The 57,671-nt window shown below is 71.2% G+C and carries 50 protein-coding genes and 1 pseudogene (2 of these 51 cut by a window edge); 21 read left to right on the top strand and 30 right to left on the bottom strand.

Annotation, left to right across the window (positions count from 1 at the left end; genetic code table 11):
* From AB0M02_RS29910 to AB0M02_RS29895, 4 genes and pseudogenes are all read left to right on the top strand, one after another.
* On the top strand, positions 1–129 hold the final stretch of the coding sequence (locus tag AB0M02_RS29910) for an AraC family transcriptional regulator (protein ID WP_364232718.1). Its footprint begins 744 nt before the window's first position; the window shows 129 of its 873 coding nt (coding positions 745–873); the start codon falls outside the window, past its left edge; the stop codon is at positions 127–129.
* Positions 126–263 (top strand): annotated as a pseudogene (locus AB0M02_RS29905) (SRPBCC family protein); the annotation flags it as partial. The gene AB0M02_RS29910 and the pseudogene AB0M02_RS29905, both read left to right, overlap by 4 nt.
* Positions 264–402: 139 nt before the next feature.
* Positions 403–540, top strand: coding sequence for a hypothetical protein (locus AB0M02_RS29900; RefSeq protein WP_364232764.1), 138 nt, complete (start codon positions 403–405; stop codon positions 538–540).
* Positions 541–582: 42 nt separating this feature from the next.
* Positions 583–1,578 (top strand): sulfotransferase, encoded by a 996-nt coding sequence (locus AB0M02_RS29895; RefSeq protein ID WP_364232715.1) that lies wholly within the window; start codon positions 583–585, stop codon positions 1,576–1,578.
* A gap of 6 nt (positions 1,579–1,584) precedes the next feature.
* On the opposite strand, the gene AB0M02_RS29890 is transcribed toward AB0M02_RS29895, so the two are convergent.
* From AB0M02_RS29890 to AB0M02_RS29855, 8 genes are all read right to left on the bottom strand, one after another.
* On the bottom strand, positions 1,585–2,214 hold the full coding sequence (locus AB0M02_RS29890; protein ID WP_364232713.1) for an SRPBCC family protein: 630 nt from the start codon (positions 2,212–2,214) through the stop codon (positions 1,585–1,587).
* On the bottom strand, positions 2,207–2,572 hold the full coding sequence (locus AB0M02_RS29885; RefSeq protein ID WP_364232711.1) for a metalloregulator ArsR/SmtB family transcription factor: 366 nt from the start codon (positions 2,570–2,572) through the stop codon (positions 2,207–2,209). The genes AB0M02_RS29890 and AB0M02_RS29885 overlap by 8 nt, the downstream gene beginning before the upstream one ends.
* 175 nt (positions 2,573–2,747) lie before the next feature.
* Positions 2,748–4,130, bottom strand: a complete 1,383-nt coding sequence (locus AB0M02_RS29880; RefSeq protein WP_364232709.1) for a cellulase family glycosylhydrolase — start codon at positions 4,128–4,130, stop codon at positions 2,748–2,750.
* 139 nt (positions 4,131–4,269) lie between these two features.
* A complete protein-coding gene (locus AB0M02_RS29875; protein WP_364232707.1) occupies positions 4,270–5,289 on the bottom strand; it encodes an ABC transporter ATP-binding protein in 1,020 nt (339 codons plus the stop codon).
* Complete coding sequence (locus AB0M02_RS29870) at positions 5,286–6,077, bottom strand: ABC transporter permease subunit (RefSeq protein ID WP_364232705.1); 792 nt, start codon at positions 6,075–6,077, stop codon at positions 5,286–5,288. Before AB0M02_RS29870 ends, AB0M02_RS29875 begins: the two co-directional genes overlap by 4 nt.
* Positions 6,065–6,925, bottom strand: a complete 861-nt coding sequence (locus AB0M02_RS29865; RefSeq protein ID WP_364232702.1) for an ABC transporter permease subunit — start codon at positions 6,923–6,925, stop codon at positions 6,065–6,067. Before AB0M02_RS29865 ends, AB0M02_RS29870 begins: the two co-directional genes overlap by 13 nt.
* 22 nt (positions 6,926–6,947) lie before the next feature.
* Positions 6,948–8,069 carry an ABC transporter substrate-binding protein gene (locus AB0M02_RS29860; RefSeq protein ID WP_364232700.1) on the bottom strand — a complete coding sequence of 374 codons (1,122 nt, stop codon included), beginning with the start codon at positions 8,067–8,069 and terminating at the stop codon, positions 6,948–6,950.
* A gap of 268 nt (positions 8,070–8,337) precedes the next feature.
* Positions 8,338–8,982 (bottom strand): LysE family translocator, encoded by a 645-nt coding sequence (locus tag AB0M02_RS29855; RefSeq protein ID WP_364232761.1) that lies wholly within the window; start codon positions 8,980–8,982, stop codon positions 8,338–8,340.
* Between the two features lie 94 nt (positions 8,983–9,076).
* Between AB0M02_RS29855 and AB0M02_RS29850 the strand changes: the two genes are divergently transcribed.
* Positions 9,077–9,967 carry a hypothetical protein gene (locus AB0M02_RS29850; RefSeq protein WP_364232699.1) on the top strand — a complete coding sequence of 297 codons (891 nt, stop codon included), beginning with the start codon at positions 9,077–9,079 and terminating at the stop codon, positions 9,965–9,967.
* A 3-nt stretch (positions 9,968–9,970) separates the two neighbouring features.
* On the opposite strand, the gene AB0M02_RS29845 is transcribed toward AB0M02_RS29850, so the two are convergent.
* Entirely contained in the window at positions 9,971–10,528 is a 558-nt protein-coding gene (locus AB0M02_RS29845; protein WP_364232696.1) for a hypothetical protein, read from the bottom strand.
* Between the two features lie 118 nt (positions 10,529–10,646).
* Between AB0M02_RS29845 and AB0M02_RS29840 the strand changes: the two genes are divergently transcribed.
* Positions 10,647–14,444, top strand: coding sequence for a hypothetical protein (locus tag AB0M02_RS29840; protein ID WP_364232695.1), 3,798 nt, complete (start codon positions 10,647–10,649; stop codon positions 14,442–14,444).
* Here AB0M02_RS29840 and AB0M02_RS29835 read toward each other — a convergent pair.
* Positions 14,435–15,211, bottom strand: a complete 777-nt coding sequence (locus AB0M02_RS29835; RefSeq protein WP_364232692.1) for a methyltransferase domain-containing protein — start codon at positions 15,209–15,211, stop codon at positions 14,435–14,437. The genes AB0M02_RS29840 and AB0M02_RS29835 overlap by 10 nt on opposite strands.
* A gap of 44 nt (positions 15,212–15,255) precedes the next feature.
* Positions 15,256–16,740 (bottom strand): M20/M25/M40 family metallo-hydrolase, encoded by a 1,485-nt coding sequence (locus tag AB0M02_RS29830; protein ID WP_364232689.1) that lies wholly within the window; start codon positions 16,738–16,740, stop codon positions 15,256–15,258.
* A 199-nt stretch (positions 16,741–16,939) separates the two neighbouring features.
* Here AB0M02_RS29830 and AB0M02_RS29825 point away from each other — a divergent pair, with 199 nt between their 5' ends.
* Positions 16,940–18,409 (top strand): ATP-binding protein, encoded by a 1,470-nt coding sequence (locus AB0M02_RS29825; RefSeq protein ID WP_364232686.1) that lies wholly within the window; start codon positions 16,940–16,942, stop codon positions 18,407–18,409.
* On the opposite strand, the gene AB0M02_RS29820 is transcribed toward AB0M02_RS29825, so the two are convergent.
* Positions 18,410–20,626: a bifunctional diguanylate cyclase/phosphodiesterase gene (locus tag AB0M02_RS29820; RefSeq protein WP_364232684.1), complete on the bottom strand. Its 2,217-nt coding sequence runs from the start codon at positions 20,624–20,626 to the stop codon at positions 18,410–18,412.
* A 47-nt stretch (positions 20,627–20,673) separates the two neighbouring features.
* Positions 20,674–22,278: an acyl-CoA dehydrogenase family protein gene (locus AB0M02_RS29815; RefSeq protein WP_364232682.1), complete on the bottom strand. Its 1,605-nt coding sequence runs from the start codon at positions 22,276–22,278 to the stop codon at positions 20,674–20,676.
* Between the two features lie 74 nt (positions 22,279–22,352).
* Here AB0M02_RS29815 and AB0M02_RS29810 point away from each other — a divergent pair, with 74 nt between their 5' ends.
* Genes AB0M02_RS29810 through AB0M02_RS29800 form a run of 3 tightly spaced genes read left to right on the top strand, consistent with a single transcriptional unit; the run spans position 22,353 to position 24,208 of the window.
* On the top strand, positions 22,353–23,033 hold the full coding sequence (locus AB0M02_RS29810) for a phosphatase PAP2 family protein (protein WP_364232680.1): 681 nt from the start codon (positions 22,353–22,355) through the stop codon (positions 23,031–23,033).
* 9 nt (positions 23,034–23,042) lie between these two features.
* Positions 23,043–23,714, top strand: coding sequence for a phosphatase PAP2 family protein (locus AB0M02_RS29805; RefSeq protein WP_364232678.1), 672 nt, complete (start codon positions 23,043–23,045; stop codon positions 23,712–23,714).
* Positions 23,711–24,208, top strand: coding sequence for a DUF402 domain-containing protein (locus AB0M02_RS29800; RefSeq protein ID WP_364232675.1), 498 nt, complete (start codon positions 23,711–23,713; stop codon positions 24,206–24,208). Before AB0M02_RS29805 ends, AB0M02_RS29800 begins: the two co-directional genes overlap by 4 nt.
* Here the strand turns inward: AB0M02_RS29800 and AB0M02_RS29795 are convergent.
* From AB0M02_RS29795 to AB0M02_RS29785, 3 genes are read right to left on the bottom strand one after another with little or no spacing between them, the layout of a single operon-like run.
* Complete coding sequence (locus AB0M02_RS29795) at positions 24,199–25,587, bottom strand: sulfatase-like hydrolase/transferase (RefSeq protein WP_364232673.1); 1,389 nt, start codon at positions 25,585–25,587, stop codon at positions 24,199–24,201. The two genes, AB0M02_RS29800 and AB0M02_RS29795, sit on opposite strands and share 10 nt — an antisense overlap.
* 57 nt (positions 25,588–25,644) lie before the next feature.
* Positions 25,645–26,430 carry a hypothetical protein gene (locus tag AB0M02_RS29790; protein ID WP_364232670.1) on the bottom strand — a complete coding sequence of 262 codons (786 nt, stop codon included), beginning with the start codon at positions 26,428–26,430 and terminating at the stop codon, positions 25,645–25,647.
* Between the two features lie 54 nt (positions 26,431–26,484).
* A complete protein-coding gene (locus AB0M02_RS29785; RefSeq protein WP_364232668.1) occupies positions 26,485–28,461 on the bottom strand; it encodes a HEAT repeat domain-containing protein in 1,977 nt (658 codons plus the stop codon).
* 40 nt (positions 28,462–28,501) lie between these two features.
* On the opposite strand from AB0M02_RS29785, the gene AB0M02_RS29780 reads away from it, so the two are divergent.
* Positions 28,502–29,152, top strand: a complete 651-nt coding sequence (locus tag AB0M02_RS29780) for a 4a-hydroxytetrahydrobiopterin dehydratase (RefSeq protein WP_364232666.1) — start codon at positions 28,502–28,504, stop codon at positions 29,150–29,152.
* A gap of 52 nt (positions 29,153–29,204) precedes the next feature.
* On the opposite strand, the gene aceB is transcribed toward AB0M02_RS29780, so the two are convergent.
* Both aceB and aceA read right to left on the bottom strand, forming a co-directional pair.
* Positions 29,205–30,830, bottom strand: coding sequence for a malate synthase A (aceB, locus tag AB0M02_RS29775; RefSeq protein ID WP_364232664.1), 1,626 nt, complete (start codon positions 30,828–30,830; stop codon positions 29,205–29,207).
* A gap of 1 nt (position 30,831) precedes the next feature.
* Complete coding sequence (aceA, locus tag AB0M02_RS29770) at positions 30,832–32,118, bottom strand: isocitrate lyase (RefSeq protein ID WP_364232662.1); 1,287 nt, start codon at positions 32,116–32,118, stop codon at positions 30,832–30,834.
* Between the two features lie 129 nt (positions 32,119–32,247).
* Between aceA and AB0M02_RS29765 the strand changes: the two genes are divergently transcribed.
* Complete coding sequence (locus tag AB0M02_RS29765; RefSeq protein WP_364232660.1) at positions 32,248–33,696, top strand: helix-turn-helix domain-containing protein; 1,449 nt, start codon at positions 32,248–32,250, stop codon at positions 33,694–33,696.
* A 28-nt stretch (positions 33,697–33,724) separates the two neighbouring features.
* On the opposite strand, the gene AB0M02_RS29760 is transcribed toward AB0M02_RS29765, so the two are convergent.
* Complete coding sequence (locus tag AB0M02_RS29760; RefSeq protein ID WP_364232658.1) at positions 33,725–34,120, bottom strand: VOC family protein; 396 nt, start codon at positions 34,118–34,120, stop codon at positions 33,725–33,727.
* A 129-nt stretch (positions 34,121–34,249) separates the two neighbouring features.
* Here AB0M02_RS29760 and AB0M02_RS29755 point away from each other — a divergent pair, with 129 nt between their 5' ends.
* The 4 genes from AB0M02_RS29755 to AB0M02_RS29740 all read left to right on the top strand — a co-directional run bounded on the left by AB0M02_RS29755 (position 34,250) and on the right by AB0M02_RS29740 (position 37,149).
* Positions 34,250–35,224: a YafY family protein gene (locus tag AB0M02_RS29755; RefSeq protein ID WP_364232655.1), complete on the top strand. Its 975-nt coding sequence runs from the start codon at positions 34,250–34,252 to the stop codon at positions 35,222–35,224.
* Positions 35,225–35,300: 76 nt separating this feature from the next.
* Positions 35,301–36,053, top strand: a complete 753-nt coding sequence (locus AB0M02_RS29750) for a lytic polysaccharide monooxygenase (protein ID WP_364232654.1) — start codon at positions 35,301–35,303, stop codon at positions 36,051–36,053.
* A complete protein-coding gene (locus AB0M02_RS29745) occupies positions 36,038–36,625 on the top strand; it encodes a DUF305 domain-containing protein (protein ID WP_364232652.1) in 588 nt (195 codons plus the stop codon). The genes AB0M02_RS29750 and AB0M02_RS29745 overlap by 16 nt, the downstream gene beginning before the upstream one ends.
* A complete protein-coding gene (locus tag AB0M02_RS29740; protein ID WP_364232651.1) occupies positions 36,625–37,149 on the top strand; it encodes a GNAT family N-acetyltransferase in 525 nt (174 codons plus the stop codon). The genes AB0M02_RS29745 and AB0M02_RS29740 overlap by 1 nt, the downstream gene beginning before the upstream one ends.
* Here the strand turns inward: AB0M02_RS29740 and AB0M02_RS29735 are convergent.
* Positions 37,139–38,065 (bottom strand): LysR substrate-binding domain-containing protein, encoded by a 927-nt coding sequence (locus tag AB0M02_RS29735; protein WP_364232648.1) that lies wholly within the window; start codon positions 38,063–38,065, stop codon positions 37,139–37,141. The genes AB0M02_RS29740 and AB0M02_RS29735 overlap by 11 nt on opposite strands.
* A gap of 70 nt (positions 38,066–38,135) precedes the next feature.
* On the opposite strand from AB0M02_RS29735, the gene AB0M02_RS29730 reads away from it, so the two are divergent.
* Both AB0M02_RS29730 and AB0M02_RS29725 read left to right on the top strand, forming a co-directional pair.
* Entirely contained in the window at positions 38,136–39,014 is an 879-nt protein-coding gene (locus tag AB0M02_RS29730; RefSeq protein ID WP_364232646.1) for a DMT family transporter, read from the top strand.
* 258 nt (positions 39,015–39,272) lie between these two features.
* Complete coding sequence (locus AB0M02_RS29725) at positions 39,273–40,268, top strand: sulfotransferase (RefSeq protein ID WP_364232644.1); 996 nt, start codon at positions 39,273–39,275, stop codon at positions 40,266–40,268.
* A gap of 38 nt (positions 40,269–40,306) precedes the next feature.
* Here AB0M02_RS29725 and AB0M02_RS29720 read toward each other — a convergent pair whose 3' ends face one another.
* A complete protein-coding gene (locus tag AB0M02_RS29720; protein ID WP_364232641.1) occupies positions 40,307–40,945 on the bottom strand; it encodes a response regulator transcription factor in 639 nt (212 codons plus the stop codon).
* Between the two features lie 199 nt (positions 40,946–41,144).
* Complete coding sequence (locus tag AB0M02_RS29715; RefSeq protein ID WP_364232639.1) at positions 41,145–42,290, bottom strand: histidine kinase; 1,146 nt, start codon at positions 42,288–42,290, stop codon at positions 41,145–41,147.
* Between the two features lie 148 nt (positions 42,291–42,438).
* Here AB0M02_RS29715 and AB0M02_RS29710 point away from each other — a divergent pair, with 148 nt between their 5' ends.
* The 3 genes from AB0M02_RS29710 (at position 42,439) to AB0M02_RS29700 (ending at position 48,186) form a co-directional block, all read left to right on the top strand.
* Entirely contained in the window at positions 42,439–43,206 is a 768-nt protein-coding gene (locus AB0M02_RS29710; protein WP_364232636.1) for an ABC transporter ATP-binding protein, read from the top strand.
* The gene (locus tag AB0M02_RS29705; protein WP_364232633.1) at positions 43,203–45,701 is read left to right on the top strand and encodes an ABC transporter permease; all 2,499 of its coding nucleotides are present in this window, start codon (positions 43,203–43,205) and stop codon (positions 45,699–45,701) included. The genes AB0M02_RS29710 and AB0M02_RS29705 overlap by 4 nt, the downstream gene beginning before the upstream one ends.
* 166 nt (positions 45,702–45,867) lie before the next feature.
* A complete protein-coding gene (locus tag AB0M02_RS29700) occupies positions 45,868–48,186 on the top strand; it encodes an N-acetylmuramoyl-L-alanine amidase (RefSeq protein ID WP_364232630.1) in 2,319 nt (772 codons plus the stop codon).
* Between the two features lie 11 nt (positions 48,187–48,197).
* Here AB0M02_RS29700 and AB0M02_RS29695 read toward each other — a convergent pair whose 3' ends face one another.
* From AB0M02_RS29695 to AB0M02_RS29660, 8 genes are all read right to left on the bottom strand, one after another.
* Positions 48,198–50,186 (bottom strand): response regulator, encoded by a 1,989-nt coding sequence (locus tag AB0M02_RS29695; protein ID WP_364232629.1) that lies wholly within the window; start codon positions 50,184–50,186, stop codon positions 48,198–48,200.
* Positions 50,183–51,247 carry a chemotaxis-specific protein-glutamate methyltransferase CheB gene (gene cheB / locus AB0M02_RS29690; RefSeq protein WP_364232628.1) on the bottom strand — a complete coding sequence of 355 codons (1,065 nt, stop codon included), beginning with the start codon at positions 51,245–51,247 and terminating at the stop codon, positions 50,183–50,185. Before cheB ends, AB0M02_RS29695 begins: the two co-directional genes overlap by 4 nt.
* Positions 51,244–53,343 (bottom strand): response regulator, encoded by a 2,100-nt coding sequence (locus tag AB0M02_RS29685; RefSeq protein WP_364232626.1) that lies wholly within the window; start codon positions 53,341–53,343, stop codon positions 51,244–51,246. Before AB0M02_RS29685 ends, cheB begins: the two co-directional genes overlap by 4 nt.
* Positions 53,343–54,809, bottom strand: a complete 1,467-nt coding sequence (locus tag AB0M02_RS29680; protein ID WP_364232625.1) for a methyl-accepting chemotaxis protein — start codon at positions 54,807–54,809, stop codon at positions 53,343–53,345. Before AB0M02_RS29680 ends, AB0M02_RS29685 begins: the two co-directional genes overlap by 1 nt.
* Positions 54,806–55,351, bottom strand: coding sequence for a chemotaxis protein CheW (locus AB0M02_RS29675; protein WP_364232622.1), 546 nt, complete (start codon positions 55,349–55,351; stop codon positions 54,806–54,808). Before AB0M02_RS29675 ends, AB0M02_RS29680 begins: the two co-directional genes overlap by 4 nt.
* Complete coding sequence (locus AB0M02_RS29670) at positions 55,348–56,736, bottom strand: CheR family methyltransferase (protein WP_364232621.1); 1,389 nt, start codon at positions 56,734–56,736, stop codon at positions 55,348–55,350. Before AB0M02_RS29670 ends, AB0M02_RS29675 begins: the two co-directional genes overlap by 4 nt.
* Entirely contained in the window at positions 56,733–57,218 is a 486-nt protein-coding gene (locus AB0M02_RS29665) for a chemotaxis protein CheW (RefSeq protein ID WP_364232618.1), read from the bottom strand. The genes AB0M02_RS29670 and AB0M02_RS29665 overlap by 4 nt, the downstream gene beginning before the upstream one ends.
* A 120-nt stretch (positions 57,219–57,338) precedes the next feature.
* Positions 57,339–57,671, bottom strand: partial view of an acyltransferase gene (locus AB0M02_RS29660; protein WP_364232617.1) — the final stretch only. It continues 1,026 nt past the right edge of the window; the window shows 333 of its 1,359 coding nt (coding positions 1,027–1,359); the start codon falls outside the window, past its right edge — the gene reads right to left on this strand; it ends in the stop codon at positions 57,339–57,341.

The raw sequence follows: 57,671 nt of genomic DNA, 5'->3' as shown, positions 1-57,671 counted from the left end.
GCGGCGCAGCGGGCCGCCTACACCCCTGAGCAGGCCGCACCGGGGTTCGTGCCGGTGACGGAGACAAGCGTCGATGTGAAATCCGTCCAAGACGCGGATCGGCCCGGCCCGGGACGCTGTTCGGCGTGACCACTGCTTTCACCGCTTCCGCCGTCATCGAACGCCCGGCCGCCGAGGTGTGGGCGCGGCTGACCGACTGGCCCGCCGCCGCTGCCTGGATGCCCGGGGTGCAGAGCATCCGGGTGAGCGGGCAGGAGCTGATCTTCCACAGCCGGGGCAGGGACCGCACGGGCTGGTTCGAGACCGTCGAGCCGGGCCGCACGGTCGTCGTGCACTCGGCGCAGGGCGGCGTGTCCGCCCGCGTACACCTACACCTGCGCGCCCGACGGCGGCGGGACCAGGGTGACCCTGACCGCGGACTGCCGCGTCGAGGGCATCTGGCGCCCGTTCGCCGGGCTGTTGCGCACCGCGATCCGCCGGGCCGACTCCGGACAGGTCGACGCGCTCAAGAAGATGATCGAAACCAACACCACCGCGTGAAGGTTTGCAAAACGGACAAAACATGTCTTACCGTCCCTGGGCATGTCCAGTGAACGCCCGATCTTCGTCGTCGGTTGTCCCCGCTCCGGCACGACGATGCTCCAGCTGATGCTGCACGCCCATCCGCGGATCGCCATTCCGCCGGAGAGCCGCTTCCTGTTGCCCGCGTACCTGCGGCGGCACGAGTTCGGCGACCTCAACGACTCCGGACAGCGCCGCAACCTCGCCCTGTGGATCGCGAGCACGCCGCACTTCGACGACCTCGGCCTCGACATCGAGGCGGTGGTGGACGCGATCGGCGAGGCACCGCCCACGCTCGGTTCGGTGCTGGGGACGATCTTCAAAATGTACGCGGACCGCTTCGGCAAACCGCGCTGGGGCGACAAACGGCCGGCCTACCTGCGCAACCTGCGCGTCATCCTCCGGCTCTTCCCGGACGCGCAGATCATCAACATCATGCGCGACGGGCGGGACTGCGTCGCGTCGTTGCGCGAGACGCCGTGGGCGCCGGCCGACCTGAACGAGATGATCGACTTCTGGGCCCGCTCCGCCGACGCCTCGCTCCGCGCCGCCCGCGAGTATCCCGCCGACGTCTTCCACCAGGTGCGCTACGAGGACCTGGTCGCCGACCCGGAGCCGCACCTGCGCTCGATCTGCGACTTCCTGGGCGAGGAGTACGACCCGGCGATGGCGCGCCCGTCCGAGGTGGCCCCGGTGGCCGTGCCGGAGTACAAGACCTGGCACTCGCTCACCCGGGCCGAGGTGACCACGGCCCGCGTGAGCAGCTGGCGGTACCGCCTGACCGACCAGGAGATCCGCCGCTGCGAGGCGGTCTTCGGCGACCGCCTGAGCCACTTCGGTTACGAGCTGTCCACCGGGCCGAGGCGTGGCCCGCGGGTGCGGGCCACGCGCACGTGGCTGACCGTTCGTGATCGGCTGGGCCCGGCCCGCGAACGCGCCGAGGACGTCCGCGGCCGCCTCCGGCGCCACCGTGGACCGGCGCTGGCGGCCCGCCTGACCGAGCCGGCCGCCGGCTGACGGGGGTCAGGCCTCGCCGATGTACGCCTTGTAGGTGTTCTCGGCGCGGGTCCGGGCGTCCTCCGGGTCCGCGCCCGTGGCGATGTCCGCCTCCGCCCAGCTGTCGCTGCTGAGTTTCATGAACAGCTTGCCGTCCTCGGAGGCGCTCCAGGCCATGATGGCGTCCTGGTCGCGAGGCGCCTCCGGGTTCGACAGATGCAGGGCCAGGCCCATCAGCCCGGAGTCCCAGCCGACGCCGACCGCGCCCGGGCCGTACTGATTCCAGTGGTCGTCGACGTGCGCCACGTGCTCCAGCTCGAAACGGGTCCGGTCGCCCTCCTCGGTGAGCGTCACCGTGATCCAGCTGACCTGCCCGCCGAACTCCCAGGTCGCCGAGTACGACCGTGGGCGGGAGCAGCTGGTGATCGTCCCGCCGGCGTTGCCCTCCAGCTGGTACTTCCCGCCCTCGCGAAGCTCGCCGGAGACGGGCAGGAACCATCGCTCGATCCGCTGAGGGTCGGTCACGACCTCCCACAGATCCTCGAGGTGGGTCGCATACGCCTGGCTGATCGTCATCACCCGCGCCTCGCCGGCCTCGAGCGTCCGCGTGCCCAGGTCCCGCCGCACGCTGTTGATCTGCTCTTTCACGTCAATCATCGATGAATCCTCGCTCCTGATGGTTGCCTTCGAGTCGCCGCATGCGCTTGCCCCGGGCCACCTCCGTCGCCATGGCGGCCAGGCGAGGTGCCCAGAACCGCCGAAACGGTGCCAGCCACTCGTCGACCTGCCGCAGCGCGGTGTCGTCGACCGCGTAGAGCCGGCGGGCGCCGTCCGGCCGGACGGTGGCGAAGCCGTTGTCCCGGAGCACCTTGAGGTGCTGGGAGACGGCCGGCTGGGTGATGCCGAACTCCGCGCGGATCGTGGTGGTCACCGCGCCGGAGGACTGCTCACCGTCGGCGAGCAGCTCCAGGATCCGGCGCCGGACCGGATCGCCGAGGACGTCGAACGCATGCACGGGCTCACCTTATCAGGAACCACTTATATAAGTGGAGTCTTTTTATGTGCGGGAGCGCCGGGGCTCGCCCTCGGAAGCGAACCCCGGCGCCGTGGGAGGCGGCCCGGTCGTGGGAGGCCCGGGCCGCCCCACCGGCTCCGCCGTTGGCGGGGCGGAACCGGTTGACCGTGGCGGATCAGGAGGTGGGGAAGTTGTCCGCGGTACGGATACGCGCCCGCATGAACGCCCCCGAGTCCGTGAGAACGCTGGTGCCGGTGAACGTCCCGCTGTTGCAGGTGCCGCCCCGCAGTGCGGCGCTGCCCTCACCCGCGTCCGAGAACGTCCAGTTGGCGTAACTGATCTTCAGCCGGTCCAGCAGGTCGAGCCAGGCGGTGCTGCTGGCCGTGTCGACCGCGCCGTCACCGGTGTAGGTGACAGTGCCGAACTCGGTGACGAACAGCGGCAGCGAGGCCGCGGCCCGCTCCACTTCGGCGCGGTAGTTGTCCTTGTGCGACGCCGCGTAGAAGTGGAACGTGTACATGATGTTGGACGCGTTCACCGGGTTGCTGACGATCTCGGAGGAGTTCGAGCCCTCGGAGACGCCCAGCGACGACCAGCCGCGGGTGCCGACGATCACGACGGCGTCCGGGTCGTTCGCCCGGATCACCGGGATGACCTGCTCGGCGTAACTCTTGATGCCCGCCCAGCTCACGCCGTTCGGCTCGTTGGTGATCTCGTAGATCACGTTCTTCTTGGCGGCGTTGCGCGCCGAGACCTGGCCGAAGAACGTCTTCGCCCGGTCCAGGTTGTAGTTCGGGTCGCCCGGGGTCAGCGTGTGGAAGTCGATCAGCGCGTACATCCCGTTGGCCTCGGCCTTGTCGACCAGGCTGTTGACCTGCGCCGTGAAGCCGCTCGGGTTGGTCTCGTAGCCCTGTTCCTGCACGTACATCGAGATCCGGAACAGGTCGGCGTTCCAGTCGGTGGCGAGTGCCCGCACCGACGCGTCGGTGTAGCAGCTCGGGAACCACTGCAGGCCGTGGGTGCTCATGCCGCGCAGCTGGATCGGCTTGCCGTACTGGTTGCACAGGTTCGTCCCGCACACCCGGAGCTGCCCGTTGATCGCCACCGGCGTGGTGCCGGTCGGCGGTGGGGGAGTGGAGACCGAGGCCGACGGCGAGGGCGACGACGGCGCGGGCGACGACGGCGAGGGGGGTGTCGTGGTCCCGCTGCACGCCTTGCCGTTGACGAGGCAGGACGTCGGGCGGCCGGAGCCGTTCGCGATGAAGCCGAAGCTGGTCGCCGAGCCGCCGGGGATGGTGGCGTTCCAGCCGGCCGGCGTGAACGTGTACGTGCTGCCCGATGCGCTCATCGTCGCGTTCCACGCCTGGCCGACCGTGGTGCCGGCCGGCATGACCAGTTCGACCTTCCACGTGTTCAGAGCCGACGAGGACTCGTTGTTGACGGTCACCTGGGCCTGGTAGCCGTTGTTCCACGAGTTCTGCACGGTGAACGCCGCCGTCTCCGCGCTGGCCGGCAGCGCGAAGAAGGCGGCGGTGGAGGCGACCGCGACCGCGAGCACCGTGGTTAGGATGGTTTTCGATCTGCGCTGCAAGTTCTCACCTCGGGGGACGGGACGCGGCGTTGGGGGATTCCGCGCTGGGAGCGCTCCCAGGGGCTCCGACTCTAGCCTCCCGATCGAGGTGTGTAAAACGGTGGGCTTATTCCAGCGCCACCGCGACCGGCCGCAAAGTGATCCGAACCGGCGTACCCGGGGTCAATCCCGGCAGATCCCCGCTCGGCACCTGGGCCACAACGAGCTGATCGCCCACGGTCACCGTCACCCGGCTGGTCGGTCCCAGGAAACTGCTCGTCAGGACCCGGGCCTCCGCGTTCTCATCCGGTGTCACCTGCACGGACTCCGGTCGTACCAAAGCTGTGGTTGATCCTCCATCATGCGGAGTGACCAGCGGAAGGCGGTGGCCGAGCACCTCCACGACGTCGCCGTCCACAGTGCCCGGAAGCCGATTGCTGAGACCGACGAAATCGGCCACGAACGCGGTCGCCGGGCGCAGGTAGATCTCCGACGGCGCGGCGAGCTGCTCCAGCTTCCCGGACCGCATCACGCCGACCCGGTCGGCCACCGCGAGCGCCTCCTCCTGGTCGTGGGTGACGAACAGCGTGGTGGTGCCGACCTCGGTCTGGATCCGGCGGATCTCGTCACGCAGCTGCACCCGGACCTTCGCGTCCAGCGCCGAGAGCGGCTCGTCCAGCAGCAGCACCTCCGGCTCGATCGCGAGGGCGCGGGCCAGCGCGACGCGCTGCTGCTGCCCGCCGGAGAGCTGCTGCGGGAACCGGTTGGCGAACCCGGCCAGGCCGACCAGGTCGAGCATCTCGCGGGCCCGCTCCGCCGCACCCTTGCGGCCGCGCAGGCGGAGGCCGAATTCCACGTTGCGCTGGGCGTCGAGATGGGGGAAGAGACTGTACGCCTGAAACACCATCCCCATGTTCCGCCGGTTCGCGGGCAGGCGGGTCACGTCCTTGCCACCCACCAGGACCCGGCCGGCGTTCGCCTCGTCGAGCCCGGCGAGGATCCGCAGCGCGGTGGTCTTGCCGCAGCCGGACGGCCCGAGCAGGGCGATCAGTTCGCCCGGCTCGATGGACAGGTCGAGGTCGTCGAGGGCGTGCGTGGCGCCGAACGTGCGGCGCAGCCCGTCGAGGTGCACGGCGACACCGCTCATCGAGTTTTCTCCTTACGCGAGCCGAACAGGGAGAGCAGCAGGAGCAGCAGGAACGCCAGCAGGAGGGCGGCCAGGGACACGGCGACGCTCATGGTGGCGCTGCTCTTGCCCAGGTAGTCGATGGCGACCTGCAGGTTGGTGCGGTGCAGCAGCGAGGCGATGGTGAACTCGCCGAGCACCAGCGCCACGGTGAGGAACGCGGCGGAGAGCACCGCCGAGCGGATGTTCGGCAGCACGACCCGCCAGATCACGGTGGTCCAGCCGGCACCGAGGCTGCGAGCGGCTTCGGCGAGGGTTTTCACGTCGATGGCGGACAGCCCGGCGTCGATCGCACGGTAGGCATAGGGCAAAACCAGGATTGTGTACGCGAAGACGAGCGTCAGCGACGACCCGCCCAGGAAGTAGTTGACCCATGCGTAGACCGGCGCGAGTCCGACCACCAGCACGATCGCCGGGATGGTCAGCGGGAGCAGGCAGAGGAACTCGACCAGCGGCCGCAGTTTCGGCAGGCGCAGGCGTACCCAGATGGCGGTCGGCACGAGCAGCACCAGCATGAGCAGCGAGGTGAGCGCGGCCTGGCCGAGCGAGGCGACGATACCGGCGGCCAGATCCGGGTACGTCTCGGTGAGCCGCGGCCAGTCGACCAGCAGCGGCCACGTCTCCACGTCCCGGGTGCTGAACTCGATCATGGCGAACAGCGGGAACAGGAAGAACGCGCCGAGCAGGAGCAGGACGGTCCAGCGGAACGCCCGTTGGCGGCGGGCTCGGCGTACGGCTACCCCAGCCATCGTGCGGTCCTTCTCTGCAGCAGGGAGTAGAGCGTCATCACGACCGCCACGACGACCACCATGCCGAGTGCCATGGCCTTGCCGAGGTTCGCCTGTCCCAGGACCACCTCGCTGGTCAGGGCGCCGCGGATCTGCAACGGCACGATCGGGCTGCCCTGGCTGACCAGCGCGGCCGCGGTGGCGTACGCGGAGAAGGCGTTCGCGAACAGCAGCAGCGTCGAGCCGAGGAACGCGGGGGCGAGCAGTGGACCGGCCACCCGGGTCCAGTACTGCCAGGTGGTTCCGCCGAGGCTCTCGGTCGCCTCACGCCACTGTGGACGGATGCCGTCGAGGGCCGGTAGGAAGACGATGACCATCAGGGGAATCTGGAAGTACGTGTACACCAGGGTCAGGCCGGGCAGCTCGAACAGCCAGACTCCGTTCGCGTACAGATCAAAGCCGTTGTCCTGGAGCCAGACGGTGAGAAAGCCGCTGAGCCCGATCGTCGCCAGGAAAGCGAATGCCAGCGTGACGCCGCCGAATTGCGCGAGCACCCCGCAGGCCGCGGTGACCGTGCGGCGGAGCAGGCCGCTGGGGCGTGCGGTGACCAGGGCGTACGCCAGAAGCGCGCCCAGTACCGCGCCGATCACCGCGCTGGAGGCCGACAGGGCGATGCTGCGGCCGAAGGCCGCGACCACGTACTCGTCGCCGAGCGACCGCACGTTGTCCAGGGTGAAGGTGTTGGAGTCCGAGGCGAACGCACCGATCACCACGACCAGCGTCGGGATGACCAGGAAGATCGTGACGTACGCGAAGAACGGCACCGTACCCAGCAGAGCGGTGCCCCGCAGGCGTGACCGGGTGGTCACGCGCTGCGGAGCGAGAGCGGCCTCAGCCAATGGCCTTGGCCCAGTTCGCGGCGAGGTACTCCTTCGCCTTGGCGCTCTGCGCCTCGGTCGGGATCACCGGGGTGCCGGCGACCTGGGGGAGTGCGGCGAACGCGGTCGCGTCGATGGTGCCGGCCTTCTGCATGGCCTCGGCGCGCACCGGGCGGGCGCCACCCTTGAGCCACAGGTTCTGGCCCTCGTCGGAGTAGAGGAACTCCTGCCACAGCCGCGCGGCGGCCGGGTGCGGGGCGTCCTTGTTGATCGCCTGGACATAGTACGAGCCGAGCACGGCGTTCTCCGGCACGAACGTCTTCCAGGTGGTGACCTTGGTGACGGCCGCGGTGTTCAGGTAGTCCCAGTCGAAGACGACCGGGGTCTGGCCGGACTCGATGCTCGCCGGGTTGGGGTCGACCGGCAGGAAGTTGCCGGCCTTCTTCAGCTGGCCGAAGAAGTCCACGCCGGCCTTGATGTCCTCGGCCGAGCCGCCCTTGGCGACCGCGACCATCTGCACGCCGCCGAACGCCGCGCCGGCCTGGGTCGGGTCGCCGTTGAGCGCGACCTTGCCCTTGTACTCCGGCTTCAGCAGGTCGTCCACACTGGTCGGTGCGGGGACCTTGGCGCTGTCGTAGCCGATCGACATGTAGCCGCCGTAGTCGTTGACCCAGGCGCCGTTCGCGTCCTTGAGGTTCGCCGGGATCTCCTCGAACTTGGCCGTCTTGTACGGCGCGAACATCGCGGTGTTCGCGCTCGCCACCGAGCCACCGAGGTCGAACACGTCGGGCGCGCTGTCCTGGCCCTTGAGCTGGTTCGCCGCGTTGATCTCGTCCTGGCTGGAGCCGTCCGGCTGCGCCGAGTTGACCTTGATGCTGTATTTGTCGCCGAAGGCCTTGATGATCTCGCCGTAGTTCGCCCAGTTGGGCGGGAGGGCGATGACGTTGAGCTGGCCCTCCTTCTTGGCCGCCTCGATCAGGGAGTCCAGCCCGCCGAGGTCGGCCGCGCTGGTGGCGGTGGCCGCACTGCTGGAGGCCGCCTCGGACTCCTTCTCGGGCGGGGAGCATGCACTGGTGAGAGCAATGACGGTCGCGGCGGCCAGGGTGGCGGCAGCCGCGCGGGGCAGGGTACGCACGTTCGGTTCCTCCTTCTGCGACACCGAAACCGGTGCGCGCTGTGGATCATGAAAGTGCCTGGTGGACCGGAGGAATACAGAAGTCAATCTTTGGGGAACGCAGACCATAAGGAAAGGCCCCGCCCGGTTCCCTTGGCGGAGGGAAGCGACAGGCGGGGCCTTATCGGCGCCGGCGGAATGCTGGGGACAAAGCCGCTGTGGCGCCTCTGTCTCTAAGGTGTCCTGGTAGAGCGGTTCCGTTGCCTGATGTGATCCAGGTCTCAGCGATCTAGGCGGCGATCGGGCGGGCGCGATCGGTGGCCAACTTCACGGCGATGACGCCGAGAACCGTGCCCATCAGGTAGCGCTGGGCCCGCAGCCACGCCGGCCGCCGGGCCAGGAACACCGCGATCGTGCCGGCCGCGACCACGATCGTCAGGTTCACCGCCATGCTGACCATCAGCTGCACGCCGCCGAGCAGGAAACCCTGCGCCATCACGTGCCCGGCTGAGGGCTCGACGAACTGCGGGATCAGCGAGAGGTACATGACCGCGGCCTTCGGGTTGAGCAGGTTGGTGAGCAGGCCCATGGCGAACAGTCGGCTGTTGGAGTCCGGTTCCAGGGGCTGGGGTTCGAAGACCGAGGTGCCGCCCGGCCGCAGGGTCTTGAACGCGAGCCAGGCGAGGTAGGCGGCGCCGGCCAGTTTGATCGCCGTGTACAGCTCGGGTACCGCCACGAAGATCGCGGAGAGGCCGATGTTGGTGGCGGTCAGGTAGACGAGGAAGCCGAGCGCGACCCCGGCCAGCGACACGATGCCGGCGCGGCGGCCCTGGGTGATGCTGCGGGAGACCAGGTACATCATGTTCGGCCCGGGGGTGAGGACCATACCCAGGGCGACGGCGGAGACGGCGAGTATCGACGACAGGGTTACCACGTACCCAGCCTCGCCCGGCGCGGTGCCGGCCGCGACGACCAATCCCTGGATCGTGGCCCGACGGCCGCTTCATCGATGGCCATAGTTCGTATCCATGAATGTGACGCTGTTCCGTTCTTGGAAACACCTGGCTGCCGTGGTCCTGGTTGCCGGGGCCCTGGCCGTTCCTTCCCCCGCCGCTGCCGCTGCCCCGGCTGTCTACTCGACCTTGATCAACGGCGACGACACGGACGTCTACTACCCCGCGTCCGGCACCCGCCTGCCCGTGGCGCTCCTGCTGCAGGGCGCCAACGTCGACAAGGCGCACTACTCGTCCTTCGCACGCCGACTCGCGTCCTACGGCTTCGTCGTGGCCGTCCCCAACCACACCCGCTCGCTGTTCGGCGTGTCCGGCCTCTACCCCGAGGGCGCGCAGGCCTCGTGGACGGTGGACTGGGCGTCAGCCGAGGACGACGACCCGGCGTCACCGCTGTACCGGCGCGTCGACGAGAACACCCTCGTGGTGGCCGGGCACTCGTTCGGGGCGGCCACCGCGCTCAGCCTCAGCGCGGGACTCTGCGTCATCCCGTTCTGCGCGATCGCCGACGTCGCTCCCGATGAGCTCTCGGCTGTGGTGACCTACGGCGGCAACAACGTTCTCTACGGCACCGATCTGGTGCTGCCGGTGCTGAACACGGTGCCGGTCGGCTATCTCCAGGGCACGGCCGACGGCGTCGCCACCCCCGCCGAGGGGCAGACCACCTACAACCTGACAGCCGGCACGCCGAAGGCGTTCATCTCGGTGACCGGCGCCAACCACTACGGCGTCACCAACGGCCAGAACCCGGCCGGCGCGCTCCCGGACGCCTCGGCGCAGACCCTCGACCAGGCGGTGGGCGTCGAGACGATTGCCCGCTGGTCGGCGCGGTGGCTGCTGGCACAGACCAGTGGCCGTGGCTTCTATCCGGCCCCTGACCCGAACGTGACCGTCACCTATGTGAATTGACGGTCAACTGCGGCCCCGGCGCCCGCGCTTCACGCCCTGCGGCGCGGGCATCGGGGCGACCAGACTCTCCGGCCAGGTCACCCGAACCGTCCCGGTCGCCTCCCAGTCCACCGACATCTCCACCAGATCCCGGATCGCCTGCGCGATCTGCTCGTCCGCCCACGGGAACTCACCCGGGTCGATGACACCCCACGCGTTGCGGCACAGCACCGGCGCCTTGGCCGCCTCGTCGTCCTCGACCACGCGGTGCACCACACCGGCCAGCACCTCGGCCATCGTGAGCGTGCGCTTGTTCGCATCGAGAAGCCTCTTGCTGCGCGCCGCCGCGTCATGCCGCTGCTTGCCACTCAGCACCCGCATGTTCGAGAAGACCCCGCCGCCCGCGATCGACCCGAACACCCCACCGGCCATCCCCAGACTCCGCTCGGTAGCGAAGTGCGCCAGGTCATGAGGAACCCGATATTTCCGGTCAAAGCCGGGCAACTGCAGAACGACCCCGTCGCTCCGGTGCACCGTGGCAACCGTCGACCCGGTGTTGCTGTGTGCGAACACGACCAGCATTTCGCCATAGTGCCATCGGCCGCCCGCATTCGTCACCAGCCTTTTTGGACACCGACGTGTTACGTCCATGGTGCCGTGGCCTGCCGTTGTGCTCTGATGGCAGTCGGGGTGCCGATCAATGCGCAGCAAAGCCCGACGCAAGGCGGAGAACGAGATCGGCTTCAAGGCGGTCCGCCAGATCGTCGAGAGTGTCTCACCTGGCGGGGGAGCGGTCGAGGTCGTCGACCGCCTGTTCTCCGCGGCCCTGATCCTGTCGCCGGTGGCGCTGGGGCCGGCGGGTGCGATCCCGTTGCTCGCCCTCTTCGACATGAAGAACGATCTGGTACGGCACGCGATCGACATTGCCCGCAAGCTGGCCGGCACCAAGGGTGACTTCCTGGACCGGAGCCGAGCGCTCGCCGCAGCGCACTGGCTGATCACCTATTCCGCCTTCTTCGAGGCTCTCCAACGCTTCCAACCGCTTCTCGCGGCCCCGAGCACGCTGGCGCAGGCGCAGAACCTCTGCTTCCACCGCAAGATCGACAGCCGGCACCTCGAATTTCACATCGGACCGCCCGAGGGGGAAGTCGGCGAACCTGACCATGCCGCGCTGCCGCCCGTCTCGCTGCCGCATCCAGCCTCCTCCTTCGAGGCCGAGGCCGAGGATCGACTCCGGCTGTACCAGCAGATGGCGCACACGCTCAGCGACATCAACCGTGGGTTCGGTCAACCGATCCCGGATCTGGACGAGGCAGCGCTCGCGCAGAGCGCCGTGGAGCACTACCACGCGCAATATCTGCAGCTCATGCTCGACTACCGGGATTTCTTCGGCTACGCGATGTACTACGAGCACCAGAAGACCCAGGAGATCGCGGTCGCACTGTCGGAGCGGACGACGGCGGACCTCGGCCGTGTGCACAGGGCGCTGCACGGGCTGGACCAGGGGCTGAAGGATCTCTCGGTCGCACTGGCGTTCCTGAAGCGCACCGACGGCCACACGACCGACGCCACCCGTGTCGCCGACGACCTGAACCGCTACTACCAGCACCGGGCCGACGAGCCCGTCGTCAAGGACGACACCACCGGCCTGGTGTTTCCGTCGCGCGCCGACGCCTACATCCCACAGGCGTTCAAAACGGTCGTGTTCGACCACGACGAACTGCGCCTGGAACAGGAGCCGACCTGGGACGAGGTCCCCGAGCGGCACGACCTCGGTGTCTTCCTGGTCCACTACCTCGGCTCGGTGCACAGCACCCAGCATCCGCTCGTGCTGCTCGGTCACCCTGGATCAGGCAAGTCGCTGCTCACGCAGGTGCTCGCGGCCCGGCTGATCCCGCCCGCCTTCACCACCGTCCGGATCGAGCTGCGGGACATCGACCCGGACACCGACCTGCAGGAGCAGATCGAGGATCAGATCCGCGCCGACACCGGACGCGATGTCAACTGGGCGGACTTCGCCGAAGGGCTCCGGGACGAGCCGCCGCTCGTCATCCTCGACGGTTTCGACGAGCTGCTCCAGTCGACCGGCCGTGTGCACGCCGGCTACCTCGACCGGGTACGCCGCTTCCAGGAGCGCGAGTTCGTCCAGAACCGGCCCGTCCGCGTCATCATCACGAGCCGGATCACGCTGATCGACAAGGCCCCGGTCCCGCTCGGCGCGACGGTCGTCCGGCTGCTGGAGTTCGACGGCGTCCGACGGCAGAAGTGGGCTTCCATTTGGAACGGCGCCAACCGCGAGTACTTCGCCCGGTCCGGCGTGCGGCCGTTCGAGGTACCCGTCTCGGAGCGCCTCCTCGAACTGGCACGGCAGCCCCTGCTCCTGCTGATGCTCGCCCTCTACGACTCCACCGGCAACGAGCTGGCGGGCTCGGGCCTGGACCGGACCCAGCTCTACTACAACCTCCTCGAACGGTTCATCCGCCGCGAACACGACAAGAACGCGACGGGCCGGCGCCGCCGCGCGGAGACGGCCGCCGCGGTCGCCGAGGACATGCGACGCCTCGGCGTCGTGGCGATCGGCATGTTCAACCGCGAGGCGGTCCACGCCCGCCGCGACGAGATCGGCGCCGACCTCGTCTACTTCGGCGCCGAGCGGGTGGACGGACTGCCGACGACCGGCGCCCTGCTGTCCCAGGCAGACCTTTTGCTGGGCAGCTTCTTCTTCATCCACCAGTCCCAGGGCCGCACCGGCGACACCGGACTGTCCTCGTCGTTCGAGTTCCTCCACAACACCTTCGGCGAGTTCCTGGCAGCCGAGTTCATCGTCTCCGCCCTCATCGACTGCTTCAGCGTCGTCTCCGCCGCCGAACGCAGCGCTTCCCTCCAGCGCATGCTCGACGACCACCTGGCCGGTCCGGGCGACCACTGGTTCGCCACCTTCGCCTTCGCCGCGCTCCACGGCCGCCCGGTCATCGTCGACATGATCCGCAGCCGCCTCCCGCAGCGGATCTCCGTGGACGGCGTCACCCCGGCCGCGGTGGCCGCCGCCGTCCACCGGGTCATCGACCGCCAGCTTCTGGACATCGCCACCCGCCGCCCATCGGCCTGGTTCCTGGACGGCATCGAGACGGCCCCGTACCCGAAGCTCTCACTCGTCGGCCAGCTCGCGGTCTACACACTGAACCTGGTCGTCGTCGGCGCCGCGGTCACGCCCGCCGGCTACTCCGTGCCCGGGCACGTCTGGAACGTCCTCTCCGGCCTGTGGCGCGCCGGTTTCACGACGGACGGGCTCCGGGAGGCGGCGGCGGTCCTGTGGATTCGGGACCAGGACGAGACCACGGTGACGGTGAGCTCGCGGCCGCGGTTCGTCACGCCCGGCAGCCGATCACCGCTGGAGACGCACGCGATCGCCGCCGAACTCCTCGGCGACAACCTGACCAGCGGGGCGTCCAGGCTCGCCCTGGCCGAGCTGCACCACCTGGAGAGCGCCGACCTGGAGATGGCCAGGGTGGGTCTGGCCGAAGGAGGTGTTCCGGCGGACGACCTCATCGACATGCTGGTCCGCAAGGTCGCGGACCGCCGTCTCCGGCTGCCCGCGAGCAGCCTCCTGCGATTCCGTCACCCGATGAGACGACAACTGCGAGGCGCGGACCTGGAGGCCCTCGAAATCCTGGACGCCGAGCGTGGATCCGAGGACGCGGCCGAGGCGGTGGGCCCGCTGGCGCCCGAGGATCTCGACACACTGCTGACCATGCCCTCCTACCACGTGCGGCGCCTGATCTCGGCGAAGGCTCAGCTGGGGCCGGCTGTCCTCGATTCACTGGCCGGAGCGATGGCGGACACGCGCGATCCGGCGAGTCTTCCGATGGTTGCCGATGTCCTCCGTCACGCCAGGGCCCATCTGCGGAGGGATGGTGTCAACAGTCTGGAACGTCACCTGACCCTGAATTACGCGTCGGAGTCGCAGGCTGACGTCGCCGCCGAGCTGTTGATCCTGACCTACGGGGAGCACCGGCGGACCATAGTCGACACGATGTTCGCGGAATCGTTCTCCGACTTCGGCGACCTTTCCTGCCTGCCCGAGGACTCGCTGGTGAGGCTGCTGGTGATGCTGGCCGATCCGTCGTACGCGCCGGCCTCGACGGCCAGGATGAAGCAGGTTGTCGCGGCACGTCTTGAGGCAGCGGGCGATGACGACCTGTCCCGCGCGTTGGTGCTGGCAACGTTTCTCTTCCTGGATTTGCGGCGCGAGGATCGGTTTCGCGGCCGAGGCCACGACTTCTCCTTGACGCACTTTCTGGGACTGCTGCGCGCGGCTCACCTCCGCGGTGACCGGGCGATGATCACCCACGTCATGGGCGACGAGTCGAGGCTGGGTCACGCCGGGTCGATGTCCACCCTGAACAGGCTCCTGGGCGCGTCCTCCATCGCCGATCTCGAGGACCGGTTGACGGCGCGGCAACTTGCCGACGTGAAGTGGTTCCTGAATCAGCGGTGAGTGGTAGCGACGGCCAGGAGGTGGGCGCTTGTCGGCACCGTCTCGGGCTCGGTGCTGAGCAGGCGGGCCAGCTCAAGGGCTCCCTCGAAGACCTCCGCCGTCTCCGCCGCCTCCGCCGCGATCCACGCCGGGCCCTCGACGCCGTGCACCACGACGTCGCGCAGGCCCGCTTCCGTGCACTCGGCGACCAGCTCCGGCACCCGGTGGAAATAGGCGTGGGTGAATCCGGTCGCTGGATTGTTCATCCCGTCGGTGACCAGCCGCCGTGTCTCCTCCAGGATCTCGCCGCTGAGGCGTCCGTTGACCGCGAAGTCCAGCGGCGCCGCGAACCGGGAGATGGCCGCCACGACCACCCGTCCGCCCGGCCGCGTCACCCGCACCGCCTCGCGCAGCGCCTGGACCCGGTCGGACCGCTCCAGCAGGTGGTAGAGCGGCCCCAGGAGCAGCGTGGCGTCGAAGGAGAACGAGGGGACCGGGAGTGATCGCGCGTCGCCCACCAGCCCGGTGACCTCCGGCCGGGCCTGTGCGACGTGCGAGGCGACGATGTCCACCAGGCGCACCTGGTAGCCCGCGGCGAGCAGGGGCCGGGCGTAGGCACCCGGCCCGCCCCCGACATCCAGGACCGAGGCGGGCGCCGCCGGCAGCAGCTCCCGCAGCAACTCGAGGGTCCGGATCCGTTCGAGGCGGGCCTGGGGTCGCCCGTCCAGCCGCCCGTTCTCGTCGTAACCGGCGTAGAACGAGACAACTTCCGCAGTCACCTTATCCATGCGGAGATGATGGTGGCCGGGCCGGACGCCCGGCCACCGAATTGTCAGCGTGCCGAGCTGAGAGCGGCCACTGCCGGGGCCGGCGCGGGGAACGACTTCTTCGTTCGCGCGAGCTCGTAGACGCCGTGTGCCGCCGCGTCGCCCAGCTCGCTGAGCGAGCGCTTGCTCAGATTCTTGATGTCGTCGCAGGCCTGGTGGTAGCACGGGTCGTACGGCGCGCCGACCGTGCCGCCGTAAGCCGCCGCCTGCTCCGCCGTCTTCACGCCCTCGGCGCCGCTGAACAGGCCACCCGCGGGGATGCCGACCGCGATGAACGGGCCGTAGTCGGAGCGGCCGTCGAACGCGGTCGGGTCGCTGGCCTGGCCCCGGCTGGCGAAGTAGTCGGTGAACACCTTCTCGATGTCGCCGGAGCCGGCCGGGCCCTCGATGCCGGTGTCCGAGCCGTCGCCGTCGTACACGAAGCGGACGTAGTTCGGTGAGCCGACCATGTCGAAGTTCAGGTTCGCGAAGATGGTGGCGCGCTGTGCGTCGGTGAGCTGGCCGACGTAGTGTTCCGAGCCGCGCAGGCCGGCCTCCTCGGCGCCCCAGAACGTGAAGCGCAGCTTCTGGCGCGGCTTGATCTTCAGTTTGGAGATCTGTTCGGCGATCTCCAGGATGGTGGCGGTGCCGGAGCCGTTGTCGTTGATGCCCGCGCCCTTGACCACCGAGTCGAGGTGGGCGCCGACGACGAGGACCCGGTTCGGGTCGCCGGTGCGGCTGTCCGCGATGATGTTGCTGGTGGTCTCGCCCTCGCGGTTCTCGGTGCTGGTCTGCACCCGGACGGTGACCGGACCGGCCGAGGCGGCGGCGTCGAGCGCGTTGCCGTCGGCGAAGCTCAGGCCCACGACCGGCAGGGTGACCGGCTCGCCGAGGGTGCCCTCGATCAGCTCGTCGCGGCCCGGCTGGCCCTCGTTGAAGATGATCACGGCGTCGTATCCGGCGGTCTGCGCGTTGGTCGCCTTCACCACGAAGTCGCAGCCGCCGCGCTGGATCAGCGCGATCTGCGGCGCGGTGGGTGACGCGAGGGTGAAGTCCTCGGGCTCGCAGCCGGCGTTCGAGCTGGGTGCGGGCGTCGGCGGCAGGACGTTGTCGAGCGCGGGCACGACTTGGCCGGTCACGTCACCGCTGCCGGAGTAGTCGAAGGTGTGCGTCGTGTACGCCGGACCGGCCGGTGAGACCGGGGTGAGCTGGGCGGGCGCGAGCTCCTGGTAGAAGGGGAACAGGAACTTCTGCTCGGTCACCTGGTAACCGGCCTTGCGCAGCTTGCCCGCCACATAGGCCACCGACGCCGCGTAACCGGGAGTGCCGGACGCGCGGGTGCCGCCGTTGCGGTCGGAGATGCGCTGGAGTGCCTTCAGGTGGTCGTACACACCGTCCACGGTCACCGCCTCGCGGAGCCGCTTGCTGCTGTCGTCACCGTGGTGCCCGCCCGCGGTCGCCGGTTGTGGGGCGAGCGTGACGACGAGTGTTGCGATCAAAGGGATTGCCATCTTGCGCAACGGGAACTCCTCCTCCGTGCGACGGCCACAGGTCGCCGCCGGGGACCGGCGCGTACCCCGCGGCATCGAGGGTGGTCAGCGGGCCGAGATTAACCGACTCCGATCGATGTCGAAAGTGGATCCGCACTCCGCGTGTGCCGCCGTGTCACGCTAGGTGTGTCCCGAACGCCAGAGCGAGGCGGAGGAGAGCATGTCCGAGGCGAGCTTCGCACGGTTGAACAGCGAGATCTTCGAGTACGCCGGAGCGACAGTCGAAATGGTGGACGTGACCACCCTGCTGGCGGCGGCCCGGGTGAATCCGGTCGAGCTGCTGCGCCGGTCGGCCTGGCCGTCGCCGGTGCAGCGCGTTGATCTGACGGTCGCGGGCGCCGACGGCCCGTCCGGCCCGGTGCACGTGTTCACCGCGCTGATCAGCACCGGCGCCGAGCCGATGTCCAGCGAGCGGATGCGCAAGATCGTGCTCGGCAACGACCCGCTCGGCGTGCTGCTGGCCAAGCGCATCGCACAGGGCGACCCGGTGGCGACGCGGATCGTCGACGGAGTCGGGTCGGCCGCCGCGGCGGCGTACCGTAAATTGGGTCTTGATCGTCCCAGCGGCCCGGCGGCCGGGCGCGAACCCGGAGTCCTCGCCGACGCCGCCGTGGGACTGCAGGCCTCGGTGACCTATGAGCAGGAGGGCACGGTGGCGCGGCTGAAGGCCCGCGTGCCGCGCGACGAGGTCAGTTCGGAACATCTGCGCGCCTTCGTCACCCTGACGCTGCAGGCGGTGCTGGAGCTGACCGGCCCGGACACGCTGCGCGGCCGCCGCATCGTGATCAGCCGCGAGGCCGCGCCGCCCAAGGTTCCGGTCACCACCCAGGCCGTCACCCTGGACATGGTCGGCGGGCTCACCGACGTGGTCGCCGAATTGCGCCAGATAGCCGTTTCGTTCCGGCATCCGGAGGCGATGGCACGCTGGGGCGCGCGGAGACCTCAGGGCATTCTGATGTACGGGCCTCCGGGCACCGGCAAGACGATGCTCTCGCGCGCGCTCGCCAACGAGATCGGCGCCGACTTCCGGGAGATCCGCACGCCGGAGATCCTCGACAAGTGGCTGGGCGGCTCGGAGCGCAACATCAAGCAGATCTTCCGGGACGCGCGCCGCTATCGTGTCCCGACCCTGATGCTCTTCGACGAGTTCGACTCGATCGTGAGTTATGCGGGTGCCGGCGGCGACGCGGCGAGCCAGGCGCTGAACGCGGTGGCGGGCATCTTCAAGCAGGAGATGAACGACCTGATCGAGGTCAATCCGAACGTCATCGTGGTGGCCACGACCAACTTCCCGCACCGGGTCGACGAGTCGCTGATCCGCTCCGGCCGCTTCGACGTCAAGATCAGCGTCCCGAAGCCGGACGAGTCCAGTCGCGCCGAGATCTTCCGCAAGATGATCCGCGGCCTGATCGCGGCCCATGAGAACCCGGACTTCCGGATGTTCGCCGAGGATCTCGACGCCGCGGCGCTGGGGGTGGCCAGCACGGGCATGACCGGCGCGGACATCAAGGAGATCCTGCGCCGGGTCCAGCTGAGCAAGGCGATGCAGGAGGCGCGGTCGGGCCGGGCGGAGCCGATCTCCCAGCAGGAGCTGCTGGACGCGGTACGAGACCTCCGGGGCCGGATCTAGCTAGCCGGTCAGGGCGGGCTTCGCCGCGAGGAAGTCGGGGACCTCGGCGGGGCGGCCGAAGTGGTATCCCTGTGCGCGCCGGTAACCCAGGCGGTACAGCTCGGCCGCCTGCTCCGCCGTCTCCACGCCCTCGGCCACCGCGATCAGGCCCAGGCCGCCGGCCACGTGGATGAGCGAGGTCGCGATGACGGCGTGGCGGCCGGCCATCGTGACGTTCTCGACGAAGGACTTGTCGACCTTGAGGATGCTGACCGGGAGGGTCTGCAGCAGGCCCAGTGACGAGTGGCCGGTGCCGAAGTCGTCCAGGGCGATCTCCACGCCCAGGGCGGTCAGGCCGGACACGGTGCGGACTGCGGCGCCGCCGCCGAAGACGGCGGTCTCGGTCACCTCGACGATCAGGTTGCGGGGGTGCATGCCGGTTTCGGACAGGACGGCGGCCACCACGTCCACGAAGCCGGGTTCGGCCAGCTGACGGGCGGAGACGTTCACGCCGATGCGGCCGGGGGCGACGCCGTCGCGCTGCCAGGTGACGTACTGGGTGCAGGCGGTGCGCAGGATCCACTCGCCGAGTTCGATGATCAGGCCGTTGCGCTCGGCGACCGGGATGAAGCGGTCCGGGCCGATGTAGCCGTGGTCGGGGTGCCGCCAGCGGATGAGGCTCTCGACGGCCAGGACGCGGCCGTGGGGGAGTTCCACGATCGGCTGGTAGACGAGGTGGAACTCGCCGCGGTCGAGGGCGATGCGCAGGTCGGCGGCGAGGCGGCTCTCCTCGCCGGCCTGGTTGTCGAGGTCGGGGGAGTAGCGGCGGGGGCGGCCACCGGCGGCCTTGGAGGCGTACATGGCCACGTCGGCACGGCGCAGCACCTCGATGGGGCTGCCGGAGCCGTCGGCCACGCCGACGCTGGTGCCGACGAGCAGTTCGTGACCACCCGCCCGGACCGGCCGGTTGACCGCCGCGCGCAGGCGGACGGCCAGCTCGTCGCAGGTGGGAGCCGCGTACTCCGCGGGAACCAGGACGGCGAACTCGTCGCCACCCATGCGGGCCACCAGGGCCCTCGGGGGCAGTTCCGCACCCAGGCGGTGGGCGATCTCGGTGAGGAGGTCGTCCCCGACGCCGTGGCCGTAGCGGTCGTTGACCGCCTTGAAGCCGTCCAGGTCGAGGAGGAGCACGTGGGGGTTGCCGGCGGCAACGGCCTCCTCCAGGCGGTGGCCGAAGAGGCGGCGGTTGGCCAGGCCGGTGAGCTCGTCGCGCATGGCCAGGCCCTCCAGACGGCCGGCCTGCACCTCGACCTGCTTGACGAAGCCCCACATCCGGACGACGACCAGCAGGAAGAGGGCGACCGCCCCGGACCCGATGGCGGCCCAGGCGATGCCGTCGCCGGAGGAGCCCTGCCAGAACAGCATGGCGGGAGCGAGGAGGGTGGCGACGGCCAGCAGGGCGAGGCGCCGGCCGCCGACGCGGTGCGCGACGGCCTTGGCGTCCGGGTGGCGCCGCATCGACGGGTGCAGGGAGGCCGCCGCCCAGCAGGAGTACGCGAGCAGGAAACCCGAGTCGACGAACCCGCCGGTGTACTCCGCCGATGCCGACATGACCGTGTAGAACAGGTCGCCGGTCAGCATCAGGCAGGAGCCGGCCGCCAGCAGGCGCAGGCTGGGCGTGCGGTTCTCGGCGCGGAACAGCATCCGGGCCACCGCCGAGGTCAGCAGCACGTCGGAGAGCGGGTATCCGATGGTGACCAGGCGCTCGAGCCAGGACGCGCCGCTGTCCTGCAGGGTCGGGCCGATCACGAACACCCAGTAGACCAGGGCCACGCCGGTGGAGATGACCGCGGAGTCGAGCAGTCCGCCCCGGTCGCGGCTGCCGCTGCCGCGGCCCAGCTGCCAGATGCCGGCCCAGAGCAGGGGGTACGCGGAGAGGTAGAGCGCGTCGGCGTAGTACGGGTACGGGTACTCACCCGTCGTGTACTCGATCACGTCGAACGTGATGTCGCCGGACACCATCGTCGCCACCCCGGCCGCGAACAGCAGCCAGCCGCGCCGGTTCTCGGGCCGGTTGCGCAGGATCCCCACGATGGTCGCGAGCGCCGCCGACGAACCGATCGTGTTGACGTACAGCTTCGCCTGCAACGAGTCGTCCGGCACGAGCGGGAAGCACAGTGCGGCGACGGCCGCCACGGCCAGCCATCCCAGCCACAGGGGGACCCGTCCATTCCGCACGCCAGGAAATCGTCTGACCCGGGGCGGTCCTGAGAACCCCGGAGTTGCTAGGCGGGTGCCGCCCGCGACAGGATCGCCTCGGTGTCCACCCCCGCGGGCAGGGTGCCGAACGTGTGGCCCCAGTCGCCGCCCAGCCGGCTGGCACAGAACGCGTCCGCGACCGCGGCCGGCGCGTGGCGCACCAGCAGCGACCCCTGGAGCACGAGCGCCATCCGTTCCACGACGCGTCTCGCGCGTACCTCGAGATCGGTGTGATCCGCGAGCTGATCGCGAAGATCAGCCACCGCCGCGTCGAGGCGCCGATCGGCGCCGGACGCCACGTCCACCTCCGCCAGGAAGGCCTCCCCGGAGTCCGGCGAGCGGTTCAGCGCCCGCAGCACGTCGAGGGCCTGCACGTTGCCGGAACCCTCCCAGATCGAGTTGAGAGGCGCGTCCCGGTAGAGGCGGGGGAGCCCGGAGTCCTCCACGTAACCGTTGCCGCCGAGGCACTCGAGCGCCTCACCCACCACGGCCGGCTGGCGCTTGCACACCCAGAACTTCGCGGCCGGGATGGCCAGGCGCCGGAAGAGATCCTCGCCGCGGTCCACCGCCCCGGCCAGCCGCATCGCGAGGGCCGTCGCCGCCTCGGACTCGATCGCCAGGTCGGCGAGGACGTTGCGCATCGCCGGCTTGGCGATCAGCGGGCCGCCGAACGCGCTGCGGTGCCGGGCGTGGTGGACGGCCTGGACCAGCGCCGCGCGCATCCCGGACGCGGAGCCGATCACGCAGTCCAGCCGGGTCGTCGCGACCATCTCGATGATCGTGCGAACGCCCTGGCCCTCCGCGCCGACCAGCCACGCCGTGGTGCCGTCGAACTCCGGCTCGCTGCTGGCGTTGCTGCGGTTGCCCAGCTTGTCCTTGAGGCGCTGGATGCGGAAGACGTTGCGGGTGCCGTCCGGCAGCACGCGGGGCACCAGGAAGCAGGAGAGGCCACCGGGCGCCTGGGCGAGCACCAGGAACAGATCGCACATCGGCGCGCTGGTGAACCACTTGTGCCCGCGCAGCGTCCAGGTGCCGTCCGGACCCGGCGTGGCGGTGGTGGTGTTGGCCCGCACGTCGGAGCCGCCCTGCTTCTCGGTCATGCCCATCCCGGCGAGCAGGCCGCGCTTGCCGGTGGGTGTGCGCAGGCCCGGGTCGTAGACGCGGCTGGTGAGCAGCGGTTCGTAGACGGCGGCCAGGCCGGGGTTCTGCCGCAGGGCGGGCACCACGGCGTAGGTCATCGAGATCGGGCAGGCGTGGCCGGCCTCGACCTGCGACCAGACGAAGAACCCGGCGGCGCGGGCGACGTGCGCGCCCGAGCGTTCGTCGGCCCAGGCGGCGCCGGCCAGGCCCTCGGTGACGGCGACGTCCATGAGGTGGTGCCAGGAGGGGTGGAAGTCGACCTCGTCGAGGCGGTGACCGTACCGGTCGTGGGTAAGCAGGCGCGGCTCGAACCGGTTGGCCTCCTCGGCCCACCGCTGTGCCTGCTCGGTCCCGGCCAGCTTGCCGAGACGATGCAGGTCACCCGCCGCCCAGCCGGCACCCTCCCGGTCGGCGGCCGCCAGCAGCGCCGCGTCCTCGGCGACGTCGTGCCCGGTCAGCGGGGGCGGCTGGTTGAACACCTCGTGGGTCATGCCCCGCACCCTACTCGCGAGTAGCTCAAGACCCACAGGTGCTTGCCAGTCAGGCTGTGGGGTAATTGGCCGCCATGCGGCCATCAAGGGAGACAACAACCACCACAGAGGTACGCGCGACAGCGGCCGTTGTCGCGATACCGCTGCTCCTGGTGCCCTTCGCCCTGATCGCGGCTCTGGTCGCGGGCCGCTGGGGACCGCTGCACGACCTCGACGAGACGGTCACGCACCGGCTGAACGAGTTCGCGCTCGCCCATCCCGGCTGGGTCGGGGTGATGGACTGGTGGAGTCTCGCCTTCCACCCGACGACGTGGCGGGTGGCGGCGGCGGTGCTGGCAGTCTGGCTGTGGCGGCGGCGCGAGCGGGCACAGGCGGTGTTCGTGGTGGTGGCCATGACGGCTGGTGCGCTTTTGGGCGTACTCCTCAAACTGCTCTTCGGGAGGCACCGCCCGGACCTGCTCGATCCGGTGGCGCAGGCCGCCGGCTATGCCTTTCCCTCCGGCCACGCGCTGACCAACGCTCTCGGCGCGGCCGTCTTCCTGATGATCCTGCTCCCGATGGCCGGTCGGTGGGCCCGTGTCGCGCTGTGGCCGGCCGCGGTGGGGATTCCGCTGGTCACCGCGTTCAGCCGGGTGCTGCTCGGCGTGCACTGGACCAGCGACGTGGTGGGCGGCCTGCTGCTCGGTGTCGCGCTGGCCGTGCTCGCCCGCCAGATCATCGAACGGAGACGTGTTCCCGAGCGCCCGCTTGGGTAGAGAGCGGCAATGCTCATCACTGCCGGGCAGGTCCTCAAGCGGGTGATCCTGCCGATCGCCGCGCTGCTGCTCTTCATGATCGGGCTCGGTCTCCTGCTCACCGGGACGGCCGAGCACCTCTGGCCGCTGACCGTCGAGGACGGCCTGAACCGCGAGCTCGCCGGAGACCGCACCGAGACTCTCAGCGACATCTCCCACCTGGTCAGCGGCATCGCCGACACACCGCGCATCGTGGCCGCCACGGCGGTGGCCGCGGTGATCCTCTGGCTGCTGCGCCGCCGCCGGGAGGCGATCTTCCTGGCGTGCGCGGTGACGGCCCAGGCGCTGGTCTTCTTCTTCACGACCAAGGCGATCGACCGGCCCCGGCCCGCTGTCGAGCGGATGGACGCCTCACCGCCCACCTCCAGCTTCCCGTCCGGGCACACGTCGGCGGCGGTCGCCCTCTACATCGGGCTGGCGGTGGTGCTCGCCGCGATGGCCCGGCAGACGTGGCTCAAGGCGCTCTGCTGGATGCTGATCCTGGTGCCGGTGGGCGTGGCGTTCGCCCGGATGTACCGGGGCATGCACCACCCGAGCGACGTGGTCGCGGCGTTCGTCAACGGCGGCATCTGCCTGTACGTGATGTCCCGCGCGGTATTGGATCGCGCGGGGGTGACCACGCCGGTAGCGTCGGCCGGATGACTTCACAGATGCGGTTCACGAAATGGGGCGGAAAACTGCACTGGGTCTATCCGATGGAGCCGCTCGGCTCCGACGAGCACGGCGAGTGGTTCGGCGGCCGCAAGGGCATCACCCTCCGCCGGGGGTACGAGGAGCCGGTCACCCAGCCGCACGACTTCGTCCAGCTGATCCCGGCACACGGCTGCTGGATCGCGGCCTTCAACGACGTGGCGGCGGAGACCGACATCGCCGTCTACATCGACGTGACGACCCGGCCGGAGGTCGACGGCGACGTGATCCACGCCGTCGACCTCGACCTGGACGTCGTGCGCCTGCGCGACGGCTCGGTACGCGTGCTCGACGAGGACGAGTTCGACGAGCACCGGGTGCTCTACGGCTATCCGGCCGAGGTGGTCGCGCAGGCCCGCGCGACCTGCGACGACCTCGTGGCCCGCCTGACCACGGCCACCACCGCCTTCGAGAAGACGGCGGTGGCCTGGCTGGCTCAGCTGTAACGCAACTGCGGGGCGTCGATCTCCTCCCAGCTGGCGCGCAGTTCGGCGACCAGCTCGGGGTGCTTGGCGGCGAGGTTGGCCTGCTCGCGCGGGTCGGCCTCGACGTCGTAGAGCGCGTCGGTCGTGCTCAGCCGCAGGTACTTCCATCTGCCCCGGCGCAGGGCGCGGTTGGCACGGGTACGCCAGAAGATGTCCCGCTCCGGCACCTCCGCGCCGCGCAGCAGGTAACCGGCCAGGCTGGTGCCGTCGAGCGGGTACGCCGGGTCCGGGCTCGCCCCGGCGATCTCCAGGAGCGTCGCCGTCCAGTCGTGGGTGACCACCGGCTCGTGGCTGACCTGGCCGCCGCGTACCCGGGCCGGCCAGCGCAGGATCGTCGGCACCCGGATCCCGCCCTCGCTGAGGCTGGCCTTGTTGCCGGTGAGCGGCCAGTTGCACGAGAACCGCTCCCCACCGTTGTCACTCTGGAAGACCACCACGGTGTCGCGGTCCTGGCCGGTCTGCCGCAGCGCGGTGAGCACCTGGCCGATGCGCCGGTCCAGGTTCTCCACCATCCTCCGGTACGTCTCCAGCGAGCCGCCGTCGTTGTGGAAGATCGCCTGCGCGTTGCCGGCCTTGATCTTCGCGGTGATCTCGTCGCTGACCGCGCGGTCGCCGGGCGCCTCCCACGGCCAGTGCGGGCTGGTGAAGTTCAGGTTGAGCAGCCACGGCCGGTCGTGCCCGCGGCGCACGAACGCCTCGGCCCTCTCGGCGATGACGTCGGTGTAGTACCGCCCGTCGTTCTCGACCGGGGTCTCGCCCTCGTACAGGTCGTACTTCCCGGTGTGGCTGTACTTGGAGTAGTAGTCGACGCCACCGGAGTAGTTGCCGAAGAACTCGTCCCAGCCGGCCCGCAGCGGGCTGAAGTGCGGCAGGAAGCCACCGTGCCACTTGCCGATCAGTGCGGTGGCGTACCCGGCCTTCTTCAGCAGCGAGGCGAGCGTGGGGTGCGTGGACGGGATGCCGTCGCGGTCGTTGGCGGCGCCGATCGGCTCGGGCAGGCCGCCGGGGGTGCGGCCCGGGTAGCGACCGGTGTAGAACGCGACCCGGGTGGGTGAGCAGACCGCGCCGGAGGAGTAGCCGTTGGTGAACCGCACGCCGTCGCGGGCCAGCCGGTCCAGGTGGGGCGTGCGGATGTTCGGCGAGCCGTAGCTGCTGAGGTCGGCCCAGCCGAGGTCGTCGGCGAGGATGAACAGGATGTTCGGCCGCTTCGACTGTCCCGGTTTCGCCTGAAAGGGCCGTTCGGTGGCCGAGGCTTCGGCCTCGGCGGGGATGGCGGTCGCGGCGGCGGCCCCGGCGAGCGCGCCGAACACGCCGCGCCGGGTGGTCCCACGGTTGTTCACGATGTCTCCAGTGGATCGATGAATGCCCCGCCGACATTATCCATCGAGCCGATAGGATTAAAGGAGATGCCGCGATGTGGGACCGGGCAGCGTCTGGGCGGTCAGGGTGGCCAGGCCGAGCAGGAGCACGGTCAGGCTGAGCGCCGGTGCGGGGTCGACGGGCCGCGGGGTCGCCGGGGGTGCCGGTGCGGCGGCCACCTGGACGAGGATCACCTGGTTCGCCCCCTCGCCCGGGTTGGTCACCCATCGGCTCGACACCAGATCGTTCTCCTCGACGAGGAACAGCAGGCCGGCGGCCGCGAGCAGAACCGGTGCCAGCGCCGTCGCGGCGAGGCGCAGCGGGCGGGTGAGGAGGCCGGCGTTGATGGCGAAGCCGAGCAGGATCAGGGCGAGGGCGGGCAGGGAGAGCGCGATCGCGCGGTCGAGGGGGTCGGGCGCGATGATCCACGGGTCCGACGGCATGTCCAGCATCAGGTTCCCGGCCAGGACCAGGACGGCGACGGCAAAGAGGGCCGCCGGCAGCATGGCGATCCGCGGCCGCCGGGCCCGGATGAGCACCGAGGTCGCGAGCAGGGCTGCCGCGGCGGTGGCCAGGAACTCCGCGGCGAGTGCGTGGCCCTCGGCGCCGTTGGGTGCGGTGTCCCAGATCGCGGCGGCGGCCGTCCCCGTGGCCAGCCCGCCGGTCAGCAGCCGGCCGGCCCCGGTGGCCGGCGCGTCACCGGCCAGGGCGTATGCCAGGAGGGCGGCAGACGTCAGCGTCGCGCCGAAGGGCAGGACGTCGCCGCCGAAGACGTAGAGGGCCGCGAGGACGAGGAACCATCGGGCTGCCCAGGTCGATGTCACCCGAGCATGATCCGGGCTTTCGCCCGACGGCGCCATCCCTCCGGCATACCCGATTTATCGCTGGATAAGGCGTTCTGTCGCTGCTCGAATCCGGCGGCGCAGGCGGTCGTCGGCCCAGGGGTCGTCGCCCACGCGCTCGTCCTTCTCGGTCAGCGCCGTCAGAGCGGGCACCGCGGCGGTGGCCCCGACGGACACAAGAGCGTCCAGAGCATCCCAGGTGGCGCCCGCACCGGACGCCACCACCGCCACGAGCGGCTCGGCCAGCTCGTCCGCGTCGACACCCAGGCCGTGCAGGGCGCGGGCGGCACCGGGCCGGGCGTGCAGCTCCGCCCGCAGCAGCTTCTCCAGTGAGGGCCGCAGCTCCTCGCCACCGCCCAGCTCCGCCAGCAGCGCCGCCGCCGTGCCGGCCGGCGCGAACCCGGCCCGGACGACCGCGCCCACCACCGGCCTGGCGAGCTCGGCGTCACCGGTCGCGCGCCAGGCCAGGCGGGCCGCCGCGACCTGCTCGTACCGGCGCTCGTGCCGCGGATCAGTCTCGGTCGTCAGCCAGGGCCGCAGCGCGGGCAGCAGCACCGCCGCAGCCGGTCCGGCGTCAGCGATCAACCCGAGATCGTGGGCGAAATACCGGGGTTTCTCCGCCAGCGCCGTCGCAGCCGCCGCGACGAGCGGGCCGCTGTCACCGGTCAGCCGCAAAACAGCGTGCCCGGCCCGGACGTCGCCCCGGGCGGCCAGCTCGGCGAGCGCGGGAAGGGCCGGAAGAGCGCCCGCACCGACGGCCACCAGAGCGCCGGCCGCGGGCACCGGCATCTCGGGCAACAGCGCGACGATCTCCGGAACCGCGCCGCCCGCCGAGGGACCCCACCCGGCCAGGATCGTCAGGAGATCGTCACGAGGGTCAGCGGCGGCCGCGTAAGCCGAGCCGGCCCCGGGCCGCCCCAACTCCCGGCGGATCAGTTCCAGCACCTCGGGGTCGAACGGCGGCGGCTCGGCACCGCGCGGCAGCGTGAGCTGGTGACCGGCGAGCACCGCCTCCCGGTAACCCGGATGTCCGAGACGGATCAGCACGGACAGGGCGGTCCGCGCCACCTCCCGGTCCTCGTCGCGCGAGGCGGTGAGCACCGCGCCGGCAACCGAGGAGGACGCCTCACCGGCCGCCGACACGGCATAGGCGGCGGAGAGGCGCACCCGCGGCGACGAGTCAGCCAGCAGCTCCCGGGCCAGCGGGAGCAGATCTCCCGGCGCTGAACGCGACCGCAGGAACCGCTGCCGGATCATCCCGGCGAGCTCCTTGCGGACCGCCGGCACACCGGACCGGATGACGCGCTCGGCGAGATCCCGCGCGGTGGCCTCGTCGACGCCGAGGAACACCTCGCCGAACGCCGACTCGCGGGCCCGCCACGGGCTGTCCTCGTCGTCGGCGTGGATGACCGCCTCCAGGTCCTCCACCGGCAGCCGCCGCCCGGCCCGGACGGCCGTCAGCGCGGCAGCGGCCCGGACCTCCGGCGCCGGATCGCCGGCCACCGGCGTGTCACCCAGCAGCGCCAGGCCGAGCAGGATCGACGCGCGCACCCTCGGGTCGGTCTCGGCGGCCCACCGGTCCCGCAGCGCGTCGAGGGTGTGCGGCCCGCTCCAGGCGAGCGCGTAGGCGGCACACGCCCGTACCGAAGCGTCGGGATCGCCCAGCAGCGGCAGCAGTGGCCCGCTGTGCACCGCGACAGCGGCCCGGACCATGGGCTGTTCCGGCCCGTTGGCCTCCGCCGGGTCGCACAGCCCACCCAGCGTGCGCAGCAGATGGTCGCGGTGATGCACGCCCGGTGTCGCCGCCAGCTCGACCAGGAACGGCACCACCTCGGCGGTCACCGGATAAACAGTGCCCTGATGCCAGATGCTCGAGTGGAAGTCGTACCGGCCCTCCCCGGCGACCTCCGGGTCGGGCGAGGCGATCGCCCGCAGAATCTCCGGCGCCTCGTCACACGGGCCGTACGCCCCGTCGAGCGAGGACCAGTCGACGTCGTCGATTCCGTTCAGCACGCGACGCACTCTAGAGCTTCCCCGGTGTGAGGATGGGGGCATGACGAAGCTGAGTGGACAGGAGATCGCGGACCGGGCGCCGAAAGGCTGGGTCTATCTGCCGGGCGCGCTGCGGACCCGTCTGCGGACCGGGACCTTCGCCGCCGGGCTGGAGCTGGTGAACGCGATCGGCGCGGCGGCCGAGGAGGCGAACCATCACCCCGATCTCGACCTGCGCTACACCTACCTCGACGTGACGCTGGTCAGCCACGACGTGGGCGAGGTGACCGCTCGCGACCTGCGGCTGGCGGCCACGATCAGCGAGCTGGCGACCCGGGCGGGCGTCCCGGCGGAGACCGCCGGGGTCGTGCGCCTGGAGCTCGGCCTGGACAGCCCCGCCTTCTCCCGCGTGCTGCCGTTCTGGCAGGCGGTCCTCGGTCTGGAGCACCGCAGCAGCGAGTTCGGTGACGAGCTGAGCGACCCGGGCGGCCTGCTGCCGTCGGTCTGGTTCCAGGAGTCCGGCGACGAGGAGCCGCGCCAGCGCTGGCACCCCGACCTGTGGGTGGACCCGTCCGAGGTGCGGCCCCGGATCGACGCGGCGATCAAGGCCGGCGGCAGCCTGGTCAGCGACGCCGAGTCGCCCAGCTTCTGGGTCCTCGCCGACCCCGAGGGCAACAGGGTCTGCCTCTGCACGTGGCAGGAGCGGAAGTAGCAGACAGCGATGAGGCGGGGCAGCCCCGAGCCGCCCCGCCTCATCTCACCGTTCAGGCCGCGACAGGAGCCTGATCGATGACCGGAGCCGACGCCCCACCGGACAGGTGCCGAAGGTAGGCCGGCAGGGTCAGGAACTCCGGGCAGGTCCGTTCGGTCAGCAGGACCACGAGCAGCGTCCGTGCCTGGCCGAAGCACCGGGCCGCTTCCTCGTCCAGCGCCCCGGTCTCGCTGAGGACGTCGAGTTCCTCACGCAGCATCCGGGTGACGAGGGTCGCGGTGATCGGCACGCCGTAGTCGGTCGGCGTACCCTCCGAGATCCACTGCCAGAGCTGCGCGCGGCAGATCTCGGCGGTGGCGGCGTCCTCCATGAGACCGCCGAGCGCGACGGCGCCCCGGCCGCCCAGCCAGGCGGCGATGTAGCGCAGGGCCACGCTGGCGTTGTTGCGCAGCGCCACCTCGCTGACCGACACCTCGCCGGCCTTGAGGTCGAGCAGGTCGGTCGCGGTGACCCGCACGTCGTCGCGCTTGCGCACGATCTGGTGCGGCTCGTCGCCCAGCCACTGGTCGAACACCTCACGGCACGTCTCGACCAGCGCCGGGTGCGCCACCCAGGAGCCGTCGAAGCCGTCGCCGACCTCGCGCCGCTTGTCCTGGCGGACCTGGTTGAGGGCCCGCTTGGCGGCGACCGGGTCGCGGCTGGGCACGACCGCGGCCATCCCGCCGATCGCGTGGGCGCCGCGCCGGTGGCACGTCTTGACCAGCAGTTCGGTGTACGCCCGCATGAACGGCGCGGTCATCGTCAGCTGCGAGCGCTCCGGCAGCACCGCGTCCGGACGATTCTTGATCATGCTGAACAGGTAGTCCCAGCGGCCCGCGTTCAGGCCGGCCGAGTGCTCGCGCAGCTCGTACAGGATCTCGTCCATCTCGAACGCCGCGTTGATCGTCTCGATCAGGACCGTGGCCCGGATCGTGCCGCGCGGGATGCCGAGGTACTCCTGCGCGTAGACGAAGACGTCGTTCCAGAGGCGGGCCTCCAGGTGCGACTCCATCTTCGGCAGGTAGAAGTACGGCCCGCTGCCCCGGTCGATCTGCTTCTGCCCGCAGTGGAACAGGTAGAGGCCGAAGTCGAACAGCGACGCGGAGACCGCCCGGCCGCCGATGCGCAGGTGACACTCCGGCAGGTGCCAGCCCCGCGGCCGCACCATGATCGTCGGAACGGACGAGCCGACCTCGTAGCGCTTGCCGTCAGCGGCCGTGAAGTCGAGTGTGCCGTCCAGCGCGTCCCGCAGGTTGAGCTGGCCGAGCACCACGTTCTCCCAGGTGGGTGACGTGGCGTCCTCGAAGTCGGCCATCCACACCTTGGCGCCGGAGTTGAGCGCGTTGATGGTCATCTTGCGCTCGGGCGGGCCGGTGATCTCGACGCGCCGGTCCATCAGGTCGGGCGCGGCCGGAGCGACCTGCCAGGACGCGTCGTCGCGGATGTGCTGGGTGGACCCGAGGAAGTCCAGGTCGGTGGTCCGGGTGGCCCGGCGGCGCCGGCGGCGCTCCAGGAGCTGGACCCGGCGCGATCCGAACTCGCGGTCGAGCGCCACGATGAACGCGACGGCCTCGGGGGTCAGGATCTCGGAGTAGCGGCCTGCGGTGGTGCCCGTGATGGTGATCTCCTCGCCGCCCATGTCAGAACTGCTCCGCCTCGGTGCTGCCCGAGAGGGCGGTGGTGGACGAGTCCGGGTTCAGCGCGGTGGAGACCGCGTCGAAGTAGCCGGTGCCGACCTCGGCCTGGTGCTTGGTGGCGGTGTAGCCGTCGGCCTCGGCCGCGAACTCCGCCTCCTGCAGCTTGACGTACGCGGTCATGCCGGTCTCGGCGTACCCGCGGGCCAGCTCGAACATCGAGTGGTTCAGAGCGTGGAAGCCGGCCAGCGTGACGAACTGGAACTTGTAGCCCATCGCGCCGAGCTCCTTCTGGAACTGCGCGATCGTGGCGTCGTCCAGGTTCTTCTTCCAGTTGAACGACGGCGAGCAGTTGTACGCGAGCAGCTTGCCCGGGTGCTTGGCGTGCACCGCCTCGGCGAACTTGCGGGCGAAGTCCAGGTCCGGCTTGCCCGTCTCCACCCAGAGCAGGTCGGCGTAGTCGGCGTACGCCACACCGCGGGCGATCGCGGCGTCGTCACCCGGGCGCACCCGGAAGAAGCCCTCGGAGGTGCGCTCGCCGGTCAGGAACGGCTGGTCGCGCTCGTCGACGTCGGTGGTGAGCAGGTCCGCCGCGAGAGCGTCGGTACGTGCGATCACCAGCGTCGGCACCCCGGCCACGTCGGCGGCGAGGCGGGCGGCGTTGAGCGTACGGATGTGCTGCTGAGTCGGGATGAGAACCTTCCCGCCCAGGTGGCCGCACTTCTTCTCGCTGGCCAGCTGGTCCTCCCAGTGCACGCCCGCCGCGCCGGCCGCGATCATGCCCTTCATCAGCTCGAACGCGTTCAGCGGGCCACCGAAGCCGGCCTCCGCGTCGGCGACGATCGGGGCGAACCAGTCGCGCTCGTGCCGTCCGGCCGCGGTGTCGATCTGGTCGGCGCGCAGCAGCGCGTTGTTGATCCGCCGGACCACCGCGGGCACCGAGTTCGCCGGGTAGAGCGACTGGTCCGGGTAGGTGTGGCCGGAGAGGTTGGCGTCCGCCGCGACCTGCCAGCCGGAGAGGTAGATCGCCTTCAGGCCGGCGCGCACCATCTGGGTCGCCTGGCCGCCGGTCAGCGCGCCGAGCGCGTTGATGTAGTCCTCGGAGTGCAGCAGCTGCCACAGCCGGGCCGCACCACGCTCGGCCAGCGTGTGCCGCTCCTGGAGGGTTCCCCGCAGCCGCACGACATCCTGCGCGGTGTAGTCGCGCTTGATGCCCGTCCAGCGGGGGTCGCCGGCCCATTCCCGAGTGAGGTCCGCAGCGGTACCGCCCCTGGTTTCGGTCAGCTCAGTCATCAGAAAAATCCCTTTCCTGCCCTGTCGCGTTCTTCCGTGTGGAAGAACTTCACTCTCAGGGATCACGCAAGCCCCTTTGAAGGGATCTGTGAGAAGAAGAAGTGAAGAAATTCTGCTAGGTTGAAACCCGTGACCGCTTCACCTTCTGAGTCGACCGTGGACCTCGTAACGCTCGGGCAGCGCCTCCGTCATCTCCGCCGGACCCGGGGCATGACACTCGACCAGCTCAGCGAGGCGGTGGGACGGGCTCCGTCGCAGCTCTCGCTCATCGAGAACGGGAAGCGGGAGCCGAAGCTGTCGGTTCTCCAGTCGATTGCGCAGGCTCTGGGCGTACCCATGCAGGATCTTCTTCGCCCGGAGGCGCCGAGCCGGCGCGCCGGGCTGGAGATCGAGCTGGCCCACTTTCAGAAGAATCCCGCTTATTCCGCTCTTGGCCTTCCCGCCGTGCGCGCCGGAAGGCGCCTGCCGGCCGACGCGCTCGAATCCCTCATCGGGCTGCACCGCGAGCTGAACCGGCTGCTTACCGAGCAGAGCGCGACACCCGAGGTGGCCCGGCGGGCAAACGCGCAGCTCCGCGCGGAGATGCGCGAGCGCGACAACTACTTCCCCGAGATCGAGAAGGCGGCGGCGCGGGTGCTGCAGTCGGTCCGGCACGCGACCGGACCGCTCTCCCAGCGCGGCATCCTGGACATCGCCGCGCAGATCGGCTTCACCCTGCACTACGTCAACGACCTGCCCAGCTCCACGCGCTCCGTGACCGATTTGAAAAATCGGCGAATCTTTCTCCCGCAGGTGGCCAGCGGCAAGGGCCACGACCCGCGCAGCGTCGTCCTGCAGACCCTGGGACACTTCGTCCTGGGACACGAGGACCCGGCCGACTACGGCGACTTCCTGCGCCAGCGCGTCGAGGTCAACTACTTCGCCGCCGCCCTGCTGATGCCGGAGAACTTCGCCGTCGAGTTCCTCACCGAGGCCAAGGCCGACCGCGCCCTGGCCATCGACGACTTCCGCGACGCCTTCGGCGTCTCCTACGAGACCGCCGCCCACCGCTTCACGAACCTGGCCACCCACCACTTCGGCATCCCGGTGCATTTCGCCCGGGTGCACGAGAGCGGCATCGTCTACAAGGCCTACGAAAACGACAACGTCCGGTTCCCCGCCGACGTCACCGGCGCCATCGAGGGCCAGCCGGTCTGCCGCAAATGGGCCTCCCGAACAGTCTTCGAGTCCGACGACCCGTATTCGAGCTTCTACCAGTTCACCGACACGGTCGCGGGCACGTACTGGTGCACCGTCCACGTCGAAGCCACCAGCTCAGGCCTCTTCTCGGTGACCGTGGGCACCCCCTACGAACACGCCCGCTGGTTCCGCGGCGGCGACGTGACCGGCCGAACCGTCTCCACCTGCCCCGACCCCGACTGCTGCCGCCGTCCACCCGCCGAGCTGGTCTCCCGCTGGTCCGGCAACGCCTGGCCGAGCGCCCGCGTCCACTCCCACCTGCTCGCCGCCCTCCCACCGGGCACCTTCCCCGGCGTCGACAACCGTGACGTCTACGACTTCCTCGAACGCCGCTCCTGACGTCTGCCGCGCGGCGGTCGCCGCGCCTTCAGGCGGGCTGGCGGGCGATCGCCTCCGCGCTGACCGGCGTGAACAGGTTGATCAGCGTGCCGTCCGGGTCGCGCAGGAGCAGCGAGCGGTTGCCCCACGGCATGAGGGTGGGCTCCTGGACGACGACGACATCGTCGAGCACCTCGTTCAGGCGCTCGAACTCGGCGTCCACGTCGTCGACGCGGAACTCGACGAGGGCGCTCCGGTTGGCGGCCGGTTCGGCGGCCGAGCCGGGAACGGTGGTGGTGCTGCCGATCGCGAGGATCGCGCCCGGCAGCAGGAGCTGGGCGAAGTCCGGCGTGAAACGGCGGGCGGTGACGCCGGTCAGCCGCTCGTAGAACTCGGTGAGGTGGGCGACGTCGCCGGTGATGAGGCGAACGGATACCTGGTTCACGGCAGTGCTCCTGTTCGTTCGTGGTGACGGCCACTTCGTTCGTGGTGACGGCCACTTCGTTCGTGGTGACGGCCACGCTAGAAGCGATACCGGACAACTTCCGCCCGGTATGACGGAGAATCTCAACTCATGACCCGGCCGACCGCACGCGTGCTCACCCTGCTGGAGATCCTGCAGAGCGGCGGCGTCCACACCGCTGCCTCCCTCGCCGGGCGCCTCGGTGTCGACGAGCGGACCGTGCGCCGCTACGCCGAGCACCTGCTGGACCTGGAGGTGCCGGTCGAGGCGGTCCGCGGCCGGTACGGCGGTTACCGCCTGGCGCCCGGCTTCCGCATGCCCCCGCTGATGCTCACCGACGAGGAGGCGCTCGCCGTCCTGCTCGGCCTGCTCACCACCGGCCGCTCCGGGGAGGCCGCCGCGAGCGCCGCCGCGAAGGTCCGCCGGGTGCTGCCGAAGGTGCTCGCCGCCCGCCTCGACGCGCTCTTCGCCACCGCGGACATTCCCACTCCGTCCCGCGCGGCACCCGAGGCCTCGGTCATGCTGCAGCTCGCCGAGGCGACTCGGCTGCGGCGGCCGGCGCTCATCACCTACCGTGACCGCACCGGCCGGCTCAGCGAGCGGACACTTCATCCGTACGGCATCGTCGCGCGCTGGAGCCGCTGGTACGTGACCGGCCCGGACTCGCTCTCCGGCGAGACGCGAACCTTCCGCCTCGACCGGATCGAGCAGGTCCGGACCGTCTCCGGAGCGTTCACCGTTCCGGACGACTTCGAGCCGGCCGCCGCGGTGCAGACCAGCCTGGCCACGGCACCGTGGCGGCACGAGGTCGTGGTCGCGGTCCGGGGCACCGACGAGGAGGTCCGCGCCCGCCTGCCGAAGGCGATCGCGGCGATCCCCGCCATCGAGCCGGACGACCGCCCGGGGTGGGTCGTCGTCCACATGCGAGCCGAACGGCTGGACTGGTTCCCGGCCCTGCTGGCCGGCCTGGAACTGCCGTTCGCCATCCGCCGGCCGGATGAGCTGCGCGATCTCGTCCGCTCCTGGGCGGAACGCGTCGTCACCTACACGACGGAGCCGTCCACGGAGACCCTAAAGAATCCTTAACACTATTTACTGTTAACAGCCTTTAATTTACGTTGGTGAACACGTCATCCCCCAACTTGATCCGAGGAGCAAGTGCATGAGGCGTAGATTCACCCTCCCCGCGCTGACCGTCGCGGCTGTCACCGGCTCGATGTTCGTGGCCGTCTCCCCGGCGTCCGCGCACGGATACATCTCGTCCCCGCCCAGCCGCCAGGCCAACTGTGCCAGCGGCGCGGTCTCGGGCTGCGGCGACATCGTCTACGAGCCCCAGAGCGTCGAGGCGCCCAAGGGCTCGACACAGTGCAACGGAGGCGGCAGCCGTTTCACTGTGCTCAACGACAACGGTAAGGGCTGGCCGGCCGCGTCGGTCGGCCAGAACGTCACGTTCAACTGGGTCCTCACGGCCCGGCACTCGACCGCGACGTGGGAGTACTTCATCGGCGGCACCCTGCTGGCGTCCTTCAACGACGGTGGCGCGCAGCCGGGTGCGACCAAGTCGCACACCGTCAACATGAAGGGCTTCTCCGGCCGGCAGACGGTCCTCGCGCGCTGGAACATCTCGGACACGATCAACGCGTTCTACTCCTGCGTGGACCTGAACATCGGCGGCGGCTCGAACCCGACGCCGACCACCCCGACGCCGACGCCCACCACGCCGCAGCCGACCACGCCCACGCCGACCCCGACCACCACGACCAACCCGGGCTCCGGGACGTGGGCGGCCGGTACGGCGTACAAGGCCGGCGACCGCGTGACCTACAACGGCCGGTCCTACCAGTGCCGGCAGGCGCACACCGCCCTCAACGGGTGGGAGCCGCCGAACGTACCCGCGCTGTGGTCCGCTCTGTAAGAGGAACGGGCGGCCCGGCTCTGCGCCGGGCCGCCCTGGCCCTCCTCGTGCTGCTGTCGCTGCTCACCGGGTGCGGATCCGGCGAGCCCGAGACGCGGGAGGCGTTCAACGACACCGACGTCATGTTCCTCCAGATGGGCCTGGCGCAGATCACCGAGGGCGAACAGCTGGCCCAGCGCGCCCAGGACAGGTCCACCAACGCCGAGCTCAAGGCCGTCGCGACCGAGCTCAGGCAGCAGTGGCAGACCGAGTCCGGCACCATGCAGCGCTGGCTGATGGGCTGGGAACGCCCGCTGGCAGCCGACCCCTCCACCGGCGTCCACGCGGGACACGGCGACCTGCACGCGCTGCAACCCGACGACCTGACAACGCTCGACGCCGCCCGGGGCGCCGACTTCGACCGCACCGCCGTGGCGCTCATCCTGGGCAATCTGCACAACAGTGTCGAGACGATGCGGATGGAGAGCGCGGGTGGCGCGTACCCTCCGGCGAAGAGCCTTGCCGACCAGATGGCCGCGGCGCGGCAGAAGCAGATCCAGCGCCTGCTTGCGCTGGCACCGACAATTCAATGATGCCCGAGTTGATCGCACCCACCACCCGCTTGCACACCGCCTGGCTCGCCGCCCGTGACGAGTGGGGCCGTGGCGTCCATCAGGACGGCGCCGGCTTCCGCGACGGCGACGACCGCGACTCGGCGGAGGGCTTCGCGGCGTGGGTGCGCCGGCTCCGCGGCGAGGAGGACCCGGCCGTTCCGCCGGTCGAGGGCTGGGTGCACTGCACCTACCGCTGGATCACCGAGGGTGACCGCGTGCTCGGCACCATCGCGCTGCGTCACGAACTGAACGAGATGCTGCTTCACGAGGGCGGCCACATCGGCTACGGCATCCGTCCCTCCGAGCGCCGCCGCGGCCTGGCCTCCTGGGCCGTCCGCGAGATCCTCGGCACCGCCCGCGAGCTGGGCATCGACCGCGTGCTGATCACCTGCAAGGACAGCAACGTCGCCTCCGCGCGCACCGCGGAGAGCTGCGGCGGCGTCCTGGAGGACGTCCGCGAGACCCGGATGGGCCTGACCAGGAGGTACTGGATCAAATTGTGAGCGGCGTGGCCGGCAGCGCCCGGACCGTCTCGTCGAGGACGCGCATCAGATCGTCGAGGAGCGGATTGGGCCGCCGGCGCCGAGCCGTGGCCACCCCGATGAAGCGGCACGGCCCGGGCGGCTCGAGCCGGGCCGCGCTGAGCCCGGTCGAGTCGGCGGTCAGCGCCACCTCCGGGATCAGGCTGATGCCGATCCCGGCCCGCACCAGCGACTGGGCGAACTGGTAGTCCGTGCTCCGGCACGCGGTCCGTACCAGATAGCCGGCCATCGCCGCGTAGTGGCCGAGCATCTCGCCGACCGACAGGCACCCGTGCACCCAGCGTTCGGCCGCCAGCTCGGCCAGGGTCAGCGACGTGCGGCCGACGAACCGGTGGCCGGACGGCAGGACGATCCACATCGGGTCGTCCATCAGCGGCGTCCACGTGAGCCCCGACCGGTCGCCCGGCCGCACCGGCGGCGGCCCGTCGAAGTGGTAGGCCAGCGCCAGGTCGGCCTGCCCGGCGCGGACCATCGGCAGGCTCTCCTCCGGCTCGCTCTCGATCACCGTGAGCTCGACGCCCGGGTGCTCGGCGGCGAACCGGGTCAGCGCCGGTGGCAACAACCGCTGCCCGCCGCTGGTGAACGTCGTGACGGTGAGCCGCTCGGTCCGCGCGACCGCGAGTTTCGCGATCTCCTGTTCCGCGCAGAGCAGCTCCGCGGTGATCGCCTCGGCGGTCTCCACGAGGACCAGTCCCGCCTCGGTGAGCTCGACGCCGCGGGTGCTGCGCCGGACCACCGGGGTGCCGACCGTGCGCTCCAGCGCGCTGATCTGCTGCGAGACCGCGGACGGGGTGAGCCGCAGCTGGGCGGCGGCCCGGTTGAAGCTGCCCTGCCGGGAGACCTCGGTGAGCACCTGCAGGCGACGCGCGTCGATCATCAGATTTCCTTAACACCACATCAGCAAGTCACCACTACCGCTTACTACCGTACGTTGGAAGTCTGTAAGTGTGAATCGTCTCGCCTGGCTCCTCTTCGTCGCCGTCTCGGTGCTCTGGGGCATCCCGTACTTCCTCATCAAGATCGCGATCGACGACATGTCGCCGGTCCTCGTCGTGGCCGGCCGCACCGCCATCGCGGCCGCCGTCCTGATCCCGGTCGCCCTGATGCGGGGCACGCTCGGTGCGCTGCGCGGCCGGATGCGAGTCGTCACCCTGATCGCGATGGTGCACATCGTCGGCCCGTTCCTGCTCATCACGTACGGCGAACAGCACATCACCTCCTCGCTGACCGGCATCCTGATCGCCGTCGAGCCCGCCGTGATCGCGCTGCTGATGTCACGGACCGAGCCGCTCACCCCGATCCGTGTCGCCGGGCTCGTCACCGGGTTCGCCGGCGTCGTGGTCCTGGTCGGCCTGGACGTCTCCGGCGACCGGTACGGCCTGCTCGGCGCCGGCATGGTCCTGCTCGCCGCGATCAGCTACGCCGTCGCCACGATGCTGGTGCAGCGCAAGGCCGCCGACATCCCGCCGGAGTCGCTGACCCTCGGCACCACCGCGATCACCACCGTCGTCCTGCTGCCGTTCAGCCTCCTGGCCCTGCCCACCGAGCCGGTCGGTGCCGACGCCTGGGCCGCGCTCGGCGTCCTCGGCGTCCTCTGCACCGCGGCGGCGCTGCTGGCCTTCTACAAGCTGATCGGGCTGGCCGGGTCCAACCGCGCCGGGCTGGTGACATATTTCAATCCGGTCGTCGCGGTCCTGCTCGGTGTGGTGCTGCTGAACGAGCCGATCGGACCGGCCACGATTGCCGGTTTCGCCCTGGTAACCACCGGCTGCTGGCTCTCCACCCGCCCGGCTCGGATCCGGGAGCCGGAGCCGATTGCCGCCTGAATGTGGGACTTTCTCCGATGATGTCCCAGCCCGCCGTAGCGGATCGGTTACAGTCCGATCCGGACGGCGGGCTTCTTCACCTTTGCGGTGAAGATTGACAGAATATTCACAGCCGTACGACAGCCCGGACGTCTTGGCTCCACAGACTTTTTGCGAAATCTTTTCCGAGTCTTCAAGATTCCACCGGAGACGAGGAGAGGAGCGACATGACGCGGCTGGGGTGGGCTTGCCCAGTGGACCATATCGACGGGGGTCGCCATGCCGAGTGATCGCCCGATCTTCGTCGTCGGATGCCCCCGCTCCGGCACGACGATGCTCCAGCTCATGCTGCACGCGCATCCGCGGATCGCGCTGCCTCCGGAGACCCGGTTCCTGCTCACGGCGTATCAGCAGAGGGCCGACTTCGGCGACCTGAACGAGTCCGGCAACCGGCGCGCGCTGGGCGAGTACATCGTCAAGTCGTCCCAGTTCGGCGACCTCGGCCTGGAAAGCGAGGCGACGGTCGAGGCGATCGTGGCCGGCCCGCCCACGCTCGGTTCCGCCTTCGGGATCGTCTTCAAGATGTACGCGGAGCGGTTCGGCAAGCCGCGCTGGGGCGACAAGCGCCCGCTGTACCTGCGGCACCTCGGCACGATCCTCAAGCTGTTCCCGGACGCGCAGATCATCAACATCATGCGGGACGGCCGGGACTGCGTGGCGTCGCTCAAGGAGACGCCGTGGAAACCGGACGAGTTCGACACGCTCATCGACTACTGGACGAAATCGGCCGACTCCTCGCTGGCCGCCGCGCGCTACTACCGCACCGACCAGTACCACCAGGTGCGCTACGAGGACCTGGTCGCCGACCCGGAGCCGCACCTGCGGGCCATCTGCGACTTCCTCGATGAGGAATACGACCCGGCGATGACCGCGCCCAACAAGCTCGCCTCGGTCGCCGTCCCGGAGTACAAGACCTGGCACACCCTCACGCATCAGGCGCCCACGACCGAGCGGGTGGCGAGCTGGCGCAGCCGGCTCACCGACGACGAGGTACGCAAGTGCGAGGCCGCCTTCGGCGACCGCCTCTCCCGCTTCGGCTACGAGCCGTCGATCCCGGTCCCGCGCGGCGCGCGCATGGCCGCCGACGCCAAGTACCTGGCCAAGGACAAGCTGGGCCCGGCCAAGAAGGCCGCCCTGGAGCTGATCGCCCAGGTCCGCAACTCGGACGAGCCGCCGGTGGCGGCGCGCCTGACCTCCGCCCAGCTGGCGGGCTGATCTGATCGCCCGGCCGCCGGCGGACTTCTCGCCGGCGGTCAGCTGATCAGGCGCCGCTCCCACGCCCAGGCCGCGATCTCCACCCGGTTCCGCGTGTCGAGTTTGGCGTGGATGCTGCTCAGGTGGGTCTTCACCGTCCCGATCGAGATGAACAACTCCTCGGCGATCTCCGCGTTGGTCCGCCCACGGGCGGTCAGCAGCACCACCTCCAGCTCCCGCGGCGACAGACCGCCGTCGTCGGTGGACCGCACCGGCTGAGCCAGGTGCTGCAGGAGCCGTACCGTGATCGACGGACTGATCAGCGCGTCCCCGGAGGCGGCCGCCCGGACCGCCTCGATCAGCAGCGCCGGCCCGGAGTCCTTGAGCAGGAAACCCACCGCACCGTTGCGCAGCGCCTGGTGCACGTACTCGTCGAGATCGAACGTCGTCACCACGACCACCTTGACCGGCTCGGGCACCCCCGGCCCGGCGAGCAGCCGCAGCGCCTGGAGCCCGTCCATCTTCGGCATCCGGATGTCCATCAGCGCCACGTCCGGCTTGAGCCGCCGGGCAGCGGCAACCGCCTCCACCCCGTCAGCCGCCTCGCCGACCACCTCCATGTCCGGCTGGGCCCCCAGAATCATGCCGAACCCGGTCCGGACCATCGCCTGATCATCAGCCACCAGTACCCGAATCAACCGCCACCCCCCAACCCCATTCCGTGTGGATTTCGGCCCTCATCCTGACCCCAACTCCACACGCAAGCGCTCTCTGCACCCGTTGCGTTCCGCGTGTTGAGTTCGGCCCTCATACTGACCGCAACTCCACACGCAAGGTCTTCACCCCGTTGCGTGTTGAGTTCGGCCGTCATACTCACCTCAACTCCACACGCAAGTTTTAAAGGGGGAGGGCGGCGTCTACTACCCAGCCGCCGTCGACTCCTGGGCCGGCGGAGATCTGGCCGCCGACCGCCCGGACGCGTTCGGTGAGGCCCGCCAGACCGTATCCCGGGCGGTCCCGTGGTGCGGGCGGACGGGGCGGCGGTCCGTCGTTCGCCACGCGCAGCTGCAGAAGTTTCGGCGTACGGCGCAACCACACGTCCACCGCCGACGCGCCCGGGGCGTGCTGGCGCGCGTTGGTCAGCGCCTCCATCACCACCCGGTACGCCGACGTCGACACCTCCACCGGCAGCCCCTCCGCCGCACCCTCCAGGTGCAGCCGGGCCGGTGGCCCGCCCGCCGCGGTGAACTGCTCGATCAGAGCGGGCAACTCCGGCACCCCGGCGATCGGCGCGAGCGGTGCGTCCGGGCGCGAGTGCGGGTCGCGCAGCACCCCGACCATCCGCCGCATCGACGCCATCGTCTCGGCGCCCGCCTGCTCGATCTGCTCCAGCGCCAGCATCGCCCGCTTCGGGTCCTGCTCGGCGATGAACCGGGCGCCCTGCGCCTGCACCACGATCCCGGTCACGTGGTGGGCGATGAAGTCGTGCAGGTCCCGGGCGAACTCGGCGCGCTGCTCGGCGCGGACCGCGTCCAGGGCGCGCCGCCGGCTGCCCTCCACCGACCGCAGGGTGTATCCGACGCCGATCGCGCCGGTCGCCCCGAGCGCCTGGACCAGGCAGAACGTGATGTAGACGGTCTCGTGCCCGGTCCGCAGCGGCATCAGGCTGACTGCCGCGAACGTCACCCCGACCGCGGCGAGCGCCCAGCGCGGCCGGGCGTTGCGGGTCACCACGATCAGCATTCCCAGCATGCCCGCCGACTCGGCCAGGCCCCACAGCCCCTGGTACGGGTGGCCGGACAGCATCAGCGCCGCGGTGACCAGCAGCGACACCGAGGAGACCGCGATCGCGCCGAGTGGCAGCGCCCGGCCGCCCGACGGGCGCAGCGGCAGCCAGGCAGCGGCCACCGCGACCGCCACGGCGACCTGGAGCAGCACGAGCGGGCTGCTGATCATGCCGGCGGTCAGGTCGACCACGCCGATCAGCGCCAGGATCGCGAGCACCCCTGCCTGGCCGGTGCGCATCAGAGCACGATTCACCATCGTGACCCAGCGTAGGCGGCGTACCGCCGGGTCATATCGGCCGAAAGTAAGAGTCGCCGGCGTCCGGAGCCGGTCGCCGGGCCGATGTGGCAGCCGAACGGATCGATCAGGATGCCTGAAGTCAATTCACAGCATCCTTGGAGCTCGCATGCAGACGCAGCCCTCACGCCGGCCGGACCAGGCATCCCTGGCGGCGGTCGCGGCCGTCGACCTGGTGAAGGTGTACGGCACCGGCGACACCGCGGTACGCGCTCTGGACGGGGTGACCGTCGGCTTCGACCGGGGCCGGTTCACCGCCATCATGGGCCCGTCCGGCTCGGGAAAGTCGACGCTCATGCACTGCCTCGCCGGCCTGGACACCGCCACCTCCGGTCAGGTGCTGCTCGGCGGCACCGATCTGACCCGGCAGAACGACCGGATCCTGACCAAGGCGCGCCGGGAGCGCATCGGCTTCGTCTTCCAGTCGTTCAACCTGCTCCCGCAGCTCACCGCGGCCGCCAACATCACGCTGCCGCTGGACCTGGCGGGCCGCAGGCCGGACGCCGAGCTGTACGACCGGCTGGTCACCACGCTGGGCCTGGCCGGGCGGCTCGGGCACCTGCCGAGCGAGCTCTCCGGCGGCCAGCAGCAGCGGGTCGCGCTGGCCCGGGCGCTGGTCTCCCGCCCCGAGGTGATCTTCGCCGACGAGCCGACCGGCAACCTGGACTCCCGGTCCGGCGCGGAGGTGCTCGGGCTGCTGCGCGACTCGGCCCGGGACCTCGGCCAGACCATCGTCATGGTCACCCACGACCCGGGCGCGGCCGCGTACGCCGACCGCGTCGTCATGCTCGCCGACGGCCGCCTCGCCGGGGAGATCCACAGCCCCGACATCGCCGCCGTCACCGACGCCCTGCAGAGCCTGGCGGCCGGCCGGTGAACCCCGTTCTGCGCACCCAGATGGCCGGGGTGGCCCGGCGCCCGGCACGGCTGCTGCTCACCGGGCTGGCGGTCCTCGTCGCGTCGTTCGTCGTCTACGCGACCGTGCTCGCCCAGCAGATCACCGAGCGCAGCATCCTGAACGGGCTCAGCGGCACCCCCGAGGCCGTCGACCTGGTCGTCCGCAACGGTGACATCAACACCAAGCAACTGGCCGCGATCAGCGCGCTGCCTGGCGTCGCCGAGACCGCGGCCCGGACCGAGTCCGGCGGCCCGTTCGGCAACGACTACCTCTCCGTGCTGTCCGACCCGGGTTCCGGCCCGCTGAGCATCATCACGATGCGCGAGGGCCGGTTCCCCACGGGACCCGGCGAGATCGTGGTGACGCCGCGCACCGTCGAGCGGCTCGGCCTGGCGCTCGGCTCCACCGCCGAGCTGGACATGGGCGAGGGCCGCCGGGTCCCGCTGAAGGTGTCCGGGATCGCGGACACCCGTGACGACTGGGGCTTCCTGGCGTACGCGCCGATCACCACGGTCACCGGTCTGGCCGGCGCCGACTTCCTGAGCCAGATCGACGTACGACTGGACAGCGGCGCGGACGCCGGCGCGATCCAGCAGCGCCTCACCGAGCTGACGAAGGGCGCGGAGGCACCGGAGGTGGCCACGGGGGCCGACGTCCGGCTCTCCGAGGCGCGCGAGGCGGCCGGTGAGGTCGACCAGGTGTTCGCCGTGGTCGCCACGTTCGTCGCGGTCGCCGTGATCGCGGCCGGGCTGATCGCCGCCTCCACGTTCCGGATCGTCTTCGCCCAGCGGCTGCGCCAGCTCGCCCTGCTCCGCGCGGTCGGCGCCGGCAAGGCGTCGCTGTCCCGCGCCCTGGCGGCCGAGGGCGTGCTGACCGGGCTGGTCGCCGGCGTCACCGGGGTGCTCGGCGCGCTCGCCGCCGGCCATCTCGTACCGTTGCTGGCCGGCGCGTTCGGCTGGAAGGTCGCCTCGCCCGGCTTCCCGCTCGGCAAGGCCGCCGCGACCGTCCTGCTCGCGGTCGTGATCACCGTCCTGGCCGTGCTCGCCCCGGCGGTCTCCGCCGCCCGGGTCGCCCCGCTCGAGGCGCTGCGCAGCGCCGCTTCCGCCGGGGCCCAGCGCGGCATCGGTGTGCTGCGCTGGATCACCGGACTGCTGCTCACCGGTGCCGCCGTGGCCGCCGCCGGGTACGTGCAGGTGAACCTGCCCGGCCCCGACCCGGAGAACTACGACCCGCTGCCGCTGCTGCTCGGCGTCGTCGTCTCCGGCGGGTTCGCCTACCTGGCGCTGATCGCGCTCGGCCCGGCCCTGGTCCGCCCGGTGCTCGCGGTGACCGGCTGGCCGCTGCGCCGGCTCGGCCCGGTCGGCAAGCTCGCCGTCGGCGGCGTCGGCGGCAGCACCCGCCGCGCCGCGGCGGTCTCCGTCGTGGTCGCACTGGGCGTGACGCTGATCGCCGGTGTCCTGGTCGGCGGGGCGTCGATCCAGGTGCTCGGCGACCGGGAGCTGGCCGCGTCCGCGCCGGCCGACTTCGAGCTGTCGTCGTCCGAGGGCGCGCCGCTGCCGGCCGGGGTCGTGGACCGGGCCAAGGGCAGCACCGAGGTGGCCCGCGCGACGCCGTACCGGCGCACCGGATCGGTCACCGTCGGATCGCTCTCCGACCTCAGCGCCACCGACCTGTCCGTGAAGGCGCTGCCCCGGCTGGCCGACCTGGACTTCCGGTCCGGTTCCGCCGAGGGCGCCGGGCCCGGCAAGGCGGTCATCGCCGGCTTCCTCGCCGACGACGCGAACCTGGCCGTCGGCGACACCGGTGAGGCCGCGATCGGGCCGAAGAAGGTGCGCTTCGAGGTGATCGGCGTGCTCTCCGACATGGCGCCGCTGCACACCCAGCTGGTGCTCGACCCGGCCGACCTGACCGCGCTGGGCGTCGCACCGGCACCGACCGGGCTGCTGGCCGACGCCGCCCGCGCCGGCGAGGAGGGCCGCACCGAGGCGCTGCGGGTGCTGCGGACGACCATCGTGGGCCAGCCCGAGTTCGGTGTCGTGGTGCTCGCCGACCAGCGCGATCAGATGAAGACCGCGCTCACGGTCCTGCTGGCCATCGCGATCGGCCTGGTCGGGCTCACGGTGCTGATCGCCGTGGTCGGCGTCGGGGCCACCACGGCCCTGTCGGTCGTCGAGCGTGTCCGTGAGTCCGGCCTGCTCCGGGCGGTCGGGATGTCCCGCGGCAGCCTGCGGGCCATGCTCACCACCGAGTCCGCCCTGTACGGAGTGATCGGCGCCGCGTTCGGGCTCGCGCTCGGGGTCCCGTACGCATGGCTCGCTCTTCGTGCCACCGGGGTGAACGCGCCCTTCACGCTGCCGGTGTGGCAGCTGGCCGCGGTCTTCGCCGCCCTGGTCGCGCTGACCGCGCTGGCCGGTGTCCTCCCGGCCCGCCGCGCCGCGCGAGTCAGCCCGGTGAGCGCTCTGGGAACGGAGTGAGCGGACGAAAAAAACACGGAGCGAGCAGGGCTGAAAGCGCGGAGTAAGCGAAAAGAAAGCGCCCTGTGAACGACAAATAACGATCGACCGCTGTGGTTCGGAAATCGACCGGACGGTCCGGTAGCGTTCACGCCCGCAAGATCTTCGATCGACACGGGGGAACGGAATGCAGAGGCGCTGGGCGATCGGCATCGGTACAGCGGTGGCGGTGCTCGCAGCCGGAGGCGGGGTCGCGGCGCTGACCCTGTCGTCCGGTTCGGACACGGGTTCGGCGGCGAGCGGGATCACCGTTCTGCCGCCGGACCCGAACGCGGAACCACCGCGGATCGAGACCGAGCTGCACACGGTCGACATCGCCGGCACCGGCGGCAGCGCCGACCTGCCGCAGCGTGACACCAAGAAGTTCAGCCTGCTCGGCCTCACCTGGGCCGACCCGAAGGACGCCCCGAAGGGCACCGTCGAGGTCCGCACCCGCAGCGTCGCCACCGGTGAGTGGTCCGGCTGGCAGGCCCTGGAGAAGTCGGACATCGGCCCGGACGGCGCCGAGGCGGCCGCCGACAAGCGGCGCGGCGGCACCGAGCCGCTCTGGGTTGGCCCGTCGGACGGTGTGGCCGCGCGTATCGCCGGCTCCGGCGCCGCGCTCCCGTCCGGCCTGCGCCTCGACCTGATCGACCCGGGCGCGGAGAGCGGCGAGCCGGTCGAGGAGACAAAGGGCGGCGGTACCGGGGGCGGCACGGGTGGCGGCGAGCCGGACCCGAGCGCCACCGTGCCGGACCCGGCCGCGACCACCACGGACCCGGCCCCGACCGAGACCACCGAACCGGAGCCGACCGGGACGACCCCGGCCGCCACCACGCCGGCCACCACGGACCCGACGACGACGGCACCGACCACGGCGCCGACCACGACCGCGCCGACCACGGCACCGACCACGACGGCGCCCACCACCGCACCGACCACGGTCACCCCGGTGCCCACCTCGACGGTGCCGGTGAAGGCGCAGTTCCCGGCGTACTTCACGCGGTACTCGTGGGGCGCGGACGAGCGGATCCGCGGCAACATCGAGATCGCCAACGAGGTCAAGCTGCTCTGGGTGCACCACACCGCGACCACGAACGACTACGACTGCTCGGAGTCGGCGGCGATCGTGCGGAGCATCTACTCGTACCACGTGAAGAGCAACGGCTGGTCCGACATCGGCTACAACTACCTGCTGGACAAATGCGGGCGGCTCTTCGAGGGGCGCTGGGGCGGCGTGGAGAACCCGGTCATCGGCGCGCACACCCAGGGCTTCAACACCAACTACGCGGCCATCTCGGTGATCGGCAACTTCGAGTCGGCGAAGAGCAACACGGCCGTCGAGACGATGATCGCGCAGGTCGCGGCGGCCCGGCTGGGTAAGTACAACTACAACCCGACCAGCAGCGTCACGGTGACCGCGGGCGTCGCCAACGGCAAGTTCAAGGCGGGACAGAGCGTCACGCTGCCGCGGGTCTCCGGGCACCGCGACGCCGACGCGACCGCCTGCCCGGGTGCGAACCTCTACTCCCGCCTCGCCGCGATCCGCACCGTCTCCCAGGAGATGGTCACCGGGATGACGCTGCAGTCGGTGACCGGCGGCGGCTACTCGGCCGGCGCCTGGTACGTCAAGAACCGCGCCCAGCTCACCTGGTCGATGAGCACCGCCTCGGAGAAGGTGGCCCAGTTCGAGGTCCAGGTCGACGGCGCGACCGTCACCACGCTGCCCGGAACCGCCCGGACGGTGGCCGTGACCCTCGCGCCGGGACGGCACACCGTGGCGGTCCGCGCGGTGCACACCTCCGGCAGCACGGCCCGGGTCACCGCCACCATCTGGGGTGACGTGACGCCGCCCGGTTACAACACGGCCTCGTCGGTGGTCCTGCGCACCGGCACGGTCAACGCCACGGCGGTGCCGGTGACCTTCGGGTTCTCCGCCACCGACAACGCGAAGCTGGCCGGTTACACGATCAGCCGGCCGCGTGCCGGGTCGGCCGCCGCAACCGCGAAGAGCTGGGCGACCACGGTACGGCCGGGCGCCACCGTCTACACGGTGACCGCCAAGGACGTGGCAGGCAACGCCCGCGCCACCTCGCTCACCCGTACCGTGGTGCTGTCCGCGGAGAGCGCGGCGACGAAGACCGGGTCGTGGACCAAGAAGACCGGCAGCGGTTACCTGGGTGGCAAGGCGCTCTCGGCCACCGCCAAGAACCGCAAGCTGACCTGGAAGTTCACCGGTCGCTCGGCGTCGCTGATCTTCTCGCGCACCACCAAGTCCGGCAAGGTGGCGATCTACCTGGACGGCAAGAAGGTCAACACGATCGACCTCAAGGCGTCCAGGAACGCGCACCGGCAGGCGGTGTGGACCCGCACCCTCGGGTACGGCAAGCACACGGTCGCGATCGTCGTGCTCGGGACGTCGGGACGCCCGACGGTCATCTCGGACGGTCTCGCGTACGTCAAATGATTGATCATCCTTCAGCGGCGGGGCGTGCCTCGCCGCTCCGGGCCGTTGTGCTCCCCGGCCGGCGGCAGTGTGAACCAGAACGTCGCACCGCGGCCCTCGCCGCCCTCCGCTCGGATCTCCCCGCCGTGCCGCTCGATCGCCCGGTGCACCGTGGTAAGGCCGATCCCGGTGCCGGGGAAGTCCCGCGCGTCGTGCAGCCGGGCGAACGGGCGGAACAGCTGACCGGCCTGCTCGGCGGGGAATCCGGCGCCGTTGTCGCGGACGTAGTAACCCTGATCCGCGACGCCGACCTCGACCACCGGGTGCTCGACCTTGCGGCTGAACTTCACCGCGTTGTTGATCAGGTTCTCCAGGATCACCCGGACCAGGCCCTCGTCGGCGTCGGCGGTCATGCCGTCCAGCACGATGAAGTCCACCCGCCGGTCCGGTTCCCGGGCGGACACCTCGGCGACCACCGACCGGGCCGTCGCGGACAGGTCGAACCGGGCGCGGCGCAGCTCGCCGCGGCTGGCGCGGGCCAGGATCAGCAGCGACTCCACGAGATCGGCCATCCGCATGGCGGCCGCCTGCACCCGGGTCAGCCGGTGCCGGGTCATCTCCCCGAGCGGCTCGCCGTCCTCCTCGCCGAGCATGTGCTCGGCGAAGCTGCTGATCACCTGCAGCGGGCCGCGCAGATCGTGCGAGACCGACCCGGAGAACGCCTCCAGCTCCCGGTTGCGCCACTCCAGCTCCTCGACCAGGGCGGCGCGGGTCTCGGCCAGCTGCCGTGCGGCGCGCTCCTCGGCGGCGTCCAGCTCACGGCGCATCAGCTCCTCGCGGATCCGGCGTGACTCGTCGTGCGTCTGCTTGCGGCGGATCTGCGCCCGTACGTGCACGAGCAGCCCCTCCGGCACATCGGTCTCACGGACGTAGTCGTCGGCACCGGCCGCCAGGCAGTCCAGCATCCGCGACTCGTCACCGGTCATCACCAGCGGCAGCTCGCCGACACCCGGCACCTCGCGCAGGCGGCGGCACGACTCCCGTGCCTGGTCCACGTCGTCGTCGAGCCCCAGCACGATGCAGTCGACCGGCTGGGCCGCGAGCAGGTCGAGCGAGTCCTCGACGCCGGTGGCGCGGACGATGTCGTACCCGTCGCCGCGCAGCGCCTCCGCCCACAGCTCCAGCTCCTCGCGGCACGGGCTGACGGTGAGCACCTTGCCGGGGCCGTGCAGGCTGCCGATCACCTCGATCGGCAGCTGCTCCGCGCTCTGCCGCAGCACCGCGGCCAGCTTCGCGAGCACCACCGCGAGGTCCTGCTGCTTGCGGACGAACGCGTCGGCGCCCGCCTCCAGCATCTGCATCTCGGTGGCGTAGTCGTCGGCCGCGGTCATCAGGATGCAGGGCGTGTCCCTCAGCGCCGGGTCCAGCCGCACCCGGCGGATCACCGTGGCGCCGTCGATGCCGGGCATCACCCCGTCCACGATCACCGCGTTCGGCCGCCGGTCGGCCGCCATGCGCAGCCCCTCCTCGCCGCTGGCCGCGGTCAGCACCGCGTAGCCCTCCGGTTCGAGCAGGTCGCGCAGCCGCTCGCGGAAGGTGGTGCTGTCGTCGATGACCAGCACGGTCGTGGCCCGGTCGGCGCCCTTGCCGTCGGTCTCGCCGAGCAGCTGGCGGGTGCGCGCGACCACGTACCCCGAGTCGTACGGCTTGCCCACGTACTCGTCGGCGCCGATCCGCAGCCCGGCCAGCCGGTCGGCGACCTCGCTCTCGCTGGACAGCAGCATGGTCACCACCTCCTCGCGGCCGGGCAGGTGCCGCAACTCGGTGAGCAGCTCCAGGCCGTCCGCGTCGGGCAGCATCACGTCCAGCACGGCCGCGTCGAACACCGCGGTGGCGAACGCCTTGCGGGCCTCGGCCCCGGTGGCACAGAGGATCGTCTGGAAGCCGTCGTCGGAGAACGCGTCGTTCAGGTCCATCCGGACGGTCAGACTGTCGTCCACGATCAGCACGGTAGGGGTCATCGGCGTACCCCCGCGGGCTTGAGCCCGGCCAGCCGGGCGGCGATCCGGCCGGGTGCCATGACGTGCACGGCGGCGCCGAGCATCACCGCCTCCCGTGGCATGCCGTAGACCGTGCAGCTCGCCTCGTCCTGGGCGAACGTGATCGCCCCCCGGCTGCGCATCTGGAGCAGCCCGGACGCGCCGTCGCGGCCCATTCCGGTGAGCAGGCAGCCGGCCGCGGCGGCTCCGAACTCGACGGCCACCGACTCGAACAGCACGTCCACCGCCGGCCGGCAGGAGTGCCGCGGCGGGCCGGAGCTGAGCCGCAGCAGGTGGTCCTGGACGTAGAGGTGCCGGTCCGGCGGCGCGAGCAGGATCTGCCCGGCGGCCCGGCCGACCGGGGTGCCCTCGGTGGCGTACCGCACGTTGCGGCCGGTCTGCCCGGCCAGCCAGTCGGAGAAGGCCACCGCGAACTGCTCGCTGGCCGCGATGTGCTGCACGCAGAGCACCGGTGTGCGGAAGTTCGGCGGCAGCATCGTCAGCAGCTCGGTGAGGGCGGCCGGCCCGCCGGTGGACGCGCCGACCGCGACCACGGCGAGGGAGTCGTCGACCGGGCGCTGCGCCGCCGGCGGATACGACGCCCGGGGCGGCTCGCCCCGGCGGTCCAGGCGGGCCCGCGGATGGGTGATGACCCGGATCCGGGCGACCATCCGCAGCGCCGTCCGCAGCCGCTGCGACCAGTCCACGTCGGAGTCGTCGCCGCGGGGCTTCTCCATCACGTCCACCGCGCCCGCCGCGAGCGCGTTGTACGTGCTGAACAGCTCCTGCCGGTCCGCCGAGGAGACGACCAGGATCGGCGTCGGGTACTCGGCCATGATCTGCTCGGTGGCGGCCAGCCCACTGATCCCGGGTAGCATCATGTCCATCGTGATCACGTCGGGGCGCAGGCGGGCGGTCATCTCCACGGCACGCTCTCCGTCCGCGGCCTCGCCGATGACCTCCAGCTGCGGGTCGGGGGCGAGCGCCTCCCGCAGGTGCCCGCGCATGGTCGCGGAGTCCTCGACGATCAGTACCCGGGTCATGACCGCACCACCAGCCGGCGGATCTGGTCGAGCAGCGCCTCCTGGTCGAACTCGCCCTTGATCACGTACGCCGCCGCGCCCACCGCCCGGCCGCGGTCCCGGTCGGCCGCGGTGGCGCGGGAGCTGACCAGGATGGCCGGGACGCAGGCCAGCTCCGGGTCGGCGCGGGTCCGCTCGACCAGCGTGAACCCGTCGATGCCGGGCATGTCGATGTCGGTGAGGAACAGGCCGTACCGGCGGGTGCGGGCCTTCTCCAGGGCCTCCTCGCCGGACGCGGCCAGGTCCACCTCGAACCCGGCCGACTCCAGGATGCTGCGCTCCAGCATCCGGGTGGTCAGCGAGTCGTCCACGACCAGGATCGGCAGCGGGGCCGCCGCCTGCGTGCGCTCCGCGCGAGCACCCGCGAGATGCCGGCGCAGCACCTCGTCGACCAGACCGTCCGGGTCCAGCACGAGTCGCGGGTTGCCGTCCGCGTCGACCGCGACGCTGCCGATCACCGGGCTCGCCGGGGCCAGGTCGGGCAGCGGCCGGGCGACGAGCGCGGACGTACCGGCGAGCCGGTTCACGCCGACCGCCACCGTGCCGGTGCGGGCGGCGACCACGACGACCGCGCCAGGTCCCGGCGAGTCCGGGACCGCGCCACCCGTGTGCAGCACCTCGGCCAGCGGGATGAACGGTGCGGCGCTGCCGTCGTACACGAGCCGGCCGGTGGACGCGGCGGCGGCAGCCTCCTCCGGGGCGAGCCGCAGGCAGCCGCGGACCGCGTCGAGCGGGACGGTGGCCACGGCACCGCCGGCCTCGACCGTCAGGCCGGTCATGGCCAGCAGCGCGAGGGGGATCGTCAGCTCCACCGTGGTGCCGGTGCCGGGAGTGCTTCGCACCGCCACCTCGCCGTGCAGCTGTGCCGCCACCTCGCGGACGGCGTCCATGCCGATGCCGCGCCCGGACACCTCGGTCACCTGCTCGGACGTGCTGATCCCGCCGTGCAGCACGAGGTCCAGCAGCTCCTGCGCGTCCGGCGGGCGGGCACCCGGCTGGATCAGGCCGCACGCCTCGGCGGTGCGCCGCAGCGCCTCCAGGTCGAAGCCGCGGCCGTCGTCGGCACACCGGAAGATCGCGTACCGGCCGTGCCGTTCGACCTCCACGGCGACGGTGCCCTCGGCCGGTTTGCGCGCGGCCAGCCGCTCCTGCTCGGACTCGATGCCGTGCACCACCGCGTTGCGCACCACGTGCAGGAACGCGCCGCTGACCGGGCCGAGCAGGTGGGCGCCCATCCGGACGCCACCGCCGTACGACTCGAACCGCACCCGCTTGCCCTCGGCGTCGGCCGCGTCGCGGACCCCACGGCGCAGGGCCGTGAAGATGTTCCCGGCCGGGATCAGCCGCAGCCCCTCCGCCTTGGCCCGGACGTCCTCCAGCTCGCGCTCGATCTGGTCCACGGCGTCGGTGAACTGGCGGCCGGCCGAGCCGAGCTCCCCGGCGAGCCGCTCGGCGCCGGCCCGGGTGGCGACGGCCGGTGCGGCCCGGCCCACCCGCAGCTGGTCGGCGAGGTTCTCGGCGCTGCGGCGCAGCCGTTCGATGGTCTCGCAGCCGGTCCGCAGCGGCGCCATCCGGGCGTTCGCCTCACCGATCGCGTCCAGCAGGTCGTCCAGGTCGGCGGTGGCGCTGCGGGCCTGCACCACGACGTGCGCCGCCGCCTCCACGTGCTCCACGTGCTCGGCGGCCGGCTCGGGTGCCGCGGGCCCGGCGGGGGCGGGCGCCTCCGCAGGGGCGGGTGCCGGCTGCTCCAGCTCGGCCACCTGCTCCGCGATCTCGTCGTTGAGCCGCAGCAGCTCCCGCATGTCCTCGGCGGCCAGCGCCGCGGTCTGGGTCCGGTGCGGTACCAGGATCTCCTCGAACGCGTGCGCCCGATCGGCGATCTCCTTCTGCCGGACCACCCGGGCGGCGCCCTTGAGGGTGTGCGCGGCACGCAGCAGTCGTGCCACCGGCTCCGGCCCGGGCCGCTGGTCCAGGTCGAGGACGCCCGCGCTGATCTGGTCGATCAGTTCCCGGGCCTCGACGCGGAAGTAGCGGAGCGGATCTCGGCCCTCGGCCATCAGCGCCGTCCGGTGCCGACCAGCTCCAGCAGGTCGCCGGAGAGCGTCGAGAGGTGTGTCGCGGTCTGCTTGGTCTGCACCGCGCTCGCCTCGGTCTCCCGCGACACCCGTGCGGTGTCCGAGGCGGCCACGTTCACCTGCTCCACCGCGGTGGTCTGCTGCTTGGTGGAGAGCTCGATCTCCCGGGTGGCGTCGTTGGTGGTGGACACGAGCTGCACGATCTCCCGGAACGAGTTGGTGGCGTCGTCGAACTGCCGCGCACCGGCGTCGACCGCCTTCGCCCCGATCTCGGTGGCCATCACCGTGGTGTTCACCGCGCCGCGGACGTCCTCGATCAGCGCGCGGATCTCCTTGGCCGACGCGGCGGTACGGTCGGCCAGCTTGCGGATCTCCTCGGCCACCACGGCGAACCGGCGTCCCCACTCGCCGGCGCCACTGGCCTCGATGGTGGCGTTGATGGCCAGGATGTTGGTCTGCTCGGCCAGCTCCGAGACCAGGTCGACGACCAGGCCGATCTGCTGCGACTTCTCGCCGAGCGCCAGCATGTGCTGCACGATCTGGTCCACCTGGGCGCGGATGGCCGCCATCGACGCACGGGTCTGGTCGATGGTCGCGTCACCGGAGCGGGCCGCCGCCTCGGTCTCCTCGGCGATCTTCGACACCCGCTGCGCCGAGTCGGCGATCTGCCGGGACGTGATCAGCAGCTCGCTGATCGTCGTGGTGATCTCGCTCATCGCGCTGGCCTGGTCACGGCCGCCGGTGACCTGCTGCGAGGCGGCCGCCTCCAGCTGCGCCGACGAGCTCTGGATGTGCCCGACCGCGGCGCCGACCTCGCGGCGCAGGTTGGTGCTCAGCCGCCAGGCCACCACGATCGCGCTGATCACCGTGATCACGCCGAGCCCGATGATGAGGCCGATGGCCTGGGCGGCCCGCTGCGAGGATTTCTTCCGCGCGCTCGCCACGTCGGCCTGCACCTGGGTGGTCAGCTTGGCGAGCGACGTCTCCAGGGCCTCGCGCAGCGGCACGGCGATCTCCTCGTTGAGCTGCGCCGCGTCCACGTTGGTGTCCTGCGACGCGCGCCGGGCCATGACCTGCTCCACCGCGCCGGCCCACCGCTCCTCGGCCGCCTCCACCTCGGTGAGCAGGTTCGCGGCGCCGCTGCTCAGCGAGGACCGCAGCGTACTGAATTCGCTGCGCAGCTGAGTCCGTTCGGCGGCGGTCCGCTCGGCGTACTCCGCGGTGCCGTAGACGAGGTAGCCGCGGAAGTCGGCGAGGCGGGCCTCCAGGACCCGTCCGGCCCGTTCCACCCGGACGAGATCCTGGGACGCCGCCGTGATCGCCGAGTCCTTGGCGTTCACCACGATGATCAGCCCGGCCACCGACGTGACCACGGAGAGGAGGGTGAGAGCGACGGTCGCGGTGACACCGGCCGCCAGCTTGCTGCCATACGTGCGTCCACCCATCATCGGGACTCCTCCTGCGGGTACGGGTGACCGGCCAGCTGGTGGACCAGGGCACGGGTGGCCGGCACGTCGATGATCGGCCGGTTGCCGTCGGGCAGGCGCACCACACCGCGCAGGTACCCCTTCCGCCCGCCGTCGTCGATCACGTCGGACACCGGGACCCGCAGGTGGTGGTCGAGCTCGTGGAAGGCGAGCGCCAGCGAGGGCGTACCGGCGGTCAGGACCAGCCAGCGGGGCTGCTGCGTGACGGCGTGACCGAGCAGCGCGGCCAGGTCGTAGACGGGCACCACGGCACCGGCGAACCCGGCCACCCCGAGCAGCGCGCGCAGGGTGGTGGGCAGCGCGGTCACCGGCCGGTCCGGGTGGACGCCGGAGGCCTGGTCGAGGCGGAGAGCGTACGGGCGCCCGCCGGCACCGATCGCGAGCAGCTCCACGGTCTCGCCGTCCAGCGTCCGGGCCGGCTCGGCGAACGACGTGTCGAAGTCGGTGCGCAGCCCGGCCACCCGATCGGCGACCGACTGCGCGGTCGATATCGGCCCGGTCACCGCCGCACCCCGCAGGCCTCCAGTTCGGTACGGCACAGTGTGGTCAGCGCCAGCCGCCCGAACCCGCCCCCGAACAGCGTGATCCGTTCGTCGTCCTCGTACGCCAGCAGCCGCAGCGCCGGCTCCAGATGCGACGCCGCGCCCCGGTCGTCACCCCGGCGCCGCGCCAGCAGTCCCATCCGCAGCCGGGGCATCGCGAAGTCCGGGTCCAGATACGCCGCCAGCCGGTACTGCCCGGCGGCCTGCTCCGCGCAGTCCAGTTCGTGGCAGACGCCGAGCAGGTGGTGCGCGTCCGGGTGCGGCCCGCCGGCGTCGATCAGCCGGTGCACGGTGTCACGCGCCTCGGCGAGGCGCCCGACCTGTGTCAGCAGCACCCCGCGCAGCAGCAGGTCGCGGGTGCCCGCCGGGTCGCGGGTCAGCAGCAGGTCGAGGGCCTCGGCGAACCGGTCGTCGCGCATCAGGCCGATCGCGCGGTGGCGGATCTCCGCGTCGACCGGTTCCGGGGGCGGCGCGTGCCGGATCGCCGGGGCGTGCCGAGGCGCCGGCCGGGGCGGCGGCGAGACCCGATTCTCCCGCCGCTGGTAGTACACGGTGCCGCCGAGGTGCCGCCGCTCCAGGCCCTCCGGCTCGCTGCCGAGTGAGTCGGTGTGGCCGAGGAACAGGTACCCGCCCGGTGCCAGGGCACCGGTCATCCGCCTGATCAGCCCGGACGCCACGTCCGGGGTCAGGTACATCAGCAGGTTTCGGCAGAAGATCACGTCGTACCGGCCGGCCTGCCACAGCTGCGGGTCGTCCACGGCGACGTTGTGCTCGGCGAACCGGACCGTGGCCATGACGTCCTCGTCCACCCGGTAGTCGTCGCCCACCCGCCGGAACCATCGGCGCCGCGTCTCGTCCGGGGTCTCCCGCAGCGACCACTCCGAGTAGGTGGCGGACGCCGCGCGCTGCAGCATCCGCCGGTTCGCGTCCACACCGACCACCGACACGATCCAGTCCGCCGACGGCCGCGCCCGGTACGCCTCGATCGCCAGCGAGTACGCCTCCTCGCCCGACGAGCAGCCCACCGACAGCAGCCGCAGGACGCGTTGCCCGCCCCGCGCGGCGATCCGCTCCGGCAGCGCGCTCTCGCGCAGCACCCGGAACTGCTCGCCGTGCCGGAAGAAGTAGGTCTCGGTGATGCTCAGCGCCTCGGCCAGCTCCGCTGTCTCGGCGGCCCAGCGCCGGCCGTTCAGGCGGTCCAGGTAGTCGCGCACGGCCAGGCCGTGTGCGGCGGCCCGCTCGGACAGCACGGTCGCGGTGTGCCCGGCGTCGGCGTCGGCGAACGTCCAGCCCAGCCGTCGTTGCAGCACCTCACGGAACCGGCTCAGCACCGGGCCGGTGATCACGCGGCCACCTCGCCGGCCGCTTCCCACACCTCGTCCGGCACCGCGCCGACGCTGCGCAACAGCAGCAGGGGATCGGTGCCGACCGTGCCGACCGCCGCGATCAGCGCCTTCGACACCCCGGTGAACAGCGCGGCGGGTCCCTCCGGCGGCGCCACCCGGATCTTCTGCACGCCCAGTACGGGCCCGGTCGCGCAGGCCACCAGCCCGGGTCCGGCCTGCACCGCGACGTACCGCGCGATCTCGCCCTCCACCCCGGTGAGCAGCCGGGCCACGTCGATCACCGGCGCCGGCGCGCCGCGCATGATGGTCAGCCCGCGCACGTAGGGCGGCGTTCCGGCGAGCGGGCGGGTCCGCAGCGGCCGCATGGTCTCGACGATCTCGTCGAGCGGCAGCGCGCAGTACAGCGGCCCGGCCCGGAAGACCAGAGCGACGACTCCGGCGCCGGTCGCCGGAGCCACCAGCTGGTCGAACTGCTCGCTCACGGGCTCAGGCTAGCCAGGATCTTTCGGGCATATGCGAGCTTCGCTCAACTGCGAGGCAGTGCGGCCCCACTCGGCCGGTTCCGGCGCGCGGCCGCCCTCCGCGCGCCGGAACCAGCCTGCTCAGGAGTGGTCTCGGGGACCGGGGAAGCGGGTCGGCGCCGTCGTGTCGGGGTGGTGCGGTGGCCGGTGCTGCCCGGGCGGGCGGGCGTCGCCGGCCCGCGCGCCACGGCTCGGGTGGCCGGGTGCGGGGCGGCCGGCCACCGGCATGTCGGCGGGGGCGAACGACGCCGTCCTCGCGTCCTCGGGGGAGCCCTGGTCCGGAACGTGCGCGGTGAAGACCGGGTTGACCGGCGAGCCGTCCCGGGCGACCTCCGGCCAGCCGGCCGGCACCGGCCCGGCCGGTGCCGGTGCGTCCCGCACGGGCCGGGCGGGTGCCCCGGTGGACGGCCAGAG

It is taken from the genome of Actinoplanes sp. NPDC051861, assembly GCF_040681145.1.
Classification (GTDB): domain Bacteria; phylum Actinomycetota; class Actinomycetes; order Mycobacteriales; family Micromonosporaceae; genus Actinoplanes.
The sequence above is the reverse complement of the archived record's forward strand: the minus strand, read 5'-3'. Positions and strand labels throughout refer to the sequence as shown.

Coding starts and splice junctions, on each gene's coding strand:
- AB0M02_RS29895 (WP_364232715.1), top strand. CDS start 583: ATGTCCAGTGAACGCCCGATCTTCGTCGTCGGTTGTCCCCGCTCCGGC.
- AB0M02_RS29890 (WP_364232713.1), bottom strand. CDS start 2,214: ATGATTGACGTGAAAGAGCAGATCAACAGCGTGCGGCGGGACCTGGGC.
- AB0M02_RS29875 (WP_364232707.1), bottom strand. CDS start 5,289: ATGAGCGGTGTCGCCGTGCACCTCGACGGGCTGCGCCGCACGTTCGGC.
- AB0M02_RS29870 (WP_364232705.1), bottom strand. CDS start 6,077: ATGGCTGGGGTAGCCGTACGCCGAGCCCGCCGCCAACGGGCGTTCCGC.
- AB0M02_RS29850 (WP_364232699.1), top strand. CDS start 9,077: ATGAATGTGACGCTGTTCCGTTCTTGGAAACACCTGGCTGCCGTGGTC.
- AB0M02_RS29845 (WP_364232696.1), bottom strand. CDS start 10,528: ATGCTGGTCGTGTTCGCACACAGCAACACCGGGTCGACGGTTGCCACG.
- AB0M02_RS29840 (WP_364232695.1), top strand. CDS start 10,647: ATGCGCAGCAAAGCCCGACGCAAGGCGGAGAACGAGATCGGCTTCAAG.
- AB0M02_RS29835 (WP_364232692.1), bottom strand. CDS start 15,211: ATGGATAAGGTGACTGCGGAAGTTGTCTCGTTCTACGCCGGTTACGAC.
- AB0M02_RS29830 (WP_364232689.1), bottom strand. CDS start 16,740: ATGGCAATCCCTTTGATCGCAACACTCGTCGTCACGCTCGCCCCACAA.
- AB0M02_RS29825 (WP_364232686.1), top strand. CDS start 16,940: ATGTCCGAGGCGAGCTTCGCACGGTTGAACAGCGAGATCTTCGAGTAC.
- AB0M02_RS29815 (WP_364232682.1), bottom strand. CDS start 22,278: ATGACCCACGAGGTGTTCAACCAGCCGCCCCCGCTGACCGGGCACGAC.
- AB0M02_RS29810 (WP_364232680.1), top strand. CDS start 22,353: ATGCGGCCATCAAGGGAGACAACAACCACCACAGAGGTACGCGCGACA.
- AB0M02_RS29805 (WP_364232678.1), top strand. CDS start 23,043: ATGCTCATCACTGCCGGGCAGGTCCTCAAGCGGGTGATCCTGCCGATC.
- AB0M02_RS29800 (WP_364232675.1), top strand. CDS start 23,711: ATGACTTCACAGATGCGGTTCACGAAATGGGGCGGAAAACTGCACTGG.
- AB0M02_RS29780 (WP_364232666.1), top strand. CDS start 28,502: ATGACGAAGCTGAGTGGACAGGAGATCGCGGACCGGGCGCCGAAAGGC.
- aceB (WP_364232664.1), bottom strand. CDS start 30,830: ATGGGCGGCGAGGAGATCACCATCACGGGCACCACCGCAGGCCGCTAC.
- aceA (WP_364232662.1), bottom strand. CDS start 32,118: ATGACTGAGCTGACCGAAACCAGGGGCGGTACCGCTGCGGACCTCACT.
- AB0M02_RS29755 (WP_364232655.1), top strand. CDS start 34,250: ATGACCCGGCCGACCGCACGCGTGCTCACCCTGCTGGAGATCCTGCAG.
- AB0M02_RS29750 (WP_364232654.1), top strand. CDS start 35,301: ATGAGGCGTAGATTCACCCTCCCCGCGCTGACCGTCGCGGCTGTCACC.
- AB0M02_RS29740 (WP_364232651.1), top strand. CDS start 36,625: ATGCCCGAGTTGATCGCACCCACCACCCGCTTGCACACCGCCTGGCTC.
- AB0M02_RS29735 (WP_364232648.1), bottom strand. CDS start 38,065: ATGATCGACGCGCGTCGCCTGCAGGTGCTCACCGAGGTCTCCCGGCAG.
- AB0M02_RS29725 (WP_364232644.1), top strand. CDS start 39,273: ATGCCGAGTGATCGCCCGATCTTCGTCGTCGGATGCCCCCGCTCCGGC.
- AB0M02_RS29715 (WP_364232639.1), bottom strand. CDS start 42,290: ATGGTGAATCGTGCTCTGATGCGCACCGGCCAGGCAGGGGTGCTCGCG.
- AB0M02_RS29710 (WP_364232636.1), top strand. CDS start 42,439: ATGCAGACGCAGCCCTCACGCCGGCCGGACCAGGCATCCCTGGCGGCG.
- AB0M02_RS29700 (WP_364232630.1), top strand. CDS start 45,868: ATGCAGAGGCGCTGGGCGATCGGCATCGGTACAGCGGTGGCGGTGCTC.
- AB0M02_RS29695 (WP_364232629.1), bottom strand. CDS start 50,186: ATGACCCCTACCGTGCTGATCGTGGACGACAGTCTGACCGTCCGGATG.
- cheB (WP_364232628.1), bottom strand. CDS start 51,247: ATGACCCGGGTACTGATCGTCGAGGACTCCGCGACCATGCGCGGGCAC.
- AB0M02_RS29685 (WP_364232626.1), bottom strand. CDS start 53,343: ATGGCCGAGGGCCGAGATCCGCTCCGCTACTTCCGCGTCGAGGCCCGG.
- AB0M02_RS29680 (WP_364232625.1), bottom strand. CDS start 54,809: ATGATGGGTGGACGCACGTATGGCAGCAAGCTGGCGGCCGGTGTCACC.